The following is a 57,671-nucleotide window of genomic DNA, read 5'->3' as shown; positions in this document are numbered from 1 at the left end:
TAATTTAAAGCAGGCATGCCAGGGATCGTTGCCTAATTGCTCGTCCATCGTACGCACAACATGCGCCATGGTGTCGAGACCGACCACGTCCATTGTCCTGAAAGTAGCGGATTTGGGTCTTCCGACCAGCGCGCCAGTCAGCGCATCCACCTCATCAAGGCCCATTCCCATCGCCTCGGCATGATGAAGCGTAGCCAGTAAAGAAAACACACCAATGCGATTGGCAATAAAATTGGGTGTGTCTTTTGCAATGACCACCCCTTTGCCCAATTTGCTGGTCAGCCAGGTTTCGAGATCATTTAATAATTGCGGGCTGGTTGCAGACGCAGGGATGAGTTCAGCCAAATGCATGTAACGGGGCGGGTTAAAAAAATGAACGCCGCAAAAACGGTGACGGTAATTTTCCGGCAACACATCAGCCAGGGCATTGATGCTTAAGCCTGAGGTATTACTTACCAGAATGGTTTTTTCGTTTAAAAAAGGGGTAATCCGTTTATAGAGATCCGCTTTCCAATCCATACGTTCAGCGATGGCTTCGATGATTAAATCACACTCACCCAGATCAGCCAGGTTTTCTTCATAGTTTTTCGCTTCCAGCAGGGAAGCCGTTTGAGGTGTAGCCAGCGGTGTTGGTTTAAGTTTGGCAAGATTGGCGATGGATTTCTCGACAATGCTGTTTTTACCGCCTTCCTGAGGCGCCAGATCAAACAGCAGGGTTTCTATTCCCGCATTGACACAGTGAGCCGCAATTTGCGCTCCCATAACGCCTGCACCCAAAACAGCAATTTTTTTAATGAAAAAATGTCCCTGCATGATTCCTATCCTCATGTGTCGGTTTATGGATTAGCGATGCACCGGCTTTTTAATGCCGGTGCAGTTGACCTGAAGTCTAAGACAGATTAAACCGTATCCCTTGGGCCAAAGGTAAGTCATCCCCCCAATTAATGGTATTGGTCTGACGGCGCATGTAGGCTTTCCAGGAATCGGAACCGGACTCACGCCCGCCACCGGTTTCTTTCTCACCGCCAAATGCCCCGCCGATTTCAGCGCCGGATGTCCCAATATTGACATTGGCAATGCCGCAATCGCTGCCTTTGGCACTTAAGAAGCGTTCAGCATTTTTGAGGTTCTGAGTAAAGATAGCAGAAGAAAGCCCCTGCGGTACACCGTTTTGCAATGCGATGGCCTCGTCCAGGGTTGAGAACGGCATGACATAAAGAATCGGGGCAAAGGTCTCTTCCTGTACGATATCCCAGTCGTTCTTGATGTCGGTCACCAGAGTAGGCTGGACAAAGTAACCGGCTTTATTCAACACTTCGCCGCCAAAAACAATCTGACCTCCGGCATGCTTAATGCGGGAAACGGCTGATTTGAATTGATTGACCGCTTGCTCATCAATCAGGGGGCCCATGAGGTTTTTGCTGTCTAATGGATCACCGATAGTAATTTGCTCATAGGCATGCTGAAGACGTTTGACAACATCTTTATAAAGATTCTGATGAACAAACAAACGCCGTGTGCTGGTACAACGTTGTCCTGCAGTTCCCACCGCACCAAAAACAATACCCGGAATGGCCAGATTGAGGTCAGCCGATTCATCCAGAATGATGGCATTGTTACCCCCCAGTTCCAGAATGGTTTTACCCAAGCGACCAGCGACTTTGGCAGCCACTTGTTTGCCTACTGCCGTAGAACCGGTAAATGAAATGAGCGGAATGCGTGCATCATCAACCAGGCGCTCAGTGACGTCATGTGAATCAGGGATGACCAGTGAGAAAATTTCAGGGCAATGGTTAGCCTGCAATACTTTATTGCAGACATGCTGCACAGCAATGGCACACAGAGGCGTTTTAGCAGAGGGCTTCCATAGGGTGACATTGCCGCAGATGGCTGCAATAAAGGCATTCCATGACCACACCGCCACCGGAAAATTAAATGCCGAAATAACTCCGACGATGCCATAGGGATGCCACTGCTCATACATGCGGTGATTCGGGCGTTCGGAGTGCATGGTATTGCCGTAGAGCATACGGGATTGTCCCACGGCAAAATCGGCGATATCAATCATTTCCTGAACTTCGCCATCGCCTTCCTGTTTGGATTTACCCATTTCAAGCGATACCAGGCTCCCCAGCCAGTCTTTGTGCTCGCGAAGCGCCTCGCCCATCTGACGGATAATCTCACCGCGCTTGGGCGCCGGCACCTGACGCCAGGCCAAAGCGGCCTTCTCGGCACGTTCCAGTACTGTTTCATAATCAGCCAGGGTGCAGGTCGCCACTTCAGCGAGTTTTTCACCGGTTGCCGGGCAATAGGAGGCCAAACGCCCCCCTTGCATCTCACTGCGCCAACCCTGGCCGCTGAACGCACCAGGGTTGATGGAGGCAATGCCCAGTTTACTTAATAAATCCATTGCGTTCTCCTATGCGTAATAATGGCCGAAACGATTGGCAAGGACATCCGACAACAGGAAATTTTCCTGGAGGATGAGGCCATGGTATTCATTTTCCTGACCAAGGACCAAATCCACCACAGCGCAGACACCGGAGGCCGTACTGACTTGAATAGCAGACCATTCAAGCCCGCAGATCGTTGCGGGATAGACTTTTCTCACGTAACTTTTCTCAGACAGTTCGCCGTGTTTGATGCCTTCAACCGACACATAGACAATCACGATATCCTGGTAGGTTTTGGGGATGGCGCGTTCTAAAATGCGCTTTAAGGTGTCACGGTCTTCATTTAATTTTAGATCATTCATTAACAGACGCATTTTTTCGCAATGACCGGGGTAGCGCATGGTTTTGTAATTCAAAGTCTGGATTTTACCCTCGTACAATTCAGCCAGACTTCCAAGCCCGCCGGAGGTATTGAACGCTTCGTATTCACAGCCATCGATTTGGATGGCTTCAAGACCTTCGAGCGGCCGCATGACGGCAGGCTTGCCATGTTCAATGCCGTAACACAGGTTACCGTATTCATTAATGACCCCATCGGTGGACCAGGTCAGTGAATAATGCAGAGCATTGTTGGCGCGCTGCGGTAAAGCACCGACACGAAGCTCGGCATGCAGGCATTCGTCAAACTCTTTCATGAGGCTATTGGCCGCGATACTGATGAACCCCGGAGCCAAACCGCACTGGGGTACAAACGCGGTGTCGGCACCCTCGGCAATCTGCTTCACAGCCTCAGTGACCGAGGTATCCTCGGTTAAATCAAAATAATGCGCTTTAGCCGCTTTGGCTACTTTGGCAACATGGGTATTGAGGAAATAAGGCAGACTTGAAATGACCGCAACAATATTATTGGTTTGCAGATAAGTCAAAATTGAGTGCTCGTCCTTTACATCCATCGCTACGGTTTTGATTTGCGGCATGGTTTGCAGCAACCGGCTTACGTCCGTTCCGGAAAATTCCAAATCAGCAATATGGACCTGATAATCGCCGCTTTCGGCTAACAAACAGGCAATCAGACTGCCAATTTTACCCGCTCCGGTAATCATAACGTTGTACATACATTCCCTCTCCATTGTAAAACGAGCCGTCATCGTACACTAAACAGGCACACACTTGAATACTGAATTGATCTTATTGAATTATTTGTAAAATTCTTGACCTTTTACAGGGAGTGATTTATTGTTGCAATCATTTATATTCTATTTATCTCATGGAAGTCAGCACTCCAATTGAACAATTTGAATCATTTGCTGTAAAAAAAAGGGCTATCCCTGTCTTTTTACGGTTTTTTTTCTTTGGTTTAATGCTGCCCCTGAGTTTTGCCCCCTTCCATCTGCCAGCCTTAGCCATCCTTTCACTGGCCTTGTTTTATCATCAGTTAAACGGTACGCCCAAATCCGCTTTTCTTCATGGTTTGTTTTATGGATTTGGTTTTTTCGGGTTGGGCGTTTCCTGGATTTTTGTCAGCATTCATGAGTATGGGCATTTAAACGAATTGCTCTCGGCGTTCATTACCTTCCTGTTTATCATTTATCTCTCTCTGTTTCCGGCTTTGACGGCGTTTTTATTCAGCCGACTCAGGATTCAACCCTTTACCCTGCTTTCAGCCCTTGCTTTCAGCGCCCTTTGGATTCTTGGCGAATACCTGCGCGCCACGTTTCTAACCGGTTTTCCCTGGCTTTTGCTCGGCTTCGGTCAATTCGATGCACCGATTAAGTTTCTCCTCCCTGTTATCGGGGTGTATGGCATCGGCTTTCTGACCTGCTTTGCCGCCACCCTGTTATCGCTGGGTTTTAAAGCACAAAGCGTCGCACGCTTAAGGCATGTTGTCCTCTTCCTTCTCATTGTGCTCACGCCCTTCGTATTTAAACACAGGCAGTGGAGCGAATCGCATGCAGCGCCGGTCAGCGTCGGCGTCATTCAGGCGAATTTATCCATGCGCGACAAATGGGATGAGGCCTTATTCTGGCAATTGCTGCAAGGTTATCAGGAGGAAACGGAAAAGCTGTTGGGAACTGAACTGATTCTGATGCCTGAGTCAGCGATTCCCCTGCCGCCAAGCTATGTCAGTGATTTCCTCTACCAGATGCAGCAACGGGCGAAACGAGCCGGCAGCGCCATTCTCCTCGGCATCCCTCAACCGGTTTCCCCGGGCGACGAGCGGTATTTCAATTCATTAATGACCCTCGGCAAAGCCAAAGGCAGTTATCAGAAGCAGCACCTTGTTCCTTTCGGGGAATACATGCCCCGGTTTTTTATTGCACTCAGCGACTGGTTGGGCATACCCGACGCCAACCTGCAGGCAGGCAAGTCAGATCAAACCCTTATTCGCGTTCAAAAACACGCCATTGCCAGCCTTATCTGTTATGAATTGGCTTATGGCGACCTGCTGCGCCGCCAATTACCCGCCGCAGAATGGATCGTCTCCATCAGCGATGACGGCTGGTTTGGCCACTCCCTTGCCATGTACCAGCAGCAGCAGATGGCCCAGGTACGTTCGCTGCAGGTCGCCCGTTATCAGGTAGTGGCTAACAATGACGGGTTGTCTTCCGTCATCAATCACCAGGGGGACATTGTAGCGTCGTTACCGGCATTCACGTCCGGCCTGTTGCGAGCCTCCCTCTATCCGATGACCGGCAGCACGCCATGGACATATTGGGGGGATACGCCGGTTTTATTATTTTGTGCCCTGATCTATCTATTCTGCCTGGTTCAAAAGCAATTAAAAAACAAAGACTCGGCAGAAGCTATTGCTGGCGAGGTCAAGAGGCGTTATCCTTACCAGCCTGTCTGAATACAACGTTTAACTATGGATATTAGCTATAAACCGCGAGATGTTGAAGAACAAGCCCAACAGTATTGGCTTAAAAAACAATCGTTTAATGTCACTGAAGATTTAAACAGAGAAAAATTTTATTGCTTATCCATGTTCCCTTACCCCAGCGGAACGTTGCATATGGGGCATGTCCGGAATTATACTCTGGGCGATGTGATTGCCCGCTACCAGCGGGCGCTGGGTAAAAATGTTCTGCAACCCATTGGCTGGGATGCGTTCGGTTTACCCGCTGAAAACGCCGCCATCAAACATGGCATTCATCCGGCTGAGTGGACCCGAAAAAACATTGCCTCCATGAAAGAACAATTCATGCGTCTTGGCAACGCCTATGACTGGAAACGCGAAATCGCAACCTGTGATGCCGATTATTACCGCTGGGAACAGTGGTTTTTCATTAAATTGTATGAAAAAGGGCTGGTCTATAAAAAGAATGCCCTGGTGAACTGGGATCCTGTGGATCAGACGGTTCTCGCCAATGAGCAGGTCGTGGACGGCCGCGGCTGGCGCTCAGGCGCGCTGGTTGAACGCCGGGAAATATCCCAGTGGTTTATTAAAATCACCGCTTACGCGGATGAGCTGCTTAACGGGTTGGACACGCTGGACGAATGGCCTTCCCAGGTCAAGCAGATGCAGCGCAACTGGATAGGCCGCTCCGAGGGCTGCGAAATTGCCTTTAAAGTGGAAGGCTATGCGAAAAAGCTTAAAATTTATACCACCCGTCCCGACACACTCATGGGAGTGACCTATCTGGCCGTTGCACCAGACCATCCGCTGGCGAAAGAAGCCGCCAAAACCAATGCCGCCGTTCAGGAATTTGTTGAAAGCTGTCAGGGAGTCCGTATGGCCGAGGCCGATCTGGCCACCATGGAAAAAAGAGGGATAGCGACCTCCTTTAGGGCCATTCATCCGATTACCGGGGCTGAAGTGCCCGTGTGGATAGCCAATTTTGTCCTGATGCAGTACGGTTCCGGTGCGGTAATGGCCGTTCCCGCACACGATCAGCGCGACTGGGAATTCGCACAAAAATACCAATTGCCTCTGAAAGAAGTCATCAAACCCGTTGAGGGCACCCATGACTACAGCCAATCGGCTTTTACCGGCGAAGGCGAGTTGATTCATTCAGAGCCATTTAACGGACTTACGTCCGCTCAGGCGATTAAAACCATTTCAGCCTACATTGAAGAACACGAGCTGGGTAAAATCACAGTGAATTATCGCCTTCGTGACTGGGGCGTTTCAAGGCAGCGCTACTGGGGTACACCGATTCCCATGATTCATTGTGAAGAATGCGGCATTGTCCCCGTACCCGAAGATCAATTGCCCGTTGAACTCCCGGAAAACATTCAATTCTCAGGCAATGGCTCGCCCTTGGCCCAGTGCAATGACTTTCTGCATACCCAATGCCCCAAGTGCGGACAGGATGCGACGCGTGAAACCGATACCTTCGATACCTTCGTGGAGTCCTCCTGGTACTATGCCCGTTTTGCCTGCAAAGGCCAGGACAACGCCATGCTTGACGATCGCGCCAAGTACTGGACACCGGTGGATCAATACATTGGCGGGATTGAGCATGCGGTCATGCATTTACTCTATGCCCGCTTTTTCCATAAATTGATGCGAGATGAAGGTCTGGTCAATTCCGATGAACCCTTCAAGGCATTGCTGACTCAGGGTATGGTGCTTAAAGACGGCCATAAAATGTCCAAGTCCTTGGGCAATATCGTTGATCCAAATCACCTCATTGATACCTACGGCGCCGACACAGCCCGTCTGTTTGTGATGTTTGCAGCACCGCCAGAACAATCCCTGGAATGGTCCGATACCGCCGTAGAGGGGGCTCATCGTTTCCTCAAGCGCATCTGGGCCTTCGCGTATCAACATCAGGACCTGATTAAAGAAGCCAACAATGCCATTTCGGACGGCAATGGGCACGTTGATTGGCAACACGCTGAAAGCCGGCTTAAAAAGTCACGCATGGCCGTCAATCAGATTCTCGCACAGGCCAGCAATGATTATGAAAAGCACCAGTTCAACACGGTGGTTTCAGGCTGCATGAAATTATTTAATGAATTATCGGCCTATTCTGTTGAAACGGAAGACGACAAGTATTTTATTCATGCAGGCATGAGTATTTTATTGCGCCTGTTAGCGCCGATCACCCCGCACATTGGTCACCATTTGTGGCAGCAGCTTGGCTATGATCGTGTGATCATCGATGCGCCCTGGCCCAAGGTTGATAAAAGTGCGTTGAAAAGCGACGAGCTCGATTTTGTTGTTCAGGTTAACGGCAAACTGCGTGCGCAATTCAGTGCGGACAGTGACAGCGATGAAAACACACTGATTCAACTGGCAAAACAGCATGCCCATGCGTTCATCGAGGACAAAGCCATTAAAAAGGCCATTGTGGTTATGCACCGCCAATTAATCAATCTGGTTGTCGGCTGATGCGGAAGCGACTTGTTCTTTTAAGCTTAGTCAGTCTGCTCGCAGCCTGCGGCTTTAAATTGCGCGGCGTAGCAGAAATGCCGCGCTGGCTCAATCATGTCGCGGTGGTCATCCAGGATGCTCACCGCGATTTAGGCCCGCTGCTGAAAGAGCAACTGGAGGCTTACAACATCGTGGTTGTCCCCAATCCTGCCGAAGCCCAGTACTTGCTTATTGTCGAGCGGGACCACAACCAGCAGCAGCTGACCAGCGTCAGTGCCAGCACCACTCCCCGTCAATATCAACTGGTGTACACTGTTCGTTTTTCCTTGGTTAAAAGGAAGGGACCTGTAATGATTCGCTCAACGCAAGTGGGGGTATCGCGGCAATTGACAGTCAACAATGATCGAATTTTAGGTTCAGACTTTGAAGAATCCACTCTGTATAATGAAATGCGACGGGATGCCGTGATGCAAATCCTTATTCGCTTGAATCGTAAGCCGCAATAGTAAACACCATGTTAATAAAACATCAGGATATCCGCTTTCAGGTCAATCCCCCCTTATCAGCCATTTATGTCTTGATCGGGCAGGATACCTTTCTTATCGACAAGGCGATCACCACGTTAAAGCAAACCTGGAACTCTTTGCATTCTCAAGGCAGTGATGTCAAGGTAATGGATATCGAGTCTTCCGGTGATTGGGCCAGACTGATGGATGCAGCGACTAATTATTCCCTGTTTGCTGAAGCGACCCTGGTGGATGCCCGCTATGCGAAAAAATCCTTAGACAGTGAAGGAAAAGCCTTTTTTGAATCGTATTTAGCCCGTGTCAATTCTGACTGCTTACTCCTTCTGCGTGCGCCTGATCTGACACAAAAATCATTGCAGTTCCTGGTCAATCATCCTCAGGTGACTCTGGTACAGACCAAAGCCCCGGATAAGGCGGCCGTGCAGCGCTGGATGAAAGAGCAATTAACCCAGCATGCCATTCGCTATCAGGCGGCAGTACTGCCATTGATTGAGCAATATACTCGCGGCAACTTAGCCGCCTGCGCGCAATTATTGGACAAAATCAAGATCACCCATGATCTTGAGCATGAATTAACGATTACGCTGGTGAAGCAATACCTGTTTGATCAGGCCCAGTATCAATTGTTTGAATTAAGCGACGCCTGCCTGCTGGGCGATACCGCTCAGGCCTTGCTTATACTGCGGCATGCCGCTGAAAACCGGGTGGAATGGACACTGATTTTATGGGTTCTGGCTCAAGAAGTGCGTCTTTTACTGCAACTCCATCACAGCAATCACCGAAACCTTCCTTTTTCCACCACCCTGAGTCAGTTAAAGATATGGCCACAACGCGGCAAACTTTACCAGACCGCTTTAAAAAGGCATACTGAGGAAGGGTTATCCAGCTTGTTGGCGTTTTGTGGCAAACTGGATACACTAATCAAAACAAGCCAGACTCCGCAGACTCCCCGTCATTTCGAATTGCTGGTCGTGGGTTTATGCTCGGGTCAACAGGTCCTATTATCTTGAATAACCTCATTCTTTATGGCGGCACCTTTGACCCGGTTCACCAGGGCCATATGAATACAGCCCTGGCTGTGCAGAATCATTTTCATTTTGATTGCTTTTCTTTTCTTCCCTGCAGGATTCCTTTATTGAAGGAAGAAGCACATGCGTCTGGAGAACAGCGTGTGGCCATGTTGACGCTTGCTTTAGCGGAGTTGCCGGCAACGTTGAACTTTAAAATCGATTGCACTGAAATTGAACGGGACTCCCCTTCTTACATGGTGACAACGTTAAGCCAATTGCGAGAGAAACGAGGTGATGAATTCCCTATTACTCTGCTCCTTGGTCAGGACACCTTTTATCAACTCCCGGCCTGGCACCAATGGGAAAAGCTGCTTGGTCTGTGTAATCTACTGGTTATAAAACGTCCTTCTGTCGTCGTTCAGCCTCCCAAGGCACTGCAGTTGCTGTTACGCCATCATGAAAATCAGCAAGAAGGTTTGCTTTTGACAGAAAAGGCAGGCGTCATTCAACAGTTTAATGCGGGGCAATACCCCATTTCTTCAACTGAAATCCGAAGGCGATTGCGTGAGGGCGAGTCCATCAGCAGCGGCATGTTACCCATTTCCGTCATGGAATACATCAACGCCCATGGTTTGTACCGCTAAGAACAACCGGCTACTCGACTCCGATCCATTTTCAAATCTCATCGAAATTGGTAAATTCCAGATCCTTGGAAGCGTTCGCCACAATTTTCTGGGTATCGATGAGTTGAACCTTTTTGATAAAATCAGGCAGCATGCTATAAAGCCATTGCACAATGGGGTTAAATTTGGCATAGAGACGGGAATTTTTTGAATATTCCTCATGGGGCATGGACGTCATCTGAATAACCAGCATAATCAGAGACACAATAAAAACACCACGAACAAAACCAAAGGCCATGCCCAATAAACGGTCAGTGCCGCTTAATCCTGTACGTTTGAGAATAAAACTTAATATCGCGTTAACGATGGCTCCAACCAGCAAAGTAGACAATAGAATGACTACAAAGCCTGCCCCCTTCCGTGCCGTCGGATCCTGAATGTAGGGTTGAAACCAGGGACCCACCACATCGGTGTAGCTATAGGCCAGCCAGAGGGCTAAAATCCAGACGACTAAGGCGATGAGCTCTTTGATAAAGCCACGAAACAAACCAGTAATAACCGAAAGCCCGATAATCGACAGAATGACTAAATCAACCCAGTACCATTGCATGCCTAACTAACCCTGGTGGTAACGATGAATCCATTCAACTGGATGGCACTGGCCAGTTGCTGCTGTAATTTCTGGGCTTGCTGACGTTCTTTCATGTTGCCAACAATCACTTTATAAACAGTGCCTTTGTTATCGACTACTTTATTAAAGCGAGCCTGATACCCTTTGCTCTTTAAACGCGCAATTAACGCCACGGCATTGCGTTGTTGAGAAAACGTCGCTAACTGAACAGCATAACCGTAACGTGCCGCGGCATTAGCCGTCGAAATGGGCTTGTTGACTGCCGGGCTTGTTTTCTTGACAGCCACCTGAACGGATGTCGACTTACTAACCGGCTTAACCAGCGCAGGTTTTTTAATTTGAGTGAGACGCGTCGGCTGAGCCTGGGTTTTGACAACCGCAGGTTTTATGTCAGCCATTGCGATGGTCGGAATATTTTTTCCAGGTTTTTCTTCGGCGACAATGGTCGGGCCTTTATTCATCTGGCTTAAGGGTTCAGCCTTCGCCAGGGTCGATGCAGGCCTTGCTTCTTCATCAATCGGAGGAATGTCGACATGGGCCACTTTCACCGTTTTAAACATTTCCTTTTCGTCCGGCATGGACACTTGCGGTAACGCAGGTTTCGGCGGCAGTTTAACCGACATGCTGACGTTGTCATCAAATCGCTGGCTGGATTTTTTCATAATGGCCGGCATAAAAATAGCCACAACTGACAAAATGACGGCAATGCCTACCAAGCGATGCTTGACGCGCTCATCCATAGTAAATTTCATATTAAACCCCTTCGCTCAAGTTTTCATTACTTACCGCCGGTAATACAGCACACACAGTAAAAAATGAACCATAAACTAAAATCAAATCACCAGCAGAAGCCTGTTGGCAAGCCGCTTTGTACGCGGCCGATGGACTATTATGACACAAAACGTCGTCAATGCCATGGTTTGCAAACGCCTGAAGCAGTTGTTCGCTCGTCGCAGCCCGCTTGCTCTGGAGTAAAGCAGGATACCAACACGCAACCCATGGGCTTAACGGAGCGATAATGCCGGTCAGATCTTTATCGCCAAGCGCAGAAAAAACGGCATGAATGCGTCGTCCTGAATACTGTTTTCCTATATGGTCTGCAAGATACGCTGCCGCTTGCGGATTATGAGACACGTCGAATAATACCGTATGATGCCCTGTTTCAATCACCTGCTGACGCCCTTTAAGCGTTAAACCGCTTAATCCCTCAGTAATCTGGGTAGGCGTCACAGGCAAATGATCATTGAGGTAGCGGGAAGCCATCATGGCGGCGGCCAAGGCATTCCCATGCAGAAAGGGTTCTCTGCAATGCAGTGTTCCCTGACTGTCTGTAAACGTCAATTGCTGCTGGTCAATCCGGTAGTGGTAGTGCTGTCCGTTGACCGCATGGGGACAACGCAGCGCATGGACTGCAGACAGGATACTCAAAGGCGGTAAAGTATCCGCATAAATAACGGGTTTACCTTCCCGTAATATTCCGGCTTTCTCAGCGCCTATCTTTTCCAGGGTGTCTCCCAGATAATCCTGATGATCGTAATCGATGGTGGTTATAATGGCCAAATCGGCATCCACAATATTTGTGGCATCCAGCCGACCGCCGATACCCACTTCAAGAATGATCAAGTCCAGCGGCGTTTGGTGAAACAGATAAAGCGCCGCTAAGGTCGCCATTTCAAAATAAGTCAGATGGGTTTCGCCGCGCCCTTCTTCAATTGCTGATAAAGCGTCCACCAGGGCCTTGTCAGAGACAGGGGCGCCGTTGATTCGGATGCGCTCATTAAAGTGCAGGACATGCGGCGAGGTGTAGGCACCGATTTGATAGCCGCCGCTGCGATAGAGGGCTTCCAGTGAAGCCACGGTCGACCCCTTCCCATTCGTTCCAGCCACCGTAATCACTTTGGCATGGGGTCTAAGCAGGTCTAACTGGCCGGCAACACGGGCGATGCGGGCCAATCCCAGCTGGATTTCTTTTTTATGCCGGCTTTCAAGAACAGTCAACCAGTGTTCAAGCGACCAGCTGCGGTAGTCAGTGGCGTGCGTCACGATGCGATAATTTGGCAACCAATTCTGCAACCGTCGAGCGAAGAAGCCTGCGCTCAACAATCATATCAATGTGGCCGTGCTCCAGCAGGAACTCACTGCGCTGAAACCCTTCTGGCAAGGTTTGCCGCACGGTTTGTTCGATGACTCGCGGGCCTGCGAAACCGATTAAGGCATTGGGTTCGGCCAGAATGAGATCACCTAAACTCGCAAAGCTTGCTGAAACCCCGCCCATGGTGGGATCGGTCAAGACCACAATGAAAGGTAACCGGGTTTCTGAGAAGCGGGCTAAGGCAGCCGATGTCTTGGCCATCTGCATCAACGAGAAAAGCCCTTCCTGCATGCGGGCACCGCCGCTGGCGGTAAAACAGATGTAGGGGCGTTTTTCCGCCGTGGCGGTGTTGATGGCCCTGACAAATTTTTCCCCGACGGTAGCCCCCATGGAGCCCCCCATAAAATTAAATTCAAACGCGCTGACCACAACGGGTTGCTGAAAAAGGTTGCCCTTGGCAACAATGAGGGCTTCCTTCTCGCCAGTGGCTTTTTGTGCCTGACTGATTCGATCTTTGTATTTTTTAGAGTCCTTGAATTTAAGTCGATCGATGGGTTCCAGGTTGGCCGCTATTTCCTCCTGACTCCCTTCATCCAGAAACTGGGCAAGCCGCTCACGCGCGGTTAAGCGGTGATGATGATTACAACTGGCACAGACCGAGAGGTTTTTTTCAAGCTCGGAGCGATATAATACCGAATTACAGCCCTGGCATTTTACCCATAGCCCTTCAGGCACCCCTTTTTTCTGGGATGTTTCGGTTCTGATTTTTGAAGGTAATAATTTTTTAAGCCAACTCATAAATAAGAATCCGTCATGATCTTAAACGGCACATAGTATAACCTGAAAATTACCTGAGAGCTTGCTTTTCTTCAAGAAAACAAAGAATTCTTTCAGCGCAAGTGCTTGAGGCAATAGAACAAAAACCTGTCTTTTTCAAGAAAAACCAATTCAACCCTAAAGTTCCCTTTTTTTATTCCGATAACAAGTGTGGGTACGGTGAATAACAATAATAACAGGATTCACCGAGAACAAAGCAGATCCCATATCCAGGGATTCAGGTGAGGAGATTTTATTATGGCTCAAGTGGTTAATACCAACGTCATGTCGCTTAACGCACAACGTAACTTAAACAGTTCGCAAAAAACGATGTCAACCGCTATTCAACGGTTGTCTTCCAGCTTGCGAATCAACAGCGCGAAAGATGATGCTGCAGGCTTGGCAATTTCTGAACGCATGACCGCTCAAATAAGAGGGATGAACCAGGCTGTTCGTAACGCGAACGATGGTATTTCCCTGTCGCAAACGGCTGAAGGTGCCATGGGTGAAACCACCAACATCCTTCAACGTATGCGTGAGCTTGCCCTGCAATCAGCGAACTCAACCAACAACTCCGGTGACCGTCAGGCCATCCAGGAAGAGGTGAATCAGCTGCAGGCAGAGTTAAACCGTATTGCCAACAATACTGAGTTTAACGGTCAGCGCATTCTGGATGGTTCTTTCTCAGGTGCCAGCTTCCAGGTCGGTGCCAATGCCAACCAAACCATCAGCTTCGCTATCGGCAGCGTAAAAGCGTCGTCAATCGGCGGTATCGCGGCTGAAGATGGGACGGAGGTGGCCGCTGCGGCTGCAACCGACATTACCATCTCCATCGGCGGCGGTGCAGCAACAACCATCAACTCCAGTGCCGGTTTCGCAGGCTCAGCAAACGGTCAGGATGCCACCTCAGCTTACGCTAAGGCTGCAGCCATCAATGATGCCGGTGTTTCAGGCTTGAGTGTGACGGCGACCACGTCAGGTACGCAAACGGTAGGTGCTATCGGCGGTACAGCGGCTGACACTTATAACCTGACAATCAACGGCGTGGCAGTATTCACCAACGAAGACGTCGCCACTGCGCTGAGTAACTCAGACCTTCGCGATGCCATCAACGGCGTCAGTGACCAAACCGGGGTTATTGCCAGCTTAAACGGCGGTGACTTGACCCTGACGGCAGCTGACGGACGCAACATCACGGTCACTGAGAGTGGTACCGGCTTCACCGCAGGTACTGACGGTATCAGCGTCACCGGTGGTGACTTTGACGGTGTCTTGCGCGGAAGTCTGTCAATCAGTGCCGTGGATTCCATCGCCATCGGCGGTACGGTAGCTAACCTGGGCTTGTCTGCAGCCATCGCTAAAGACTCGCTGGGTGTGGATTCAATCGATGTCAGCACAGCTTCTGGCGCTCAAGAAGCCATCAAGCGTCTTGACTCCGCATTGAACTCCGTTACTTCCAACCGCGCAGCAATGGGTGCTCTGCAAAACCGCTTCGAGTCAACCATTTCGAATCTGCAAAACGTAGCAGAAAACCTCTCTGCTGCACGTAGCCGAATTCAAGATGCTGACTTTGCTGCTGAAACGGCCAACCTAACCAAGGCTCAGATTCTGCAACAAGCTGGTACTGCCATGCTTGCTCAGGCTAACAGCATACCGCAATCCGTGCTGTCACTCCTTGGTCGATAAGCGAGGACACTTCATGCAGGGCAACCTGCATGAAGTGCGTTTTACCCTCTGATAATGAGGGTAAGGAGTTATAAATGATTATCGATGGACCCAATGATTTACTGCCTTTAAAGCTGGATGCAAACAACAACATCGCCACACAAAAAGTCTCTGACGACAGCTTGAATGTGAATGCCCCCCCTATCGCTAAAACCAATAATGACAATAACGTACAGATCAGGCAAGCCCTGGATGAAGCCACTGGTCTTTTGCAAACGATAGTGACGGATAAGCTATCCGAGGAAGTGATACGAAAAATGCCGCCCGATGAGTACCTGAAGCTACTCTCTCTTTTGGATGAAATGATAAGCGGCTCGGTTGATAACCGGATATAACATCAGATAATTGCAAGTTGGTATTCTTCTTGCAATTATTTTTTACTGTAACGTCTCATGAAGAGACCTCTTTGATAAGGAATTGATTGTGGCCAGTATCTCTCCAACCGGCGGTTCCAGTCTCGACATCAAAGCCATTGTCGATGCCCTGGTAGCCGCCGACATCACGCCGGCAAAATCCCGTCTCGATAAGCTTGAAGCGAGCTATACGACGAAATTGTCTGCCGTGGGGCAGATCAAGGGGAGCTTGGCAAAATTGCAAACCGCGATGATGAAGCTGAGCGATTTACAACAATTTTATGCCATGAAGAGCACAGTCAGCGATCCCAACCTGTTTTCCGCCAGCGCCAGCACAGAGGCGGTCCCGGGCGTGTATGATGTCGAAGTCCGCTACCTGGCCAGCCGCCAGAGTCTGGCATCTTCTCCTGTCGCATCGGCCAATACGGTGGTCGGAAACGGCAGCATCACCATTGATTTTGGTACTTACAGCAATGATTTATCCACCTTTACGGCCAATCCCGACAAACAAGCGGTGACTATCAATATCGCTCCGGGTCAAAACACCCTGCAGGCTATCCGCGACGCCATCAACGCGAACGGCTCCGGCGTTAAAGCCGCGATTGTTCAGGATTCACAGGGAGCACGCTTGACCTTAAGCAGCCCGGATACCGGTAAAAACCTGGCCATGAAAATTTCAGTGAATGACGCCGACGGCAATAACACCAATGGCGCCGGCCTGTCCGCATTGGCCTATGATCCAACGGCTGGCATTACCAACCTTCAGGAAACCGCCGCCGCCAGGGACAGTGAAATTAAAATCAATGGCCTGACGCTGACTCAGAGCACCAATCAATACAAAGATGCCTTAGCCGGCGTGACAATCGACTTGAGAAAAGCCGATTTAGGCACCACCTACTCGCTGACCATTGAAAACAACAAGGCACAACTCACCGGCTTTGTGAATGAGTTTATCAAACAGTTTAACGAAGCCATGACCACACTGAACAATTTGACTGGATACAACAAAGAGACCAAGCAAGGCGGTCTTCTCCAGGGCGATGCCAGCACACGAAACCTCAAATTAAGCATCAGCAAAATTATAAGCCAGCCCATTGATACAGGCGACAGCGCGATCAATTCGTTGGCAGACATTGGTATTAAAACCGATGCAAAAGGCTTATTGACTTTAAACACCGCCGATTTTGATGCGGCGGTCAATGATCATTATGACGCCATAGGCAGTCTTTTTGCTAAAACTGCGGTGGCTTCGGACAGCAATATCCGCATTAAATCAGTCGGTGCCGATGTCAAGGCAGGGAGCTACGCCATCAACATCAGCAGCTTTACCGCCGGGGTTACCTTAGCCGGTACGATTGGCGGTCTATCTGCCACCTCCAGCGATGGCCTGACGCTCAAGGGCAGTGGTGCATTAAAAAATCTTTCCCTTCAAGTCATCGGCGGCAGTACGGGGGATCGAGGCAGTGTCGTTGTCAGCGACGGCATAGCCGCTCAACTCAATAACCTGGTGACCGATTATTTAGGCGACAAGGGCGATTTGGCCAATCGAACCAAGCAGCTAAACGACAATTTAAAGGATCTGGACAACCAGCGTTTACGTTTGGATACCCACATGACCAGCCTGAGAAAGCGTTATACCGCCCAATTTACCCGCCTGGATGTCCTGCTTTCATCATTACAGGACACCAGTGCGTTTTTAACGCAGCAACTGGCTAATTTACCAAAAATAAATTCGTAGGGACCATGATGAAAAATCCATACACTGAAGCAGTTAATCAATACAAGTCCATCGAGTTGCAAACCCGTATTGAATCGGCCTCGCCACATCAACTGATTGATTTGCTCCTGCAGGGCGCCCGCTCGCACATTGCCACCGCCCAGGGAAATATTCAGCGCAATCAAATCAGTGAAAAAGGCGAGCACATCGGCAAGGCCATCAGCATCATTGAGGGACTTAAAACCAGTCTGAATCATGAAAAAGGCGGAGAACTGGCGAGTAATCTCGACAAATTATATGACTACGTGCAACAAATTCTGTTAAAAGCCAACATTGATAACAGCGTGGACTTACTGACGCAAGGGAACCTGCTGCTGGCTGAAATCCATGAGGCCTGGCAACAGATAAAAAAGGACAATCCCGAATTTTAGCGGTTTTTTGTAAAGTTTTTAACCTGTTTGCCGTTACGTGACATCAAAGCACAGACAAATCGAGGTGATCATTATGAAGAGATTACCTGTACTAATAATAATGCTGCTGGCATGGACATCACCAATCTGGTCAGAAACGCGATTTGGTGAAACCCTTTGCAACAACCCGGACTATTTTTGCATCAAGGTGAAGGCAGGGGAAAACTGGAGCAGGCTTTTTCCCAATCCTGAAGCCAAGGACATCGTCCGCCGCATCAATCGGATGAACGTGAACCTGCGCCCCGGAATGATTATTGCCGTTCCTAAAAATTTGGATCGCCTGACCATCTATGATGTCTCTCCTTTTCCACGCTACATTGAATCAGATGGCGAGAAAACCATCTACGTCAGCCAGAATAAACTGGCCTGGGCAGCGTATGATGAGGATGGCGAATTACTCTGGTGGGGCCCGATTTCTTCAGGAACCGATCATTGCTCAGGCGTTATCGGCGGGTGTTCGACCCCCACCGGTTCGTTTCGAATTATCCGCAAACAGGATATCGATTGCATCTCCACTGCCTTTCCAAGACGGGCGGACGGCAATAACGGCGGTGCGGAAATGCCTTTCTGCATGCACTTCTTCAGGGGTTATGCGCTGCATGGCAGCGAAACCGTGCCCGGTTATCGCGCCAGTCACGGCTGCGTCAGGATGTTCACCGAGGATGCGCGCTGGCTCAATGAGGAATTTGTTGATGTCCCTGGCGATGGCATGCGGGGCACCCGCGTGATCATTGACGCGGTACAGCATTAATCACTCGCTGCGCGCTGCCTATTGCAACAGGGAAAACGATCCTTTCACACCATTGGCGGCAAGGCGCATTTTCAGGCTTTCGGTCATGGCTTTGTTGGCAAACGGCCCGACTCTGACGATATACCGGTGCTGATAATTTTCTATAAAGACCGGCGAGGGCGTCAGTTTAGCGAGCTTTTGGCGCAGGGCGTTGGCCAAATCCTGCGAGTTAAACGCGCCCGCCTGAACATAATAGTAAGCCACATGTTGACCAGCGGGTGATTTGACTGTCAGTGCCTCAATTTCAACCGGTGCCGTTCCTTTGGGCAATAAGCCCAATTTGGTAGCGGCCGCATAGGATAAATCAATCACTCGATCGGCATGAAAGGGGCCTCGATCATTGACTTTTACAATCGCTTCGCGCCCATTACTTAAATTTCTAACACGCACATAGGATGGCAAGGGCAAGGTTTTATGTGCAGCGGTCATGGCATACATGTCGTAATCATCGCCGCTGGATGTCCTGCGGCTATGAAATTTTGTCCCATACCACGATGCCATGCCGCGGGTTTTATACCCGCTCGCCGATCGCATCACTTCGTATTTTCTGCCATTGACGGCATAGGAATCGGGGTTACCGTAACGGCTTAAAGGCTCATTGGCCGGTTTGACTTTCTGAAACGTCTTAGGCAGCGGTCCTTTGGGGGCGCCATCCTGTTGCGTTGGACTAAAGTGCTTCGGAGCATTTGACCGGGCTGAGGGATGACTGCCGGGCTGATTGACCTGCGAGTGTTGAGCGCAACTGCATAACACCAGAATCAGAAATAAACATAAAAACCGCATGACCTTACCTAATTTTTCTTATTTTTCGCATTAATATATACAATGCCGCCCGCGATTAAAATACTCCAGAGGTCTTTGGTTGCTTAAACAGGCATGTTAAGATTAGCGATTTTGTAATATTGAGAATAATAAACATGAAACAAATGCGTTTTTATTTAGGCATGATGCTGCTGCTCTCACTGCTGGCTCCGGTGACGTACGCTGATTCGGTATTGCCTACCGCCTCACCAAAGCCCATGCTGGTGAACAGCAAGCCGTTAATTACCCCCTCCCCGCCGCTGGTGAATGCCAAAGCCTTTATTCTCATCGATGTCGACAGCGGTAAAATTATCGCCGAGAAAAACAGCGACCTTAAATTGCCGCCAGCCAGCCTGACCAAGATGATGACGCTGTATGTTATTTCCAATGCCTTAAACAATGGCCAGATTCACCTGACTGACAATGTGAGGATTAGCCGCGATGCCTGGAAAACAGCCGGTTCACGCATGTTTGTGAAAGAAGGGCAACAGGTAGCCATCGAAGATTTGTTAAAAGGAATCATTGTCGACTCTGGTAACGACGCCTGTGTTGCCATGGCCGAGCACCTTGGCGGCAGCGAACCTGGGTTTGCGGACATCATGAACCAGCAGGCACAAAATCTGGGCATGAAAGACAGCCACTTTACGGACAGTACCGGCCTGCCTGACGAGCGCCTTTACACCACCGCAAAGGACCTGGCAATTTTAGGCCGAGCGCTGATCAATGACTTTCCCCAGTATTACCACTGGTATAAGCAAAAATGGTATACCTACAATGGCATTCGCCAACCTAATCGCAACCGCCTCTTATGGCGCGACAGCCAGGTTGACGGCTTAAAAACCGGCCATACCAACGATGCCGGTTTCTGCCTGGTGGCGTCTGCTAAACGCGACACCATGCGTCTACTGTCGGTAGTGCTTGGCGCGCCGAATGATTCCGTACGGGCTGACGACAGCGAACGCCTGTTGAATTACGGCTTCCGTTTCTTTGAAACCCACGAATTGTACAAAGCCGGGAAAACCATTACGGAAATGCCCGTTTACAAAGGGGAAGACAATACCCTGGCAATCGGTGTATTGCAAAACAAATTCGTTACCATTCCCAACGGCCAGTATCAGCGCTTAAGCATCACGACCAAAGTCCCTTCCACCCTGATCGCACCGGTTAAAAAAGGCGACAAAATCGGGGAAATGATTATTAAGTTCGATGACAAGGTCATCGATACCCATCCCCTGTACGCGTTGAATTCCGTTGAATCCGGCGGCTTCTTCAAGCGCAGCAAAGATTCCGTTCGCCTGGCGTTCAAACGCTGGTTCGGCTAGGATTCGACGATGCCAGGCGTAGTGTATGTTAATGGCCAATATTGCCTCGCGCATGAGGCCAGCATTTCGGTGTTTGACCGCGGTTTTCTGTTTGGCGATGCCGTGTATGAAGTCATCCCTGTTTACGGTAGCCGGCCTTTTGCGCTGGAAAAACACCTGCTGCGTCTTGAGTCAAGCCTTGCCAAGGCCCGCATCCCCAATCCACCCTGCGACTGGGTCGCCCTTTTTCAGGAACTCATCCGCCAAAATGGCGGCGGCGACCTGCAACTCTATCTGCAAATCACCCGAGGCAACCAGGGGGTGCGTAAGCACGATATCCCTGCGGGGCTTGCACCGAGCGTCATTGCCTTTACCCTTCACACGCCTTACCCTGTGTTCGCAGAGCAACAGAAAGGCCTGCAAGCAAAACTGGTGGAAGATATCCGCTGGCAGCGCTGCGATATAAAAACCACGTCGCTGTTGGGTAATATCCTGGTGAATGACGATGCCGTGTCTCATGGTTATCATACCGCCCTGTTGATTCGGGATGGCTTCGTTACTGAAGGCAGCGCCAGCAATCTGTTTATTGTTGATCGCGAGGGGCAGGTCAAAACGCCGCCCCTCAATCACTCTTGTTTGCCTGGCATCACCCGTGAAATATGCCTGGACTTACTCCGTAAAACGGATATCGTCTTCAGCGAAGAACCCTTGCCGGTGCAAACCGTTCTCAATGCCCGGGAAGTCTGGATAACCAGTACAACCAAAGAACTTTATCCTGTTACCCGCATCGACGAGACAGTAATAGGAAACGGCGTGGGAGGCCCCTGTTGGCGGCAGCTCCACGAGCGCTATCAACAACTGACTGGAAAAGCTTATGACTGACAAAAAAACCTTCATGCAGTTCCCCTGTCAATTTCCAATTAAAATTATTGGTTTGAATTCACTGACTTTCAGCGAAGAAATCACCACCATCGTCACCCGGCACTTCCCGGAAACGGAAGAACAGGCCATTGTTTGCAAGGACAGCAAGGAGGGTAATTATTTGTCCATTACCGCCACAGTGTATGTGCTTGATCAAGCCTCGCTGGATGCACTCTACCAGGAATTAAGCAGCCATCCTTCCATAAAAATGGTGCTTTAAATGATCATCAGCCGCCACCTGGGACAACAGCCCTACCTTGAAACATGGGAACAGATGAAACAGTTTACGCTCTCGCGCACTGAAGCCACAGCGGATGAACTGTGGCTGCTGGAGCATCCTCCTGTTTATACCCAGGGCCAGGCTGGTAAAGCGGAACATGTCCTTAACCGCAATGCCATTCCCATTGTCCAATCGGACCGCGGCGGTCAGGTAACCTATCATGGTCCTGGGCAACTGGTGGCTTACGTGCTGATGGATATCCGCCGCCGTAATCTGGGTATCCGTACGCTGGTGTGCCACCTTGAAACCATACTCATCGCCGTATTGCAGGAATACGGTATTTCAGCGGAAACGCGATGCGGCGCCCCGGGTGTGTATGTCGATAATAAAAAAATTGCATCCATTGGCTTAAGGGTCAAAAATGGCTGCACTTACCATGGGATTGCTTTAAATGTCGCGATGGATCTGGCGCCGTTTAAGGCCATTAATCCCTGTGGTTTTTCCCAATTGGAAATGACCCAGGTAAGCGATTATTCTATTTATCCCACGGTCGCTGAGACCGCCGAGAAATTTAAACACCTCTTTCTCAGGCAATTTGAAAAGCACGGACTATGACTTTATTTGCTGAGTACATACAACCGGTTACCGCCTGGCTCCATGCGCATCCGCACTGGGCTTTGATTTTTACATTTTTGATTTCATTTACCGAATCGTTAGCCATTATCGGCAGCGTCATCCCCGGTTCAGTGACCATGACCGCGATCGGCATTCTCGCGGGCTCCGGGGTGATGCGCATTGATTTAACCCTGCTGGCAGCCATGCTTGGCGCGGTGGCGGGCGACAGCGCCAGCTACATGCTTGGTTACACCTTCAGCGACAAGCTCGGCACCATCTGGCCGTTCAGCCGCTACCCGCAGTGGTTGACCTACGGCAAGGATTTCTTTACCCGCCATGGCGGCAAAAGTGTTTTGATTGGTCGATTTGTAGGCCCCCTGCGCTCGATAATCCCGGTTATTGCCGGGATGATGCACATGAGTCACCTGCGTTTTTACATTGCCAATGTCATTTCGGCCATTGCCTGGTCTATTCTGTATGTGCTCCCGGGCATTCTGATTGGTGCAGCCAGCAATGAACTGGCACCGGAAAGCGCGACCAAACTGTTTGTCTTTGTATTGATAGTGCTTGGGGTTATCTGGCTTGCCAGTGTACTGGTGAAATGGTTGATCATTCGCTTAAATCGTTTTCTTAAAACACACCTTCATGATTTCTGGGCCTGGTCAGCCTGTCATCCCCATTTAGCGCGTTTTTTTCAATTCATTACCCCCGCCGAAGAAACCAACCATTACGCGACAGCCGGCCTGGTTCTGTTGTTCCTTGTTTGTTTTTTAAGCTTCTGGTTGGTCACCATTCTGGCACTGCATCATGGCTGGGTCACCGGTGTCAACCAACCGGTTCATTTGCTTTTACAAAGCATACGGACTGCGTCTTTCGACAGTTTTTTTATCGTCTCAGCTCAACTGTGCAGTCCTCTCACGCTAATCACCCTGACAGCGTCCATTGTTTTCATCACGGCTTATTACCGCGACTGGCGCACGCTGGCCTTCTTTGTAAGCCTGCTGCTCAGTACCACCGTGTTGCTGTTACTGACCCATTGGCTTATTCCTACCCAACGGCCCAGCGGATTGCTGGAAGTGAAACCCGGCCACTCTTACCCCGCCATTCAGTTAACCTATGCCACGGCCATTTTTTCTGCGCTCCTGTATTACATCGGTCAGTATGGCAATAGCCGCATCAAGCCTACGATCAATTTAATTTTTAATCTGGCCTTGCTCGTCGCCGGTTTTGCCAATTTATACCTCGGTGATCACTGGTTTACCGATATCCTCGGGGCTTACCTTGCGGGACTTAGCTTAAGCGTGCTGCATTGGTTGTTTTATCGTCGTAGCCCCGCATCGGTCGCCTATTCATCTCACCTGGCCTCCAGTTTAGCCCTGCTGCTACTCGTGGGCTCCGCTTTAAGCGGTTTGATGAATTACAATCAGGAGCTGCGCGGCCATCAGCCTTATTTCGCGCAATATGTTTTCACCGACCAGCTCTGGTGGAATCAATCCAAACCGCTTCTACCGATTTATCGCGTGAACCGGCTGGGGCATCCAGTCAGTTACTTTAACCTGCAGTATGCAGGCACCGTAAGCCGCATAGAATCGTCGCTCAGCGCCTTTGGCTGGCGTAAACAGAATGAATCGCTCTACCGCTCCCTGCTTAAGCGCTTGAATGGCCATTCTTCCTATGCGGAAATGCCCTTGATGGCGCAGTTATACCAGAACAGAAAACCGGTCTTGATCATGACCTACGATCCCAAAGACGGCGGTCCCAGCCTGGTGTTACGGCTTTGGCGTTCCAATTACCATTTAAAGCACTACCGTCAGCCCATCTGGATTGGCAGCGTCCATTCTAAAGCGCTGTCCAAAAAGCTGATGGCAACCGAAACTAAAACGCCCCATCACCCGGCACTTTACTACGTTCGCATGGCCTTGTCCCAATACCTGCAGCGGGAAATCGCCCTACCGGTGAACCCATCGAAAAAGTTGCTTATCGATGTCGATCCCACGTTGTTGCTCATCAAGGAACTTGCACCGAGCGAGCTGTTTAATTTCACAGTTATACCTTATTATGAACACCCGCTGTCGCCGGCCGTAACCGATGACTTTCTGCGTTTTCAAGCCCGTTATTAATTAAAGAAAACCGCCGTTAATTTCGGGATTTACTAACGACAACATCCGCCCGTTGCGATACACTAGATACACTCAATTTAATTACAAAGGGCTGGCCACATGTACTACTTTAGTGATTATTTGCAGTTCATTTTTCCTTTTTTTACGCTGATGCTTTTAGTTATCGGCTTAACGACTCAACACCGCAATTCGCTTCTTGCAGCCTTGTGGTTGAGTCTGATTGCTACAATCCTGCATTATCAGACGGCAAGGGGAGAAATTCTTGGCAGCTATTTTGATTACAAACAAGCGGCCATTTACACAGTCAATCTGCTTGTTTTACTCATTTCATCCATTTATCTGGTAGCCGCCTCGATTAAAGAAAGCGCCAGAAAAGTTTTACGTTACGCAACCAGTCTGTTTTTTGCCTGTTTTGTAACCGGCGCCCTGTTATTACTGGTTAACATCTGGGTCAATGCTCACTTTTTAAGTGATCGCATGCCCAATACCCCCATTTTACAGGTGGCCACCTTTAAAAAGATGGATTATTGCGATTACCGTTATGTGTTTTACAAAGTCAGCCAGGAAGGAAAAATCAATTACATGTGCCCCAACCATTATGGTTTCGTGCCTTCCGAAGGCAGCCTGGATGCTGCTCCGCAATTTGTGATTAAACAGTTGCCTCCACAATTGCAAATTAAGTTTAAAAAGGATACCTTGAAAGGCAACAGTTAATGGTAAAAACCCGGCAGCAGGAAGAGAGGCATTAAATTTTGCAAAGTGGTTAAATTGTTCCATTTTGTGTTTATTTGATAACATGATGAAAATTTTTATGCTATGACTATTATGCGCATTCTATTCTTTACTGTTTTATATTTGGTTTGCAGTATGACCCTGGCGATGGCTCCCAAACTGAATTGGGATAAAGCGGTTGACAATGCCATCATCCGTTACGGTTTACGCACCGAACCCGAATTAAAACGCTTTTTTGCCAAAGCTCAGGTTGCCTATCCTCCAAAGGATGTGGCATTGCTGGCCTTTAAAAAAGAACGCCGCATTGAACTCTGGGCGAGAAATGATAATCAGGCCTGGCACTATATCCATACCTATCCATTAACAGCCTTCAGTGGACGTTTAGGGCCGAAATTAAAAGAACGGGATGGCCAGATTCCTGAAGGCATTTACCGTCTGGTGACATTTAACCCATTCAGCAGCATGCATTTATCCATGATGATTGATTATCCTAACAATTTTGATCGTCTGCAGGCCATTAAAGACGGCCGGCACCGGCTTGGAAATAATATTTTTCTGCATGGCAAATCGATGTCAGTAGGCTGTCTGGCCATCGGCGATCGCCCCATAGATCAGCTGTTCCTGCTGGCAAGACGAGTGGGGCTAAGTCATATCAAGGTGATTATAGCCCCCAATGACTTGCGCAAAGACAAGCCGGCCACTTCCAATTTTGCTCAGCCTCGATGGCTGCCTGAACTCTACAAGCAAATTGAGGCTGCTCTCAAACCGTTTGAAACCGGAAAGAAAATGTCTTAAGTTCGACTCGTTGCAATGGCAACATGGCTGTCTTTCTCAATGGAAGCGGTTGTCTTGCAGCCATGCACTGGATCCATCAAGGGCTTCCTGGTTTTTTCGCCAAAGGCTCTGAGGAAATCGGCGTATTGGTTTTCTTTAAAATCAAATCGCTCAGTTGTTTACTGAGCTGCTCTCTGATTAACTGCCTGGTTTCTGGCAAAAGAAACGTGATTGAATCAAAAAGGGGTTTGTAATTTTCATACTCATCACTCAGTGTTTTTGTACAAAATCCATTGATCTCGCATAAATAGTTATGGATATACTGAATGGTCGTATCGTTCTCCATTAACGGAAAATGACTGGAAAACTCCTTTTTGAATTGAGCTGGCTCGGCATGGGTGGCTTTTAGCAATAACAGCGTAAAGGCATCTAAACGATGCTGCCTTTCCTTCTCGTCAACGGTCTGATCAGCCATGGCGCCATAGACATTGTCGATAAAGTCTGCAACTCGTGCAAGGTATTCATTCATCTTTTGTTGATACGGTGGTACTTCTTTTTTATGAAAAGTCATCTCCCTCTCCAAAATGCCATTTTTCAGACCATTATATCCCCAGGGGCCCGATAGGCCTAATTTATTCCAGGAGGCGCGCTGGCCTGCTTTTGAAGCGGCATAACGGCTATCCGTTTATCAAGGTAATCCAGGACTACCTTATCCATATCAGGATGCAACAGGCATTCTTCCCTGAGCTTTCTAAGGCTGCCGAGTTCTCCATATAAGATTAGCTGATTTAATAAAGGTGTATCCGGGCCCTTTTCCATCAGCTTGATTTTCACCTCGACGGGATTAACAATGTCCATGATAATGACACCGTTTTTCTTTTCAAGAATGATGCAGGGCTTGCTTTCCTCGCCATTGAGAACGATCTTGAAACCGCGATCCATCGTGGCAAATAAAGAATCAATCTTGAACGAAGGGTCCTCCATTTTCCGGATGAATAAGCTGTCGGTGTTTTTTGCTTCACTGTTTAAACGCGATTTGTTAAAAAAGGACGCCATTGCCACCAGTGCCCCGCTGGTTTGGGTGATGGTCAAGGTTTTTTGATTGTTCATCGTATTAAGGGTCGCAATGAGCGGCGGGGTTTGTCCTTTAGGGATATTGGTATTATAAAGCTTGATGACGGTATTTTCCGGGCAGTACGCAATTAAATTGATGCTGGCTGTTTTGTGCATGTCAAGCAGGCTGGTGGTATTCACGTGTCGGCCCTTGTCAGCCGATCCGGAATCTTCCTGTATTGCACGAGCATAACACCGTTTGACCACCTCATCCACATTATCCAGGCAGGCGCACACAATAACGGAATTACTGTTCTTTTCCACCAATTCTCGATGAAACGATTTGTAGGTTACCCCATCCACAATGACATTCGGCCTTTCTTCTTTTTTCGCTTTCAAACGGGCCTCAACCAGTTCACCGACTAAATAGGCACTGTCCTGTGTACGAATAAAGACCTGGTCTGTTTCTTTCTGCTCGAAGGCCTGGGTATTGGGTTTACAGATTCCACGGTAATCATCGGTGGCTAAAGAAACATACTTCACTTTATCGCTTTCAGAAACATATTGACGGGAAATGGTACTTTTACCGCTTGCAGCAGGGCCTAAGAAAACAAAGTCCTGATTGTCTTCCAGTTTATAAACCGGTTTTTTAGCGAGCTGGGCTTTTGCCGCCAGATTGTCCATGTGTTTATCCAGGAAATCCGACATCAATTGATGGACGACCTGTTTGCGTATTTTATTTCTTTCTATCGCCATGCAGGCTTCAAATTTTTCACTGTAGATATCAGTACTCTCGTCAAGATGAGGGTAAAGAGTCGTCATTTTCAACCGTGCCCGGCTTAAGCACTGTTGATAGACGCCCGTGGTATCATGAGGCGTGAATACGTCATACCCCTGCTTCCATTGCTGGTTCAATTGAGAAAACGCCTCGCTGGAAATAAATTCCTGATCCTGACACAGCATCTGGGCGCATTCATTGACCTCTTCGATGTCAATTTGATAATCGGTAATCAAGCGCGCCGCCACGTGCAGTAACAATGCCGTGTTGATGGTCGGCACCAGAACATCAGTCAGCCATCCCTCCTGAGCAACATCAGCCTGGGCTAATTGCTGCTGGATGTCCCCCTCCATGAAGTCTGGCTGTAAGATTCGATTAAACTCTTCCTGCAATTTCCTTTCTTTTTTAGTCCAGTGAGTAAATCCTTTCAGCGTCAGAATGTGTCTCATATTGTAATGAGCTACAGCAGTCTCTCTTTCTTTTTCCAGTTCGATCACGCCGCGTGGAAACGGATCCTGATTGAATTGTAATTTAAAAGCAGGAGACGAAACCAGGCTGGTTTCGCTCTGCAGGGTTTGCATCTTTAATTTTTTATGACCATTCTCAATGGCGCGCTCAATGCGAATGGTGCCTAACCGGGTAATCCGCTCTACGGACTGCTTGCCTGTGTCTTTCTGATGAGCACGGAGTATATCAATGAAAGACTGACGCCTATACAAGTGCCCCGTAGGCAGGTGAGTTTGCGCATCGGGTTCCGGCAATTTCAAGGGTGCTTTGTAATCCAGGTCGGTATTATGCTTCTGGTTGTAAAAATCGAGGCAGGCAGCCAATACTTTTTGAGAAAAATCGCTTACACCCTCTATTTCACCATTTAAATTGCCAGGAATGACATCGAGTATGACGTTGTTTTTATCGTAAATCACCGTCATAACGTAGTCATCAGGGGTAATGTGGGTATAAGCAATTTCACTTAATTTATTTTTACCGAAAGGATCTATAAATGATTGAGTATGGAATGCGGGTTTACCTCGTAAAACATAGAGAATTTTGACGTCCTTTTGCCCGCCAAAATCAATGGCAATAGTAAATTTATCCGTCACGGAGCGAGTCCCGTCGACTCCGGTTGCCGCAATTAGCGTGGCCGCCGCACCTGAGCGCACTTCGTGCTTGTGTAAATTATTTTCCTGCCCGATGAGTAAATGGCTATCCGCTGAATATTCACCTTCGCGTGTCATTTTTTTAGCAAATGACTTGGTCTCAGCCAACGAATTGGTTAAATTTCCGCCTCTAAAACTCAGCGGAGCTTGTTGCAGACTTAACTTATCGTTTTGATAACTCTGAATGGCATGATAATGGTGAATGCTGCTTTTCAGCTGGGTTGTGATATTGGCTTTTAAGCCATTTCTTAAGGCTACCGCAGGACTGATCAATTCACCGGCTTCATCCAGAAATAAGCTTTGTTCTTTTTTACTGACACTGTCCCTCGCTAGAATATACGTTCTATCATGAATGAATGCCTGCACAACATCCATCAAATCCAGGCGTAAGGCTTTGGACGTCATGTTGGCGTTCGGGACTATCTGCATGACTTTTTCACTGGCGCTATGGAATAAAACCCGTTTAACAAAGTGTTCAAAATTCCCTGCAGTAGTCGGCGTCGAGAGTCCCGATACCGCAATCGGTGTTGTACTGTAGTATTCTTTGATGGTTAACAGGCGTTTTTTCAACTCCCTTATTTTCTTATCCAGTCCCTCATCCAGGGCATTAAGGTCATTGTCCAACGAGGCCACCAACTGAATCATTTCTTTCAACAGATGCCCAACTTGATTGATTTCTTCTTTCAATTCGGAAGGTATTTCTGGCAGTGACGCGGCTTCTTTGATGTGTTTGTCCACCTCATTCATCAGACGTTGGCAAGCCCCTTTGACCAGTTGATCTTTCAATTTATTCAGATTACTGGGTTGCTCTAACCATCGATAAAGCGTGAATTTGTATTTTTCATCCTTAACCAGATCAATCGCGGGTAAGTAAGACAAAAAGACATCATGATTGACTTCTTCACCCGCCAGGTAACGGTACCCTTTTATTTTTAATGCTTCGGTAGAGTGAAGGGCCAGGTCGCCGGTATGCCCGCGTTGTGCGGTAATCGCCAGTATAGCCGGCAACTGTTCGTTCAGTTGTTCCTGAGAGGTCTGTTCATCCCAATCCAATCCCAGGGTTTTTAAGGGGATCGTATCGGTTATTTTTTCCCCAGTGGGGGACATGACAGTATATTGCAGGTTTTGATTTATAACCTCAACGTAGAGGGTATTTTTTTTTAAAGACCCTTTAGGCTCACCGTGTTCAACCGAGTAACTGACCGCTTTTAAAAAGTCAGCCAGGCTTGTACGGTTGAGTGAGGCAGGCGCCGTGACCTGCTGATCCGTTGGACGGCCTTTATTGTACTCGTAAGCTATCCTGTCAGTGAACGATCTTAGGAATTTATCAAACACCGGATTACTGGCTAAGTAATCTAACAATTGCTGATAATCGTCGGTTTTTTTAATTTTGGAAAAATTCGGGTAATTTTTACCTAATTTTTTTTCTTGCAGCACCATGTCGGTGAAAATCTGATCCAATTCCCCTTCTGTCGTGATTCCTGCGGAAGACAGTACATCCATGGTTAATTGACTGGAATGCCCTTTGCTGATCCTAAGCGCCAGTTTTTTGGTAAACAGTGCGTAATCAGCATTGGCGTTCAGTGTATCAATCACAGCCTGTAAAATGGCTTCATTGTAAGGCTTAACCCCGAGTGTCTTGATGACTTCCTGTTGAATAGCAATGCCCTCATTCTGGGCGTCCTGCATGATAACCAGGGCCACTTCAGGAGCAATGTTATCCCACTGATAGACCATGCCTCCTCTGACTTCTTGATGAGAGAAACTCGTAGCCGACACCTCAATGGCTTGTCTCACGCTTCGGTGAAATTCATACCGTGGTAAATCACTTACCCCAGGCTTGCCAAAATTGACTCTTTTCTTGGAATACAACTTAACCATACTGAAATATACTCAGTCTTGTTGTCAATATTTTGATTATACGCAGGGTAAATTAAGGAATAGTTAAGTCCCCGGAGGTCTCGTTCTGCTATTGCAGCAAATAAACACTATACTGATAAAAAAATAACCTGTATTTAGGCATGCCTACTTTCCGTCAACAATCCTGGTCTACCATCGATTTTGAATCCCTGCCCTCGCAGGACTCGCTGCTCGCGTGCCTGGTGCTGATAACCCGTTATTATCAGAATCCCTATTCAGCACAATCCTTAACGGCGAGGCTCCCACTGAAAAAAGGCCGTCTGGATGTTAATCTCCTGCCTCGTGCAGCCGAAAGAGCCTCTTTAAGCAGCAAGGCGCTGCACAGAGGCATTAATGACTTCAATCAGGACTCATTGCCCGTGATCCTGCTGCTGGACAATGAAAAGGCCTGCCTGCTCATACAGGATGAGGAAGGCCGACAGAAAATCATTAATCCGGCCTCTCCCCACCTTTTAGCTGAACCGGAAACCATTGCAAACGAGTACAGCGGTCAGGCGATTCACCTTCAACCACGCTACAAATACACCACTCGCTCTGAAGAAACCCTGGGCAAGCCGCCCAAAAACTGGTTTTGGAAAGTCATCATTAAATCCATACCCACTTACTCGGAAGTGCTGGTGGCCTCCCTACTGATCAATTTATTTGCCCTGGTGATTCCCCTGTTTACTATGAATGTCTATGACCGGGTCGTACCGAACAACGCCATAGAAACCATGTGGGTATTAGCCAGCGGCGTGGCGTTGGTCTTTGTTTTTGATTTAATTTTCAAAACACTGCGTGCTTATTTCCTTGATTTGGCCAGTAAACGCACGGATGAAGAATTGTCCGCTTCAATATTTGAGCAAATATTGGGCATAAACATGATGACCCGACCCAAATCGGTCGGCGCGTTGGCCAACACCGTCCAGTCCTTTGAAGTTTTTCGCGACTTTATAACCTCAAGCACCATTACGGTGCTGATTGATCTGCCTTTTTCGCTGCTGTATATCCTCGTGATTTATTTCATTGCCGGTAATCTTTTTTTAGTGCCGCTGCTCATTATCCCTTTGATTCTGAGCATTGGTGTTGTTCTGCAGTGGCCATTGATTAAATTAACACGCCAATCTTACCAGTTTGCCGCCGAAAAGCAGGCGACGCTGTTTGAATCACTGTCTAACATAGAGGCCATTAAAACAACCGGCGCCGAATCTGTTCTGCAATCCCGATGGGAGCAATTAATTCATCTTGCGGCTAAAAACGGCATTAAATTAAGAATGGTATCCAATTCCAGCATTAACTTAAGTCTCTTTGCCCAACAGGCGGCAACCATCATTGTCATCATTGCCGGCGTGTATGCCATCAGCGAGGGCGAATTGACAACAGGGGCGTTGATTGCCTGCACGATCCTCACTGGCCGCGCCTTGGGGCCTATGCCGCAATTGGCCTCTCTGTTGACTCGTTATTATCAATCCGTCAATGCGCTTAAGTCCTTAAACCGGATTATGCAATTGCCGGTTGATGCCGAGGAAACGGTCCGTTATTTAAACCGTCCGGTTTTACAGGGCGATATCGAGTTTAAGCAGGTTAGTTTTTCCTATGACGACACCAATGCAGTGCTCAAACGCATTAACTTTAAAATCACCCCGGGCGAGCGTGTCGCCATTATTGGCCGGGTGGGTTCAGGAAAATCGACGTTAGCCCGTTTGATTTTAAAATTGTACCTGCCCACTGAAGGCACCATTTTGCTGGACGGTACGGATTATCGACAAATCAATCCCGACGATTTACGTCAGCAGATTGGTTATGTCCCTCAGGATGTGTCGCTGTTTTATGGCAGCGTCAGGGAAAACATCATCATTGGCGCGCCCTTTATCGATGACGCCGCTTTGATTCAGGCGGCCAACATCGCGGGAGTCGGTGCCTTTACCAACAAGCACCCTAATGGCTTTGATCGGCAGGTGGGTGAAAAAGGCAGCGAATTGTCGGGAGGCCAGCGGCAAGCGGTTGCCATTGCCAGGGCGCTATTACGCGACCCGAACATTTTACTGCTCGATGAACCAACCTCGGCCATGGATGACAACAGTGAGCGCCGCCTGAAAAAGGCGCTGGATAACCATCTTTCCAAGAACCATACTTTGCTGTTAGTAACCCATAAATTGTCGATGCTTGAACTGGTTGATCGTCTGATTGTCCTGGATGACGGCTTTCTCATCGCTGATGGGCCTAAAGAGTCGGTACTGGCTGCGTTAAAAGCAGGCATGCCCATTGACAAGGGGAGCCAATGATTCACGTTGAACGACCTCGCTTCTTTGCCCATGTTATTCTGTGGAGTACGGCCTTCTTCCTGCTTTGCGCCCTGCTCTGGGCTGATTTTGCCGTGTTGGATGAGGTTACTGTCGGGCAAGGCAAGGTGATCCCTTCAAGCCAGGTGCAAATCATTCAAAACCTCGAGGGAGGCATCGTCAATAAACTGTTTGTGAAGGAAGGCGAGGTCGTCGATGCCAATCAGGTGTTGATGCAAATTGATAATACCCGCTTCATGGCCACTTTTAAGGAAGCACAAAAGAAAATGGTCTCTCTGCAAATGCAAATTCTTCGCATTAATGCCGAGATGAATGAAATCCCCATGGTCGTTCCAGAGGACCTGTTAAAAGAAAACCCTGAGCTCGCTGAGGCTGAAAAAGCACTGTTCGATTCCCGTCAGGACCAGTTAAAACAACTCAATTTAGCCCTCAAACTGGCCGTTAAAGAGTTGGATTTATCCAAACCCTTAGTCAGCCGGGGCGCGGTGTCAGAGGTGGAAATCATACGTCTTGAGCGTACTGTCAATGAGATAAAAGGCAAAATTTCACAATTTAAATCCGAAGCCCTGGAGCAGCTTAACAAAGCCAAGGGCGATCTTGCCGCACTGAAGGAGGCACACACGGCGGATGCCGACCGCCTGGTCCGAACGACGGTACGCTCACCGGTGAAAGGCATTGTTAAACGCATCAAAATCAACACCGTCGGCGGTGTGATTCAACCTGGAATGGACATCATCGAAATTGTGCCGCTGGATGACACCTTGCTGATTGAGGCAAAAATCAAACCCTCAGACATTGGCTTTATCAAGCATGGCCAATCCGCCACAGTGAAATTAACGGCTTATGATTACGCCATTTATGGGGGGCTGTCAGGAAAAGTCGAACAAATCAGCGCAGACACCATCACCGATGACAAGCAGGGCAAGGAAGAGACTTATTACATTATCCGCGTGCGCACCGATAAGAATTACCTGGGAACAGAGGCCGATCCCCTTTACATTATCCCTGGGATGATGGCCACTGTGGATATTCTTACTGGCCATAAGTCGGTTCTTGATTATCTCCTTAAACCCATCCTTAAAGCCAAACAGACGGCGCTGCGTGAACGCTAATCCCTGGTGCATGAAAAGGCCCAGGGGTTAGCGTAAGGGACTGCGTTTACTCATGTTCGGGGGCGACAACGAAAATCCCCGGGGCGTTACGCAGGTATTCGTTGTAATCCATTCCGTAGCCGAAAATGTAATGATCATCGACCTGCAGACCCACAAAATCCGCTTCTTTCAGGCCGTTGGGAACGCGTTTATGATGTTTATCGACCAAAACCGCGCTATACACCTCCCCAGCACCCATTTTTTTAATTTCTTCAATGATTGCGGCCAGCGTCACACCGCCGTCGAGAATGTCGTCTACAACCAGCACCGTTCTGCCGGATAATTCCACGCTGGGTCTTACTTTCCAAACCAAATCGCCGCCGGTAATATCGCCGCGGTATCGGGTGGCATGCACATAATCCACTTCCAGCGGAAAATCGAGCCTCGGTAACAGGTTTCCCATGGGAACCAGTCCACCGATCATCACACAGAGAATGATGGGATTTTTATCGTGCAGTGTTTCCTGAATTTTAATGGCCATGCGATCAAGCGCCGCTTCAACCTCTTTTGTGGTGAATAAAAGGGTGGATTTCTCATAAACTTCTTTAATTTTTTCGGGAATAGACATCAAAAATTCCAAATAATAATTTCAGGGTATTCTAACAGCTTTATTGTTATTCTCCAGCGCCTGCGCATGAGCCATGGCTACTCTTTTCGCTTTCCGGCCATAGGAAACAGGCTGACCTTGTTATCGTCCCGCCCTTTATCACGCATTTTGGCCACGCCCTGCTTTTCCACCTCATCAATACGGAATATGGTGTGCATGGGAATGTAGGTTCGCTTGATTGTGCTGAATTCCATTTTTAAACGCTCTTCAGAGGGATCCACGACCAGTGACGTGTTTTCTCCAAAAACAAACTCTTCCACTTCAAGAAAGCCAAACATCTCGCTCTCGCTCACTTTGCGGGCATAGATTTCGTATACACTGTCCTGATTCGCGAACGTGATACGGTAAATTCGTCTTTTTGACATAACACTGACTCACAAAACCACTTGCCGCTCAGTATAACCAATCTTGAATGAGGGATACAGTAAAATAGCCTATTGATGGGGATTGCGGCACTGGGCTCTGAAAATGGGGGTTGAATCAACCAACAAATCCGCCGCTTCAGGCTCAGGGAGTACATCGCTTTCAACGTATTTCTGCACGACAAGGCAATAAAAACCAGCCGGTAGCGGTGAAATCATCTTGCCTATCACATTCAGGATTTGCAATCGCCGCCGCCATTTCTCCGTTTTAGCGGGTGGCGCATAATAAAAGGTATTAAAATGGCACTGCATATAACCGCGATGAATAAGCGCCCGCTTGATGGAAAAAACCGATTTTGGGTAGCCCATGGCGCCGTTGAAACAGGCGTTTTTGGAATAACGCAGCCACCCACCCCACAGACTTAAGGGATTAATCCCCAAAAACACCAGATAGCCCATCGGTTTTAACACCCTGTCCCATTCATCGATTGGATTTTCCAGATGAGTAAAAGCCTCCAGGGCTAAGGGCGCGATGATGCAGTCAACGCTGTCGCGATCCAGGGGCAATTGATTGAGTTTGGTTACCAGCGTGGCTCTATTTGGATCAAAATGAGTCATGGCAAGCCATTTATGCTGAAAACGAAGGGAAGAAAACCATAAGTTCTCGCTACCGCTGCCGAGTTGTAGCATAATTTCGCCATGGAGAAGCTGTTTTAGATGAGCCAATTCCGTATCGAATGCCTGAGCGATGTCCTTGCCCAAAGGACTGGCAAACCATTGCTCAAGTGCACAAAAACGATCGATTGGGTCTTGACAAGCCAACATGAGCCTCAAGCAGGAAAAAAAGTATATTTTTTATCATAGACCGCGCAGCACCAGCAAGCAATGTCCAAATATGGAGATTTATCAATAAATTATGATCAGTAGTCAAGAAAATTATAATTTAGCCGATTTAAATGCAGTAGTGGTAATTTTTGTCTATAGTTATCATATAATTAAAAGGTAAGTTTCCATGGCAACTGCTGCAGAAGAACAACGCTTACAGGGAATTGCTCAGCTGATGGTCCATGAGAGCCTTCTGGACAAAGATAAAGCTATTGAGTACCAGAATCAGGCTCAGGCGAACAAGCAATCCTTGTTGCAGTACTTAGTCGCCAATAACCTGCTTTCTGCCGAAAAAATTGCATTTACCGTAGCCCAGAATTTTGGTGTACCCCTGATTGATCTCGATGCGATTGACCCCGATACCATGCCAACAAGTCTTGTTAATGAGAAATTAATCAGACGCCACTCCATCGTGCCGCTTTTTACCCGCGGCAATCACCTGTTCCTGGCGACCGATGATCCGAGCAAACAGGCTTCTCTTAAAGAAATCCAGTTCCACACCGGCCTGCACTCCAATGCGGTAGTCGTTGAAACCAACAAACTCAATAAACTAATCGACAAACTGCTGAATGAGAAGGACAGCCAGGGCCTGACCGATTATGTGGAGGATGGCACCGGCGATCTTGAAGGCCTTGAAATCAGTGCCGACGATGAGGAACAGGATACCGACTCGAGTGCGGCCAACGATGATGCACCCGTGGTCAAATTTGTTAATAAAATTCTGGTGGAAGCCATTAAAAAAGGCGTGTCGGATATTCACTTTGAACCTTATGAAAAAGAATACCGTATCCGCTACCGTCAGGATGGGATTTTAACCGAGGTGGCCACGCCGCCGGTCAGCCTGTCCAGCCGGATTACTGCCCGGATAAAAGTCATGTCGAATCTTGACATTTCCGAACGCCGTATTCCTCAGGATGGACGCTTTAAAATGAAGCTTTCACGTACCCGCGCCATTGATTTCCGGGTCAGCACCTGCCCCACCGTCGGCGGTGAAAAAGTCGTGATGCGTATTCTTGACCCGGGCTCAACCAAACTGGGGATCGAAGCCCTGGGATTCAGCAAATGGCAACGCGCGCACTTTGTTAAAGCCATTGAAAAGCCCCAAGGCATGATTTTGGTGACTGGCCCGACAGGAAGCGGTAAAACCGTCTCCCTGTACACGGCATTAAATATCCTAAACACCATAGAGACCAACATTTCCACCGCCGAAGATCCGGTGGAAATTAAAGTACCGGGAATTAACCAGGTGAATATCAACCCCAAAGCGGGCCTGACCTTCTCCAGTACACTTCGATCTTTTCTTCGCCAAGACCCTGACGTCATCATGGTCGGGGAGATTCGCGATCTTGAAACCGCAGAAATCGCGGTCAAGGCAGCCCAGACCGGACACCTGGTGCTGTCAACCCTGCACACCAACAGTGCAGCCGAAACCCTGACCCGTTTAATTAACATGGGTATCCCTTCCTTTAACATCGCAAGTTCGGTAAGCCTGCTTATCGCCCAGCGTCTGGCACGGCGTTTATGCGAACAATGCAAAGCCCCGCGTGACGATTTCACGCCGCAGAGTTTGATTGAGCTGGGTTTTAAAGAAGAGGATGCTCAGCACGTCACGCCCTACAAGGCGGTAGGCTGCAATCAATGCAACAACGGCTACAGGGGACGAGTTGGCCTTTTTGAAGTCATGCCCATGTCAAAAGCCATCGGTCAGATCATTATGACGGGCGGCAATTCACTGGACATCCTGAAACAGGCTCAAACCGAAGGCATGCTGACGATTTATCAATCCGGTCTCGAAAAAATCAAAGACGGTGTCACCACCATTGAGGAGGTCAATCGGGTAACCGTTGATTAAAGGCCATGGAAAAAGCAAAAAACGACATCATCACCTACCAATGGGAAGGGGTGAATAAAGCTGGCGAGAAGGTGAATGGGGTCATTGATGCCCGAAGCCTTGCCATTGCCAAAGCCGACCTTCGCAAACAGGGGATCATTACTAAAAAAGTCGTCAAAAAACGAAAGCCCTTTTTTGACAAAAAAAATAAAAAAATCACGCAGGGCGATATTACAGTGTTCAGCCGCCAGATGGCGACCATGATTGAGGCCGGTATTCCTTTAATTCAATCCTTTGATATCGTCGCCAAAGGCCAAAGCAACCAGAAAATGCGTGATCTTATCGAGACCATTAAACGGGATGTGGAAACTGGCCTGACACTGGCTGAATCGCTGCAGAAACACCCCGCTTATTTTAACGAACTCTTTTGTAACCTGGTGGATGCCGGTGAAAAATCAGGTTCCCTGGAAATCATGCTGGACAAGGTTGCCACTTATAAAGAAAAAATTGAAACCATCAAGAAAAAAATCAAGAAAGCATTAACCTACCCCATGGCCGTGCTGGTTGTCGCTTTTTTAGTGACCACCGCCCTGATGATATTCGTGGTGCCCCAGTTTGAATCCTTGTTCGAAGGATTTGGCGCTGATTTACCTGCCATGACCCGAATGGTTGTGGACATGTCTGAATTTTTCCAATCCTATTGGTACATTATGTTCGGTGCCATTGGCGGCGCCATTTATGCCTTTATCTATTTTAAAAACCACTCGCCGCAATTCGCCCACTCCATTGATCGGGCCATGTTAAAATTTCCGGTGGTAGGTCCCATCCTTGAAAAAGCCGCCATTGCCCGTTTTACTCGAACCCTCTCCATTACCTTTGCAGCCGGTTTGCCTCTGGTTGAAGCCTTAAAATCGGTCTCGGGCGCAACCGGTAACATCCTGTATGCCAAAGCCACCGACAAGATCAGGGAAGAGGTATCCACCGGGCAGCAAATGCAGGTGGCCATGGACAATACCCACCTGTTTCCTAATATGGTAATCCAGATGGTGGCCATCGGTGAAGAATCCGGAGCCCTGGAACAAATGCTGGGTAAAGTGGCGGATTTCTACGAAGAAGAAGTGGATAACGCCGTGGATGCCTTGAGCAGCTTGCTCGAACCCATTATCATGTCCATTTTAGGGGTTTTAGTTGGCGGCCTGGTGGTGGCCATGTACCTGCCGATTTTCAAACTGGGTTCAGCGGTCTAAGGAACAGGAATTCCATGGAATTAAATCATTTTCTCGCAACCTACCTTTATGTTTTCATTGGTATTCTTTCATTATTGGTAGGCAGCCTGCTCAATGTGGTCATTTATCGCCTTCCTCTCATGCTTCGCGCTGAATTTCTGCGGGACTATCAAGAACTGACAAACCAGGAGAGCCGAGAGGAAAAGCCGTCCATTAATCTGTTTTTACCGCGTTCGTTCTGCCCGGCCTGTCAAAACACGGTCAAAGCGCGTCACAATATCCCCCTCGTCAGTTACCTCTGGCTGCGCGGAAAATGCGCTTATTGCGGGCATCCCATTTCCAAACGCTACCCACTGGTTGAATTAGTGACTTTGCTGCTGTCATTAGCGGCCATGTGGCACTTTGGCTTAACCCTGCATTTGCCCTTTGTTCTACTGTTCATTTGGCTGCTTATCCCCATGTTTTTCATTGATTTGGATCATCAGTTGCTTCCTGACAGTTTAACGCTGGGGCTCCTCTGGCTTGGTCTTCTTGCCAATACAGCCAATCTCTTTACACCGCTTCCCATTGCCGTCCTCAGTGCAGCCGGTGCTTACTTGGTTCTCTGGCTGTTTATTCAGTTATTTTATCTGGTGACAGGAAAAGTTGGCATGGGCAATGGGGATTTTAAACTGTTTGCCGCCTTCGGCGCCTGGCTTGGCTGGACGCAACTGCCGCTTATTTTATTACTGGCCTCCATATCCGGGGCAGTAATAGGATCGATTTATCTGCGCCTGCAACAAAAAGGCAGCGAAACCCCCATCGCTTTCGGTCCCTTTTTATGCATCGCTGGACTGATTTCACTGTTTTATGGTAACGACATCATCCACTGGTACCTGAAACTTTGGTTTTAGATGCAGCGGCATGGATCCCCCGTCTGTGCGGGGGATGATGACAAAATGGATGCAGAATGAAATTGAGTTAAGTATTGAGCGAGGTACCGCCACCGCTTCGGCGTTTCATCAGGGCGGAAAAGAATTCCGGTTTGTTAAGGCCGATGGCTGCAAAAATCTGCGGCACTTTGTCCCAACTGTTTTCTTGTTCGATGCTTGCGACAACCAACTCAAACCCTTTATCCCTGTCCACTGTCACGCCCCAACCATTGATGTAGCATAAGCCGTGCAGCCGCTTGGCCTGAACATGCCCCAATGCTTCCGCTGCCTGCAAATAAGCCAGCGCTTCGTCATAAAGCTGGCGCATTTGCCGTTCATTGCTGGGACTGGCAAACACCCCCCCCTTTGCAGCTCATCACGAAACTTGGCTTCCTCAAGCAGATGGCTGCCCAATTCGTATTGTGCGGCACTGTCATCCAGATTGGTGGAAGCACGCAGGGTTTCCCACACCATTTCATCGGCAAACGGAAATTTTTTATGCCCCCTCAATACCTTGTAAACAGAAGCCAACTGGTGGTAAAGGCCTGTTTCCTTCGTCACCATGTCCTCTGTGGGTTGATTATGAACACGACTTTGCTGCATTGACTTGATTTTCTTAGTCAATGACTTCACTTTATGGCCTTTAAAAAGAATCATCACGTCCCCCTTAATCGACAATTGGCACAGCCATCAGCCATTCAAAAAACCACAGAGCCACCACGGCCAGTAGGATTAAAATTATCAGTTTGGCGCCAAAACTGAATGTTTCTTTAACATCCTGACGCAGATTAACCATGGACTCTTCTTCTGCTTCCTCATTGACAATGCCATGAATGCGATTATCAATCGCATTGGAAATAAAATAGGAAATAACCCCAGCGATAATGGCTGGCAGCAAAACAATGAGAAAAACAAGACCGCCCGCACCGACTTCACTCATCGAATACGATTCTTTCAGATTTTCCCGCCAGATAAACACGAATTCCGGTACATCGTAATTCCAGTTCCAGAGCGCGGCGGGTAAAATATAGAATGAAAAAAGCAAGAAGCTTAAGCCAACGACCAAGGCTATCATGCCAATAATAAAGAGGACTTTATTCTGCCCAAAGCGATCATGTTCCATATTGCCTAATCCATTTAGTTGGGGAAAATCTGGAATTTGCAATGACTCTGCACCATTTTATTTATTTTCCTGTAACATAATGATTATAAGAAGGTATGCGGAATTAGGCAAAGCAAATATGCGGCCGCCGCATCATCCGGGCGGGCTAACGTTATTACATGAGGATTTTTGATGCGACATGTGTTTATGATTTCCGACGGGACGGGTATTACCGCTGAAAACCTGGGCAATAGCCTGATGACCCAGTTTGGCAATATCCCATTTGAAAAACGAACGGTTCCGTATGTCGATACCATCGAAAAAGCCGAAGCGGTGGTACTGGAAATTAATCAACGTTTTGAAGAAACCGGGGCTAAGCCGCTTGTGTTCATGACCCTCATCAACAGTGAAATTGCCAAAACCATTAAACAGGCCCATGCCTGTGTTTATGATTTATTCAATACTTTCCTTGGTCCCCTGGAAAAAGAACTCAATTCCAAATCATCCTATACGGTTGGCCGTGCGCATGGGGTCGCCAACACCCAATCCTACACGCACCGTATTGAAGCCATTGATTATGCGCTGGCACACGATGATGGGGTAAAAATTCGCGGGTACGATCAAGCCGACATTATTCTCATCGGCGTTTCTCGTTGCGGTAAAACACCCAGTTGCCTGTACATGGCCCTGCATTTTGGTGTTCTGGCCGCAAACTACCCATTTACTGAAGAAGACTTGTCCAGTTTTCGCTTACCGGATAGCCTGCGCCCGTACAAGAGCAAATTATTCGGTTTAACCATCGATGCCGAGCGTTTGCAGCATATTCGTACTGAGAGGCGTCCTAACAGCAAATACGCTTCGGCGGAACAGTGCCGGCTTGAGGTCGCTGAAGTCGAAGCCATGTATCGACGTGAAAACATCCCCTACCTCAACTCCACCCGTTTCTCCATTGAGGAAATAGCGACCAAAGTATTGGCCATCGCTGGAATCAAGCGGAAATTTTAAGTCTCACCTGCCTTGATGACGCTGTCGGGTTCAATTGAATCAATCTGATAACCAGGCAACCCGGAAAGAACAATCCGGGTTTGGCCTGACAAGCCCACCCCGGATTGGATCACACCGTGACAATCGCTTTAGGCTTGCCAAAGTGTCATGAAGTCAGTCACCGGCATAGCGCTCAGGGTATTGGTGTCATTCATGGCTTTCAGTATTTCATCGCATCGTTCGTCCGAAAAACGGGTGTTGATATTACGGATAAACTTATCCATCAACACCGGAATCCCCTCTTCACGACGGCGTTGATGACCGATGGGGTACTCGACCGTGATTAAATCGCTTTGACTGCCATCGTTGAAATGAATACGCATGCTATTGGCTATCGAACGCTTTTCCGGATCATGGTAGTCTTGAGAAAAATGCGCATTTTCAGTGACTTGCATTTTAGCACGCAAGGCATCAATCCGAGGATCGGAGGCCACGTCGTCTTCATAGTGCTCTGCTTTCAAGTCGCCATGCAATAAAGCAACTGCCACCATGTACTGCAGGCAGTGATCACGATCGGCCGGATTGTGCAACGCACCCTGTTTGCTGATAATGCGGATAGCCGACTCATGCGTCACCAGTTCGATGCGGCTTATTTCAGCAAGGCGGTTTTTAATTTGGCCATGCAGCTGTACCGCACACTCCACCGCCGTTTGGGCATGAAATTCGGCAGGATAGGATAATTTAAACAGCACATTTTCCATCACATACGATCCGTACGGTCTTTGGAATTTAAACGGCTTCCCATCAAACAGCACGTCGTAAAAACCCCACTTGGGCGCCGAAAGCGCACTGGGATAACCCATTTCGCCACTTGCAGTCATGAGCGCAAGACGAACGGCTCTGGAAGTGGCATCGCCGGCCGCCCAGGATTTGCGGGAACCGGCATTGGGTGCATGGCGATAAGTTCTTAAGCTTTGGCCATCCACGAATACCTGCGACAAGGTACGCATCAGTTGATCCCTGTCAGCACCCAGCAATAAAGCCGCCACCGCACTGCTTGCGACTTTAACCAGAATGACATGGTCAAGACCAACACGGTTAAAGCTGTTCTCCAAAGCCAGACAACCCTGTATTTCATGAGCCTTGATCATGGCGGTCAAGACGGTGTGCATGGACAGCGGCGGCTGGTTGTTTTTTATATTCTGACGGCTGATGTAGTCGGCTACTGCCAGAATGGCGCCCAGATTATCCGAGGGATGGCCCCACTCGGCTGCAAGCCAGGTGTCATTAAAATCCAGCCAGCGGATCATGGCGCCAATGTTAAAAGCGGCCTGCACGGGATCAAGCTCGTACCCTGTGCCCGGGACACGCGCCCCGCCGGGCAGTATGGCGCCCGGTACAACAGGGCCAAGCAATTTGGTGCATTCTGGAAAATTTAAAGCCAGCATGCCGCAACCTAAGGTATCCATGAGGCACAAACGGGCCGTTTCATAAGCCTTCGGACTCTTGATTTCATGGTTTAACACGTAATCTGCAATGTCACTGATTACCTTGTCATAATCGGGTTTTACATTGTCTTCAACATACGAATGCATATTATCCTCTTGCTTCAATGGCTACATAGGCCCGTGGTTCTGGCCCCGTGTATTCGGACGTGGGTCGGATTAACCGATTATCCGCACGTTGTTCAAAAACATGCGCAGACCAGCCAGTAATCCGTGACATCACGAAAATGGGTGTAAACAGTGGCGTCGGAACATCCACGTAGTGGTAAGCCGATGCACTGTAGAAATCCAGATTGGGGAATAATTTTTTCTCACGCCGCATGACGGCCTCGACGCGCTCGGAAATGGTGAACAATGGCGTGTCATTTTTCGCCATGGCGAGTTTTTTGGACCAGGATTTGATGATGTCGGAACGCGGATCGCAGTCTTTATATACCCGATGGCCAAACCCCATGATTTTGGCTTTTTGAGCCAGCATGGTCATTAATTTTTCTTCTGCTTCATCCGGATCACGAAACTGGCTCAGCAGTTCCATGGCCGCTTCATTGGCGCCACCATGCAAGGGCCCTCTTAAGGTGCCGATGGCTGTGGTAATGGCCGAATAAAAGTCAGATAAAGTCGCCGCCGTGACTCTGGCCGCAAAGGTTGACGCATTAAACTCATGCTCCGCATACAGAATCAGCGAGACATTCATCATGTCGCGCTCAAGCGTGGACGGCTTCCGCCCATGAAGAAGGGCGATAAAATGACCGCCAATGGTGTCTTCGTCGCTGTATTCGGAAATTTCCTTGCCTTTGAAATGCCAGGCATACCAATAACACATGATCCCCGGAAACAGGGCCAGCAAACGGTCAGCGATATCATACTGCTGTTTAAAATCATGCTCAGGTTCCAGCGTGCCGAGCATGGAGCAGGCCGTTCTTAACACATCCATGGGGTGAGTGTCTTTCGGTATCAGCTTCAATACTGTTTTTAACGTGCCGGGGATTTCCCTTAAGCCGGTCAGCTTTTGAGTGTAACGGGTCAGCTCATTACGTGTCGGCAAATGGCCGTAGTGCAGCAGGTAAGCCACTTCTTCAAACGTGGCATGGGCGGCTAAATCATCAATAGAATAGCCGCGATAATTCAATCCTGCGCCCTCATGTCCCACAGTCGCGATAGCCGATTGGCCCGCAATCACTCCTTCCAGACCGGCTGTACTATTGACCATGCTCTCCCTCCATTAATTCATCCAGTTTTTTTTCATAATCGTGATAGCCCAGAACATCATACAGATCGCTACGCGTCTGCATGATATCCAGCAAATCACGCTGTGTCCCTTCCTGCACCACGGTCGTGTAGACTTTTAACGCCGCGTAAGCCATGGCACGAAACGCGCTTAAGGGGTAAAGAATTAGACCTACCCCGGCATCCGCCAATTCCTGACGCGTAAACAAGGGAGTTTTACCAAATTCGGTGATGTTGGCCAACACAGGCACTTTCACCTGCTCAGCAAATTCACGGTATTCTTCCAGTTGGGTCATGGCTTCAGGAAAAATCATGTCCGCACCGAGTTCCACACAACGCAGCGCCCTGTCGACCGCCGCCGCCATCCCTTCGACAGCATAGGCATCCGTCCGCGCCATGATGACAAAATCATCACTGCGACGCGCATCAACAGCGGCTTTAATTCGATCCGCCATTTCCTGCTGGGAAACAATGGCTTTATTGGGTCGATGGCCGCAGCGCTTGGCAAGAACCTGGTCTTCGATATGAATGGCGGCAACGCCGGTTTTTTCCATCAGTTTGACTGTTCTGGCAATATTGAAAGCATGCCCCCAGCCGGTATCTACATCAACCAGTAGCGGCAAATCGCAGGCATCGGTAATACGGCGTGCATCATCAAGCACTTCGCTTAAGTTGGTCATTCCCAAATCGGGCAGACCATAAGAGGCATTGGCCACCCCGGCACCGGAAAGATAGATGGCCTGACACCCAGCCTGCTTCGCCAGCATGGCACTATAGGCATTGATGGTTCCCATTACCTGCAAAGGCGCTTGTTCCCTGACTAGTTTTCGAAACTGTCTCCCTGAAGGACATGACGACACGTTGTTCTCCCTAAACATCCAATTCGCTTTTTTATCACGATGGGAGATGGATGGCAACAATCAGGTTATTGAAAAATCGTCGGATTTCCTGTGAAGACGGCCGGAGGGAGGGAGAAGCCCGGAGGATACTCCGGGCCTGAGGCTTATTTGGCAGAGAGTTCTTTCCACCAGTGAGTTTTGGTGTCAGTTGCCCAGTTGCCTTCGCGCATGCGGTTGACGAAGGCTTCTGTTTTTTCAGGGGTTGAGGAATTTTTATCCAGTTTGATGCACCAGTCCCAGTCACCCGTGGTAGACCACATTTTCTCAACACCATCCCATTTCATCATGGAACTTAAATCGGACCAAGGCTTATTTGATTTCATAAAAATTACACTATTCCAAGCGTTCATTATTACTGTCCTTGTTAAAGTTGATCTAAGATTACTTAAGAATACCTTAAGTGATCTCAGAATAGCTCAAATAGGGATGACTTGCCAAAGGAGAGAAAAAAAATTTTCACAATTGAGCCGGCGTCATGGCAGCCGCTCGATTAAAACCCATCGAGCACTAAATAACCAATTGCCCTTTGGAATACCAGCGGCAGTTTCCGGAAATATAGACTCGCTCATTCTGCATTTCACAGCTCAATTCCCCTTTGCGAAATGAGCCCTGCACCGCCTTAAGGCTTTGTTTTTGCAAACGTTCAGTCCAGAAGGGGGTCAATACGCAATGGGCAGAACCGGTGACTGGATCTTCCGGAATGTTGTGTTTTGGATAAAAGCAGCGGGAATAAAAATCCACCTCCACGCCCGGCGCGGTGAGAATCAATCCTCTTTTAGGCAATTTGACAAGTTCAGTCAGATTCACGGACGCCTTTAGCACCTGCGCCTCGTTGTCAAGGACAGCCAGGTAATCAAGGTCACTTTCATACATTTCCAGCAGCGGCTCGTCCACCAGGGCAAGCAGCAAGGCCGGTTTATCAAAGGCTTTGTAATGGAGCCTTGGAAAATCCAGGACATAGCGATTACCCCGTTTGCGTACACTGAGCAAACCGCTTAAACTTTTGAACTCAATGTGTTCCCCATCGGCGTATCCCAGCTCAAACAGGGCAAATCCAGCGGCCAGCGTGGCGTGTCCGCACAAACTGATTTCACCCCGGGGCGTAAACCAGCGGATACGGAACCCTTCGTGATCGCGGATAACGAAAGCGGTTTCTGACAAATTATTTTCAACCGCTATGGCCTGCATCAGTTCGTCATTCAGCCATTCGCTCAACAGGCATACCGCGGCGGGATTGCCATGGAAGACTTTATCAGTAAACGCATCGATCTGGAAAATTTCCATACTTTGCATAGCAGACCTCTTAATTAAAACAAGGATGGCAAGAGTAGCCACCTGACGGATTCATTGCAAGAATTTATTAGACCGTAATCCATTATTCGTCTGCCTGCACCTGACGGGAACGAATAATTCGCCGTAATAAAAAGCGTGACGGCGAAACGGCTTTCATCATGCTTCTTGACATAAAACCAGGCTCGCCACTGATTTGCCCGGCAAGCCATTCGGCACTGAGGGGAATAGTCGTTAATCCCCGCGAACCAAAACCAGCGCAGACATACAGTCCAGGATACACCGGGGGCGGCCCCTTAATCCAGCGTTCGGCATGGCTGTTCAAGTCCGCATAGCACTCTAAAAAACGCTCTTCAACCGGGACTGCACCGACCAGAGGAAGGTAATCCGGCGTTGCGCCTCTGACACCTGCCCAGCTGCTGGCAACAGCGTCACGATGAAATTGAAGCTCGGAAGCCATGGGACTGATTTTCTGCACATTGACCCAATCATCTTCAGAGCGGCAAAGGACGCGTTGCTGGTTTAAATGATAGGTGGCGCCTAAGGCGTGCAGATTGTTTTTCGCCGGAAGCACATGCCCCTCGCCACACAAGGGTAATGTCAGTCTGGCACTCTCCTTCTCGGCCTGCACGAAACTGATTTGTCCGCCAATGGGTTTGATGGGCAAACCCGCAGTCTGGGCGAATTGATTGGCTCGAAAACCCGACGTAATAATGACAACATCCCCCTTCTGGCCATTGACATACCACTGACCGCCCTCAGCCTGTAGGTCAGTGACTGTCGTCTGTCCAAACCACTGCACCTGCGGCGATTGCTGCAACAGGTAATGGCATAATTCACGGCTGTTAAGCCATCCCGAGAGCGGGATGTACAGACCGGAAAACGCCACGCTGAGTCCTGCCAGTTCAGAAGCCGCTGCCGCTGACATCGGCCTTGCCAATTGCGGGTAGGCAAGCAGCCAATCCTGCATGCTCTGCTGCGCGTTTAATTCCCGGGGAGTGCAGGCCAATTGCAAAATACCCTGCATGTCCCCTTCAATCGCCCGCCCGACTACCCGTTTATAAAAAGCCTGCGCATAGAGAAAAGCCGCAAGCATGAATTCGGTTAAGGGTGAGCGGTAGGCTGACAGTCTAGGGTACACGACGGCACGCTCATTGCCCGATGCCCCGGCCGCCGCCTGCGGCGCCTCGTCAAACAATTGAACCTGCCAGCCCCGCCGGCTTAACGCATGAGCGCAGAAACACCCAGCCAGGCCTGCGCCGACAATGATGGCTTTCTTTTGACCCGTGATACCTGGTGTATAAAACCAGGGCGTCTGCCGCCTGCGTTTGGATTGCCTTGCCTCTGACAGTTCAGCGGTGAGCATGTGGCGCTTTTTGCCGTAGCCTGCTTTTTTCGTCAGGATAAAGCCCGAAGCCTCAAGTCCTGTTTTAACCTGAGCGGCGGCAGAATAGGTGGCCACTGTCGTGCCCGGCCGGGATAGCAGTGCCATGGTTTGAAACAGGGAGTGGGTCCACATGCGTTCGTTTTTACAGGGTGAAAAACCATCGAGATACCAGGCGTCCACGGCGGTATGGGAAAAGACCCGATCCAATTCCTTGTCGCCTGACAGGAGTAATTCATCAAAACAGTGTTGAGCCTCACCCAGCATCAGGATTAAATGAATGCGTCCCTGCTCAAAGGTCAAGCGATGAAACCCCGGCGTCAGAACGGGATATTCGTCAAGAAGTTGCTGTGAACACGCTTGCAGGGGCGGCCATAATTGCAGGCACGCCGCTAAATCATCTTTCTTTAACGGAAATTTTTCACAACTGAAATAGAATAAACGCGCGTTTTCGGGGGCGTGATTTTGCCAGAATTGCCAGGTTAACAGGAAATTAAGGCCCGTACCAAACCCCGTTTCGGCAATAGTAAACCGGGGATTCTCCTGCTCATGCAGACGGGTTAAACGCTCTCTGAGGCGGTTGCCTTCGATGAAAACGTACTGCTTTTCCGCAAAACCGTCTTCGCGGGAAAAATACACATCATCAAATGCAGGCGAATAAGGCAGACCTTCACGCCACTCCAGGTCTGCCGTCTGAATTACAGTAAAGGGACTACTCAAACCACCCTCGGTTAAATTGTTGCGTAATTGCCTTTTTCCAGCGCCACAGAAGGCTCCTCGCTCATCCAGCGTTTAAGAACCGGAACGAGAATGAACAGGACGATCCCCGACGCGATGGCAAAAAGGCCAAGGCAGAGGAACACATGGCTATACCCCGCATTGGTTAGCACGGGATCGGTGCTGTCCATTCCCGCAGTCATCCAGTTGGAGCTATAACTTGACAGCGTCGCGCCCACACCAGAGGTCAGCATCCACATCCCCATCATGCCGCCCTGAAGGGAGCTTGGGGCCAATGCACCGATCATGGCATAGCCGACAGGCGATATTAACAACTCACCCACACTTTGCAATACAAAACTTAAAACCACCCAGCCAGGCGACACCAGGCCATCCTGAGCGGCTCTAGCGATTCCTGCCGGCAGCAGCACAAACGCCAATCCAATCAGCAGCAATGCCAGCGCAAATTGAGTGGGGATATTGACATTGACTCCACGGGCGCGCAGCCGATTTAAGGCTAAACTCATCAAAGGTCCGCCTACCACAATGCAGATCGTATTGATGTTTTGAAACCACTGCGGCGGAATGGTCATTAGCATCCAGTCACGCTGCACGTTGTGGGCAATGAAATGGGTCAGCCCCATGGGACCTATCTGAAACAGCATCCAGAAGACGGTTCCCACCACCATGAGCAGCGCAAACGCATGGATTTTTTCCCGTGCTTTCTGCGTGCTTTGCTGGCGCGCGAGGACACAGGCAAGGATTAACATGGCAACACCGGTGACCAGCACCAGTTTATTGGCAAATTCCGCGTAGTGCAGAAGCTGGCTTAACACCAGAGGCAGCACTAATACCATCACAATACCCATCAACGAAGCCCGCCGCCGTGCCGGTTTATCGAGACGACTGTAGGGTGAGTTGTTGTCAGACAGGGTATGCCAATAATAAAGGCAGATGAGCAGGGCCAGCAAATTACCCAGACAGCTTAACAAGAATAAACGCTGGTAATTGTGAGAGAGTTGAAAATACCCGCTTAAGCTGAAACCGATAAAAAAGCCGATGTTCATACCCGCATAATTGAATAAAAACGCGGATTCACGGCGGGTATCAGCGGGTTTAAAGCGCTGAGTCAACATGCAGTTAATGCACGTGACGTTGAGGCCACAACCGGTTAAGAAGGCCGCGAGGCCGACATAGAGAAAATCCTGATTGACCGTGGCAAGCAGAATGCAGCCGATGATTTGTGCAATCATCCCCAGGCTGAACAGGGAGCGATAAGAAAAGAAACGCCCACCCCAATACCCGCCAAGCAGATGTAACGCATAGTTGAAGGCGACAAATACTCCGGTAATGCTATTGGCCAGGCGCGGAGACAACCCGAGCTTGCCCGTAATGTACAGCACCAGGGTTGAATAGAGTACGCTAAAGCTTAAAGTCGAAAAGATCTGAATAAAAAACAATGCAACAATCCCATCCGGTAAATTATTCCATGCTGATTTATTACTATCCGTAATCGACATTAATGCCTTCCTTTTTTTAGTCAAACCAAGTCGACTATGCCATGCAATTTTTTGACTGTCTACGCCGTTTTACAATAAAGATAATCTTCTTACCATTGGGGTCTTTTTCTTTACAAATTATTATCACTGTGACGCAAAAGTAAATTAACTTCACCATGGGTGACACTGTGCTCATATATAATTCAAAAAGAATGTATTTGGCACGAAAAGTAGCGTAAAATGCCCTCTGTTTTTAGCAACAACTTGATGTAAAAATTAAATTGTCGTTATAGTGATTGAAATCAATCCGGATTTGATTATGCAGAGAAAAATCTATTTTACTGGCATCGAAAAACGGTGCGGCAAATCGTTTGTTTCCCTTGGGCTCCTGGCAAGCCTCAAGGAGCAATGCCCCGATCTACGTTGCTACAAACTCTTTTCTGAGGCGGATAATTCCCAGATTCCTCTGCTTAAAGACCTCTCGCAATCCCAACTGAATCCGCTGATGGATGTGAATCAGGGGATTTTGATGATGCGGAATCAGCCCGACGATTTGCTGTCTCAGGTTTTTGAAGCCACTCAATGCACTGAGAAGACCAAAATCAGCTATTTTGAAGGAACCGATTTCGAAAGCGACAATGATGCGTTTGAGTTTCAATTCAATCTCACCCTGGCTTCACAGCTGAATTGTGATTTGATCGTGGTGGTATCCGCCCGTGAACGGACGCTTGAGCATACTTTTTCTCTATTGAATACCACCCTTGAAGCCGCCCGGAAACAACATGCCAACCTGGTCGGCATTATTATTAACCGCGTCGCGCACGCGGACGAAAACGATTATCAGGAACGGTTGCTGGCCGAATTCGGCCACCTGGCGTTAACCACTGTTATTCCTGAGTTTGATGCCCTGGCCAATCCGACCGTCCAGGATGTCGCGCAAAAACTAAACGCCGACGTCATTTGCGGCAAGGATGAGCTGCTTAGACCCGTAAAACAGATGACCATCGCCGCTAAAACCGTGGGTAACTTCCTGGAGTCGCGGCTGGATCGCAATGGCATGCTTATCATTACACCGTCGGATCGGGTGGATATTCTGCTGGGCTCGCTGCTGGCCGATCAATCCGCCAATTACCCTAAAATTGCCGGGATTGTGTTAACCGGCGGCGAAATGCCGGGCAGCGTGCTTTGTGAAATTATCGCCGGTCTTGAACGCCCGTTCCCGGTGTTATTAACGCAATGCAAAACCTATGAAACCGCAACAACGCTTTATTCCGCCAAATTCAGCTTAAATCAGGACAATCCCGGCAAGGTTGCCGACACCATCATTGCCCTTAAGCCGTTTTTATACGAACCCGTTATCAACCTGTTGCAACACCAATCCCTACCCAACCGCCTCTCGCCGGCTGTTTTTCTTTACGAATTAATACGCAGAGCCAAACAGGCCAAAAGGCACATTGTGCTGCCGGAAGGCGACGAACCCCGCATTTTGATTGCAGCAGACCATTTGTTGAAACGAAACGTGGTAAAAATTACTCTGCTCGGTAATCCGGATAAAATTCATCTGTTAGCCAAACGCATGGATCTGACCTTACCCAATGTCCAGATCATCGATGTGGAAACCAGTCTTCAGCGTGAGCAATTTGCCCATGCCTACTATGAGTTGCGCAAGCACAAAAATGTCAATTTACCCATCGCTCTGGAACGAATGAGTGATGTCAATTATTTTGCCGCCATGATGGTGTATACCAATCAGGCGGATGGCATGGTCTCCGGAGCAGTGCATACCACCGCCGATACGGTCAGGCCAGCCCTGGAAATTATTAAAACCAAGCTGGGTGTGACCAAAGTCTCTTCCATCTTCATCATGTGCATGCCGTCCCGGGTGCTCATCTATGGGGATTGCGCCATTAATCCTGAACCTGACAGCATTACTCTGGCGGAGATTGCCTTACAAGCGGTCAATATTGCCAAACAATTGGGCATTGAACCGAAAGTCGCCCTGCTGTCTTACTCTTCAGGCAGTTCAGGCAAAGGCAACAGTGTTGAGAAGGTGGCCAAAGCCATGGCGCTGGTAAAACAACAACAGCCTGAATTATTGGCTGAGGGCCCCATTCAATACGATGCCGCCGTGGATCCCGAGGTAGCCCGTAAAAAACTCCCCGATTCCCGCCTGGCCGGGGATGCGAACGTCCTTATTTTTCCTGATTTAAATACCGGCAACAATACCTACAAAGCCGTCCAGCGCGAAAGCGGTGCTCTGGCAATCGGCCCGGTCCTGTTAGGATTAAACAAACCAGTCAATGATCTAAGCCGCGGCTGTACGCCTCAGGACATCATCAACACCATTCTGGTCACCGCCATTCAGGTTGAAGGAGACTCTGCGTGAATATTTTAACCATTAATGCCGGCAGCTCTTCGATAAAATACAAGGCCTATGCAGTTGACCATGACAACAGCAATGTGATTCTCTCCGGCTTAATTGAAGGCATCGGTGAAAGCACCAGCCAATGGCATCATCAATTCCGCGGCAAACAAAGCAGCACGCACCGGTTTATCGATCACCGCCAGGCTTTTTCCGAACTCGCCGAACAACTGCGCCTCGATCTCGACGAGCATCCCATTCATGGCGTAGGCCATCGCGTCGTCCATGGCGGTATTGATTTTTTTGAACCGACTGTGATTACCCCCCCGGTATTGAAGGCCATTGAAAATCTTGCCAATTTAGCCCCCATTCATAATCCGGTGAATGCCCAGGGCATTCTTCTGGCACAGCAATTTTACCCCGATGCCACCCATGTCGCTCTTTTTGACAGCGGTTTTCACCACACCATGCCCGCCTACGTGCATCAATATGCCATTGACAGTGAGCTCACCAGAAAATACCCCATCAGGCGGTATGGCTTCCATGGCATTAACCATGAGTACGTCGCCAGACAAATGGCGATTCACTTACAGAAACCATTGAGTGCCTGTCAGTTCATTACCCTGCATCTCGGGAACGGCGCCAGTGCCTGTTTAATTAAAAACGGCCAATCGTTTGACACCACCATGGGCATGACCCCCCTGCCGGGTCTCATGATGGGCACCCGCTGCGGCGACCTTGATCCGGCCATTATTTTCTACCTGCTTGACCAGGGGTACACTGCCCGGGAAATTGATAATTTGCTCAATAAAAAGAGCGGACTTAAAGGCATCGCCCACGACAATGACATGCGGCGAATTTTGGCGCGCGCGCAGTCGGGGGATAACGAGGCAACGCTTGCAATTGACATGTATGTGTACCGAATTCAAAAAACCATCGGTGCTTACCTGAGCCAGCTTGACGCACTGGATGCGCTTATTTTTACCGGCGGCATTGGTGAGAATGCCTATCCTATCCGCCAGGCTGTGCTGGAATCACTGAAGCCCCTGGGTTTTCATCTCGACAAGGCGCTGAATCAAACCACACAGAACCACCTGTGGCCTATTCATTCACAAGGCCATCCAATCTATGTCGTTCGCGGTGACGAAGAGCAATTGATGTCGCAAAAAGTGGCCGAAATACTGACAAAAAAAGCTTAATCCTGAACAAGCCTTAGGAATAAGACCTAAGGCTCGTTCATCTTGACAGCTTCCGTATAACCGCTGGCCGATTTAAACAGTCGTTTTCATGCACTCAGCCAGCACGGTTTCCGCAGCCAAATGCGTCAATCGTAGTTCCTCTTCTGCGTGCGCACTGGACACAAAGCCGGCCTCGTACATGGAAGGAGCAAAATAAATCCCCTTTTGCAGCATGCCATGGAAAAATCGTTTAAACAGCGCTTCATTGGAAGCCGCGACGTCGGTGTAATTATCGATGGATTGTTTGCCATTGAAACAAAAACCAAACATGCCCCCTAATGAGGCTGCAAAGAACGGGATCCCCAAATCGGTGGTAATGTCCTGCAAGCCTTTAACGAGTTGGCTGGTGGTCAGGCTTAATTTCTCGTAAAAACCCGGTTTGGCGATTTCCTCAAGTGTGGCAAGACCCGCGGCCATGGCCAAAGGATTGCCGGATAAAGTCCCGGCCTGATAAACCGGCCCCTGCGGCGCTAAATGCGACATAATGTCCGCTTTACCACCGATAGCACCGACAGGCATTCCACCGCCGATGACTTTACCCAGCGTGGTCAAATCCGGGGTTATTTTGAAAACCTGCTGAGCCCCGCCCAACCCGACCCGAAATCCGGTCATCACCTCATCAAAAATAAGCACCGTGTTATAAGTGTCACACAGCGCGCGTAAACCCTGCAAAAAATCAGGTTTTGGCAGGACGAAGCCCATGTTACCCGCCACAGGCTCAAGAATAATTGCGGCCACATCGCCAGAAAATTGCTCCATCAGGCGGGCAGTCTGTTCAAGATCGTTAAAATCAGCCGTTAACGTGTGTTCGGTGATGCTTGGCGGAATCCCGGGGGTGGCGGGGATTCCAAGCGTCAATAAGCCTGAACCGGCTTTAACCAGTAGGCTGTCATTATGACCATGATAGCACCCATTAAATTTAATGATTTTGTTTTTGCCAGTATACCCTCTGGCTAAACGGATGGCGGTCATGGTTGCCTCCGTGCCGGAATTCACCATGCGTACTTTCTCAATGGCTGGCATCAATTGAATGATCTTTTCCGCAAGCCGCACCTCCAGCTCGGTGGGCGCACCAAAACTCATGCCGTTATGAAGCACGTTCGAAACGGCATCAACGACCGAGGGGAAGCAATGGCCAAGAATTAAAGGCCCCCATGAGCCCACATAATCAATGTAGTGGCGGTCATCGACATCCACCAGGTAAGCGCCTTTGCCCTGCTTAAAGAAAATGGGCTCACCGCCAACGCCTTTAAACGCACGCACGGGTGAATTAACGCCGCCAGGAATAACGGCCTGGGCCTGTGAAAATAATTCATGTGAATAGCTCATGACGACTCCATTGCCAAAAAAAAGCTATAGTATCCACTTTTAAGGAGAGTGGCAAAAAAAAGCGGATAAACTTTACATTGTTTTTGACTGTGGTTAAATTACCGCTTTTTAGTTGAGGCAACAGGTATGCAAGAATACAAGCGCTATATCTGCGTGATCTGCGGATTTATTTACGATGAGGCGGAAGGCTGGCCGGAAGACGGCATCGAGCCCGGAACCCGCTGGGAAGAAGTTCCTGAAAACTGGTTTTGTCCGGATTGCGGTGCCGGGAAAGAAGATTTTGAAATGATCGAGATCGAATAACCGCAAGCTTTCACCGTGCCCCAACCCTCTCCCGCCAGCGGGAGAGGGTTGGGGCGTTCCTTTTCTACCCCAATACCAACACGCCCTTTCCCCTGCCGCTGAAGAGGAAAGACTATGACTTTTTGCGATTGCGGCGAGCACCTCGCAGCAAATTGAGCATTTCCACACCCAACGAAAAGGCCATGGCAAAATAAACATAGGCGCGGGGGATATGGAAAGAAAAGCTGTCAGCCACCAGCACCATCCCGATTAAAATCAGGAAACTCAACGCCAGCATTTTCACTGTGGGGTGTTTTTCAATAAATCGGCTTACAGGCTCACTGGCGTAGATCATCACTAAAATCGCGCAGGTAATGGCCGTTGCCATCACCCAGAAGCGCGTTGTCAAGCCAATGGCCGTCAGCACGCTGTCGAGTGAAAAAATAATATCCATGACCGCCACCTGAATAACCACGGCTCTAAACGTGGCCGCACCCTTGCCGCTAAGCACTTTTGACGTCGGCTCCTCCCCAACTTCATGGTGAATTTCCTGAGTCGCCTTGGCTATTAAAAACGCGCCTCCAGCGAATAAAAATAAATCACGGCCTGAAAACCCAAACGAGCCCACTTGAATAAAGGGGCGGGTTAATTTAACCAGCCACACAGCAGAAGCCAGGAGCATTAATCGGGTAACCCAGGCAAACGTTAAGCCCCAACGCCTGGCCTTACGGCGCTTTTCAGCCGGCAATTTTTCAGTCAGAATCGACAAGAACACCAGGTTATCGATTCCAAGCACTATTTCCAGGATAATCAGCGCTGATAGGCTGACGATGATATCAACAACATCCATTTGCAATCTCTTTGACGTGGTAAAATAACTGCTATTTTCCACGATCGTGCCGTCGAGGTAAATGATTCACATTAGGCAGGAGATTCGTTATAATAACGCGCCATGTTCTATTAACGTTTGTAGGTGACGACAATAATTAAGCTAATCAAAAAGCTGTTACGGAAAACCAGGACTAAACACGTGCCTGTTAATGCCAGCTACATCATTCCCCGTAATCATCATCATTTATCGAAAACAGATATCAGCCCCAACGCCCTAAAAGTACTCAATCGGTTAAGCAGTTCGGGATTTGAAGCGTATCTTGTTGGCGGAAGTGTGCGTGATCTTTTATTGGGTAAATCGCCCAAGGATTTTGACGTGGCGACCAATGCCACACCCGCTCAAATTAAAAAATTGTTCCGTAACGCGCGAATCATCGGCCGTCGCTTCAAACTGGTTCACATCATTTTCCACCGCGACATCATTGAAGTGGCGACGTTTCGAGGCACTGAGGCCATGGATGCCAACCAGCAGACCAATGAGCAGGGCATGCTGGTGCGCGACAACGTCTACGGCACCCTGGATCAGGACGCCTGGCGGCGCGACTTCACCATTAACTCCCTGTACTACAACATAGAAGATGCTTCGATTGTTGATTTTACTGGCGGCGTCAAGGATGTCAGCGATCGGCTCGTTCGCATGATTGGGGATCCGGTCACCCGTTATCAGGAAGATCCCGTCCGCATGCTGCGGGCCATCCGTTTTTGTGCCAAACTGCACTTCAACATGGCGCCAGAAACCAGTGCCCCGCTTGCTCAGTTAAGCCCCCTCATCCGCCATGTTTCTGGCTCGCGTCTTTTTGACGAAATGACCAAGCTCTACCAGTGCGGTGAAAGTGAAAGCGTGCAAC

General features: G+C 48.9%; 50 protein-coding genes and 1 pseudogene (2 of these 51 only partly in view). 27 read left to right on the top strand and 24 right to left on the bottom strand.

Annotated features, from left to right (window positions below; all coding sequences use genetic code 11):
* From DYE45_RS07475 to DYE45_RS07465, 3 genes are all read right to left on the bottom strand, one after another.
* A protein-coding gene (locus DYE45_RS07475; RefSeq protein ID WP_108291561.1) for a 3-hydroxyacyl-CoA dehydrogenase/enoyl-CoA hydratase family protein crosses the window boundary here: on the bottom strand, positions 1-813 show its 5' end (the start). It extends 1,557 nt beyond the left edge of the window; only the first 813 of its 2,370 coding nucleotides appear in the window; its start codon is at positions 811-813; the stop codon falls past the left edge of the window.
* Between the two features lie 76 nt (positions 814-889).
* A complete protein-coding gene (gene amaB, locus DYE45_RS07470; RefSeq protein ID WP_115300695.1) occupies positions 890-2,410 on the bottom strand; it encodes an L-piperidine-6-carboxylate dehydrogenase in 1,521 nt (506 codons plus the stop codon).
* 9 nt (positions 2,411-2,419) lie between these two features.
* Entirely contained in the window at positions 2,420-3,508 is a 1,089-nt protein-coding gene (locus DYE45_RS07465; protein WP_108291565.1) for a saccharopine dehydrogenase family protein, read from the bottom strand.
* A 152-nt stretch (positions 3,509-3,660) separates the two neighbouring features.
* Here DYE45_RS07465 and lnt point away from each other — a divergent pair, with 152 nt between their 5' ends.
* Genes lnt through nadD form a run of 5 tightly spaced genes read left to right on the top strand, consistent with a single transcriptional unit; the run spans position 3,661 to position 9,894 of the window.
* Positions 3,661-5,244, top strand: coding sequence for an apolipoprotein N-acyltransferase (gene lnt, locus DYE45_RS07460; protein ID WP_108291567.1), 1,584 nt, complete (start codon positions 3,661-3,663; stop codon positions 5,242-5,244).
* A gap of 15 nt (positions 5,245-5,259) precedes the next feature.
* The gene (gene leuS, locus DYE45_RS07455; protein WP_108291569.1) at positions 5,260-7,731 is read left to right on the top strand and encodes a leucine--tRNA ligase; all 2,472 of its coding nucleotides are present in this window, start codon (positions 5,260-5,262) and stop codon (positions 7,729-7,731) included.
* Positions 7,731-8,219, top strand: coding sequence for an LPS-assembly lipoprotein LptE (locus DYE45_RS07450; protein WP_108291571.1), 489 nt, complete (start codon positions 7,731-7,733; stop codon positions 8,217-8,219). Before leuS ends, DYE45_RS07450 begins: the two co-directional genes overlap by 1 nt.
* An 8-nt stretch (positions 8,220-8,227) precedes the next feature.
* Positions 8,228-9,250, top strand: a complete 1,023-nt coding sequence (holA, locus tag DYE45_RS07445) for a DNA polymerase III subunit delta (protein WP_115300694.1) — start codon at positions 8,228-8,230, stop codon at positions 9,248-9,250.
* On the top strand, positions 9,247-9,894 hold the full coding sequence (gene nadD / locus DYE45_RS07440) for a nicotinate-nucleotide adenylyltransferase (RefSeq protein ID WP_160160697.1): 648 nt from the start codon (positions 9,247-9,249) through the stop codon (positions 9,892-9,894). Before holA ends, nadD begins: the two co-directional genes overlap by 4 nt.
* Before the next feature lie 31 nt (positions 9,895-9,925).
* Here nadD and DYE45_RS07435 read toward each other — a convergent pair whose 3' ends face one another.
* The 4 genes from DYE45_RS07435 to accD are packed head-to-tail and all read right to left on the bottom strand — an operon-like array spanning position 9,926 to position 13,394.
* A complete protein-coding gene (locus tag DYE45_RS07435; RefSeq protein ID WP_108291577.1) occupies positions 9,926-10,483 on the bottom strand; it encodes a CvpA family protein in 558 nt (185 codons plus the stop codon).
* Positions 10,484-10,485: 2 nt separating this feature from the next.
* Positions 10,486-11,256, bottom strand: a complete 771-nt coding sequence (locus DYE45_RS07430; protein ID WP_108291579.1) for an SPOR domain-containing protein — start codon at positions 11,254-11,256, stop codon at positions 10,486-10,488.
* Position 11,257: 1 nt separating this feature from the next.
* The gene (folC, locus tag DYE45_RS07425; RefSeq protein WP_108291581.1) at positions 11,258-12,547 is read right to left on the bottom strand and encodes a bifunctional tetrahydrofolate synthase/dihydrofolate synthase; all 1,290 of its coding nucleotides are present in this window, start codon (positions 12,545-12,547) and stop codon (positions 11,258-11,260) included.
* Positions 12,531-13,394: an acetyl-CoA carboxylase, carboxyltransferase subunit beta gene (accD, locus tag DYE45_RS07420; RefSeq protein WP_108291583.1), complete on the bottom strand. Its 864-nt coding sequence runs from the start codon at positions 13,392-13,394 to the stop codon at positions 12,531-12,533. The genes folC and accD overlap by 17 nt, the downstream gene beginning before the upstream one ends.
* 276 nt (positions 13,395-13,670) lie before the next feature.
* Between accD and DYE45_RS07415 the strand changes: the two genes are divergently transcribed.
* The 5 genes from DYE45_RS07415 to DYE45_RS07395 all read left to right on the top strand — a co-directional run bounded on the left by DYE45_RS07415 (position 13,671) and on the right by DYE45_RS07395 (position 18,428).
* On the top strand, positions 13,671-15,098 hold the full coding sequence (locus DYE45_RS07415) for a flagellin N-terminal helical domain-containing protein (RefSeq protein WP_108291585.1): 1,428 nt from the start codon (positions 13,671-13,673) through the stop codon (positions 15,096-15,098).
* A gap of 74 nt (positions 15,099-15,172) precedes the next feature.
* Positions 15,173-15,472: a flagellar protein FlaG gene (locus tag DYE45_RS07410; protein ID WP_108291587.1), complete on the top strand. Its 300-nt coding sequence runs from the start codon at positions 15,173-15,175 to the stop codon at positions 15,470-15,472.
* 88 nt (positions 15,473-15,560) lie between these two features.
* Positions 15,561-17,228, top strand: coding sequence for a flagellar filament capping protein FliD (fliD, locus tag DYE45_RS07405; RefSeq protein WP_108291589.1), 1,668 nt, complete (start codon positions 15,561-15,563; stop codon positions 17,226-17,228).
* 8 nt (positions 17,229-17,236) lie between these two features.
* The gene (fliS, locus tag DYE45_RS07400; protein ID WP_108291591.1) at positions 17,237-17,638 is read left to right on the top strand and encodes a flagellar export chaperone FliS; all 402 of its coding nucleotides are present in this window, start codon (positions 17,237-17,239) and stop codon (positions 17,636-17,638) included.
* A 100-nt stretch (positions 17,639-17,738) separates the two neighbouring features.
* Positions 17,739-18,428 (top strand): L,D-transpeptidase, encoded by a 690-nt coding sequence (locus DYE45_RS07395; RefSeq protein ID WP_370447884.1) that lies wholly within the window; start codon positions 17,739-17,741, stop codon positions 18,426-18,428.
* An 18-nt stretch (positions 18,429-18,446) separates the two neighbouring features.
* Here the strand turns inward: DYE45_RS07395 and DYE45_RS07390 are convergent, their stop codons facing one another.
* Positions 18,447-19,250 carry a septal ring lytic transglycosylase RlpA family protein gene (locus DYE45_RS07390; RefSeq protein ID WP_108291595.1) on the bottom strand — a complete coding sequence of 268 codons (804 nt, stop codon included), beginning with the start codon at positions 19,248-19,250 and terminating at the stop codon, positions 18,447-18,449.
* A 143-nt stretch (positions 19,251-19,393) separates the two neighbouring features.
* Here DYE45_RS07390 and DYE45_RS07385 point away from each other — a divergent pair, with 143 nt between their 5' ends.
* From DYE45_RS07385 to DYE45_RS07360, 7 genes are all read left to right on the top strand, one after another.
* On the top strand, positions 19,394-20,590 hold the full coding sequence (locus tag DYE45_RS07385) for a D-alanyl-D-alanine carboxypeptidase family protein (protein ID WP_242602643.1): 1,197 nt from the start codon (positions 19,394-19,396) through the stop codon (positions 20,588-20,590).
* A gap of 9 nt (positions 20,591-20,599) precedes the next feature.
* A complete protein-coding gene (locus DYE45_RS07380; RefSeq protein ID WP_115300692.1) occupies positions 20,600-21,451 on the top strand; it encodes a D-amino acid aminotransferase in 852 nt (283 codons plus the stop codon).
* Positions 21,444-21,710, top strand: coding sequence for an HP0495 family protein (locus DYE45_RS14800; protein WP_108291601.1), 267 nt, complete (start codon positions 21,444-21,446; stop codon positions 21,708-21,710). The genes DYE45_RS07380 and DYE45_RS14800 overlap by 8 nt, the downstream gene beginning before the upstream one ends.
* A gap of 3 nt (positions 21,711-21,713) precedes the next feature.
* Positions 21,714-22,325 carry a lipoyl(octanoyl) transferase LipB gene (gene lipB, locus DYE45_RS07375; RefSeq protein ID WP_108291999.1) on the top strand — a complete coding sequence of 204 codons (612 nt, stop codon included), beginning with the start codon at positions 21,714-21,716 and terminating at the stop codon, positions 22,323-22,325.
* A complete protein-coding gene (locus DYE45_RS07370; protein WP_108291603.1) occupies positions 22,322-24,445 on the top strand; it encodes a VTT domain-containing protein in 2,124 nt (707 codons plus the stop codon). The genes lipB and DYE45_RS07370 overlap by 4 nt, the downstream gene beginning before the upstream one ends.
* Positions 24,446-24,544: 99 nt before the next feature.
* The gene (locus DYE45_RS07365) at positions 24,545-25,159 is read left to right on the top strand and encodes a type I secretion system protein LssZ (RefSeq protein ID WP_242602635.1); all 615 of its coding nucleotides are present in this window, start codon (positions 24,545-24,547) and stop codon (positions 25,157-25,159) included.
* Positions 25,160-25,270: 111 nt separating this feature from the next.
* Positions 25,271-25,972 carry a L,D-transpeptidase family protein gene (locus DYE45_RS07360; RefSeq protein ID WP_115300691.1) on the top strand — a complete coding sequence of 234 codons (702 nt, stop codon included), beginning with the start codon at positions 25,271-25,273 and terminating at the stop codon, positions 25,970-25,972.
* A gap of 76 nt (positions 25,973-26,048) precedes the next feature.
* On the opposite strand, the gene DYE45_RS07355 is transcribed toward DYE45_RS07360, so the two are convergent.
* Positions 26,049-26,522, bottom strand: coding sequence for a hypothetical protein (locus DYE45_RS07355; protein WP_115300690.1), 474 nt, complete (start codon positions 26,520-26,522; stop codon positions 26,049-26,051).
* Between the two features lie 56 nt (positions 26,523-26,578).
* The gene (locus tag DYE45_RS07350; RefSeq protein ID WP_133138147.1) at positions 26,579-30,820 is read right to left on the bottom strand and encodes an ATP-binding protein; all 4,242 of its coding nucleotides are present in this window, start codon (positions 30,818-30,820) and stop codon (positions 26,579-26,581) included.
* A gap of 140 nt (positions 30,821-30,960) precedes the next feature.
* Between DYE45_RS07350 and DYE45_RS07345 the strand changes: the two genes are divergently transcribed.
* Positions 30,961-33,123, top strand: coding sequence for a type I secretion system permease/ATPase (locus DYE45_RS07345; protein WP_108291611.1), 2,163 nt, complete (start codon positions 30,961-30,963; stop codon positions 33,121-33,123).
* Positions 33,120-34,253: an HlyD family type I secretion periplasmic adaptor subunit gene (locus DYE45_RS07340; protein ID WP_108291613.1), complete on the top strand. Its 1,134-nt coding sequence runs from the start codon at positions 33,120-33,122 to the stop codon at positions 34,251-34,253. Before DYE45_RS07345 ends, DYE45_RS07340 begins: the two co-directional genes overlap by 4 nt.
* A gap of 46 nt (positions 34,254-34,299) precedes the next feature.
* On the opposite strand, the gene DYE45_RS07335 is transcribed toward DYE45_RS07340, so the two are convergent.
* The 3 genes from DYE45_RS07335 to DYE45_RS07325 form a co-directional block, all read right to left on the bottom strand.
* Positions 34,300-34,860 carry a hypoxanthine-guanine phosphoribosyltransferase gene (locus DYE45_RS07335; RefSeq protein ID WP_108291615.1) on the bottom strand — a complete coding sequence of 187 codons (561 nt, stop codon included), beginning with the start codon at positions 34,858-34,860 and terminating at the stop codon, positions 34,300-34,302.
* A 77-nt stretch (positions 34,861-34,937) separates the two neighbouring features.
* The gene (locus tag DYE45_RS07330) at positions 34,938-35,264 is read right to left on the bottom strand and encodes a DUF1820 family protein (protein ID WP_108291617.1); all 327 of its coding nucleotides are present in this window, start codon (positions 35,262-35,264) and stop codon (positions 34,938-34,940) included.
* 69 nt (positions 35,265-35,333) lie between these two features.
* A complete protein-coding gene (locus DYE45_RS07325; protein ID WP_108291619.1) occupies positions 35,334-36,086 on the bottom strand; it encodes a methyltransferase domain-containing protein in 753 nt (250 codons plus the stop codon).
* Positions 36,087-36,273: 187 nt separating this feature from the next.
* On the opposite strand from DYE45_RS07325, the gene pilB reads away from it, so the two are divergent.
* From pilB to DYE45_RS07310, 3 genes are read left to right on the top strand one after another with little or no spacing between them, the layout of a single operon-like run.
* Positions 36,274-37,998: a type IV-A pilus assembly ATPase PilB gene (gene pilB / locus DYE45_RS07320; protein WP_115300688.1), complete on the top strand. Its 1,725-nt coding sequence runs from the start codon at positions 36,274-36,276 to the stop codon at positions 37,996-37,998.
* Positions 37,999-38,003: 5 nt separating this feature from the next.
* Positions 38,004-39,224, top strand: a complete 1,221-nt coding sequence (locus tag DYE45_RS07315) for a type II secretion system F family protein (protein WP_108291623.1) — start codon at positions 38,004-38,006, stop codon at positions 39,222-39,224.
* A gap of 14 nt (positions 39,225-39,238) precedes the next feature.
* Complete coding sequence (locus DYE45_RS07310; protein ID WP_108291625.1) at positions 39,239-40,096, top strand: prepilin peptidase; 858 nt, start codon at positions 39,239-39,241, stop codon at positions 40,094-40,096.
* A 67-nt stretch (positions 40,097-40,163) separates the two neighbouring features.
* Here the strand turns inward: DYE45_RS07310 and DYE45_RS07305 are convergent.
* Both DYE45_RS07305 and DYE45_RS07300 read right to left on the bottom strand, forming a co-directional pair.
* Positions 40,164-40,771: pseudogene (locus tag DYE45_RS07305) on the bottom strand (hypothetical protein).
* 10 nt (positions 40,772-40,781) lie between these two features.
* Entirely contained in the window at positions 40,782-41,237 is a 456-nt protein-coding gene (locus tag DYE45_RS07300) for a hypothetical protein (RefSeq protein WP_108291629.1), read from the bottom strand.
* Between the two features lie 168 nt (positions 41,238-41,405).
* Here DYE45_RS07300 and ppsR point away from each other — a divergent pair, with 168 nt between their 5' ends.
* A complete protein-coding gene (ppsR, locus tag DYE45_RS07295) occupies positions 41,406-42,221 on the top strand; it encodes a posphoenolpyruvate synthetase regulatory kinase/phosphorylase PpsR (protein ID WP_108291631.1) in 816 nt (271 codons plus the stop codon).
* A gap of 128 nt (positions 42,222-42,349) precedes the next feature.
* Here ppsR and DYE45_RS07290 read toward each other — a convergent pair whose 3' ends face one another.
* The 7 genes from DYE45_RS07290 to DYE45_RS07260 form a co-directional block, all read right to left on the bottom strand.
* Entirely contained in the window at positions 42,350-43,795 is a 1,446-nt protein-coding gene (locus tag DYE45_RS07290; RefSeq protein ID WP_108291633.1) for a bifunctional 2-methylcitrate dehydratase/aconitate hydratase, read from the bottom strand.
* Between the two features lies 1 nt (position 43,796).
* Positions 43,797-44,915: a bifunctional 2-methylcitrate synthase/citrate synthase gene (gene prpC / locus DYE45_RS07285; RefSeq protein ID WP_108291635.1), complete on the bottom strand. Its 1,119-nt coding sequence runs from the start codon at positions 44,913-44,915 to the stop codon at positions 43,797-43,799.
* Positions 44,905-45,792 carry a methylisocitrate lyase gene (gene prpB / locus DYE45_RS07280; RefSeq protein WP_207393852.1) on the bottom strand — a complete coding sequence of 296 codons (888 nt, stop codon included), beginning with the start codon at positions 45,790-45,792 and terminating at the stop codon, positions 44,905-44,907. Before prpB ends, prpC begins: the two co-directional genes overlap by 11 nt.
* Positions 45,793-45,935: 143 nt before the next feature.
* A complete protein-coding gene (locus DYE45_RS07275) occupies positions 45,936-46,181 on the bottom strand; it encodes a hypothetical protein (RefSeq protein ID WP_058526261.1) in 246 nt (81 codons plus the stop codon).
* A 157-nt stretch (positions 46,182-46,338) separates the two neighbouring features.
* Positions 46,339-47,124: a PhzF family phenazine biosynthesis protein gene (locus DYE45_RS07270; protein ID WP_108291639.1), complete on the bottom strand. Its 786-nt coding sequence runs from the start codon at positions 47,122-47,124 to the stop codon at positions 46,339-46,341.
* Between the two features lie 82 nt (positions 47,125-47,206).
* The gene (gene mnmC / locus DYE45_RS07265; protein WP_160160696.1) at positions 47,207-49,225 is read right to left on the bottom strand and encodes a bifunctional tRNA (5-methylaminomethyl-2-thiouridine)(34)-methyltransferase MnmC2/FAD-dependent 5-carboxymethylaminomethyl-2-thiouridine(34) oxidoreductase MnmC1; all 2,019 of its coding nucleotides are present in this window, start codon (positions 49,223-49,225) and stop codon (positions 47,207-47,209) included.
* A gap of 11 nt (positions 49,226-49,236) precedes the next feature.
* Positions 49,237-50,742: a peptide MFS transporter gene (locus DYE45_RS07260; RefSeq protein ID WP_108291643.1), complete on the bottom strand. Its 1,506-nt coding sequence runs from the start codon at positions 50,740-50,742 to the stop codon at positions 49,237-49,239.
* 298 nt (positions 50,743-51,040) lie between these two features.
* On the opposite strand from DYE45_RS07260, the gene pta reads away from it, so the two are divergent.
* Both pta and DYE45_RS07250 read left to right on the top strand, forming a co-directional pair.
* Positions 51,041-53,107 (top strand): phosphate acetyltransferase, encoded by a 2,067-nt coding sequence (gene pta, locus DYE45_RS07255; RefSeq protein WP_133138146.1) that lies wholly within the window; start codon positions 51,041-51,043, stop codon positions 53,105-53,107.
* Positions 53,104-54,282 carry an acetate/propionate family kinase gene (locus tag DYE45_RS07250; RefSeq protein ID WP_115300685.1) on the top strand — a complete coding sequence of 393 codons (1,179 nt, stop codon included), beginning with the start codon at positions 53,104-53,106 and terminating at the stop codon, positions 54,280-54,282. The genes pta and DYE45_RS07250 overlap by 4 nt, the downstream gene beginning before the upstream one ends.
* Before the next feature lie 72 nt (positions 54,283-54,354).
* Here DYE45_RS07250 and hemL read toward each other — a convergent pair whose 3' ends face one another.
* Positions 54,355-55,650: a glutamate-1-semialdehyde 2,1-aminomutase gene (hemL, locus tag DYE45_RS07245; protein WP_115300684.1), complete on the bottom strand. Its 1,296-nt coding sequence runs from the start codon at positions 55,648-55,650 to the stop codon at positions 54,355-54,357.
* A 126-nt stretch (positions 55,651-55,776) separates the two neighbouring features.
* Here hemL and DYE45_RS07240 point away from each other — a divergent pair, with 126 nt between their 5' ends.
* Positions 55,777-55,953, top strand: a complete 177-nt coding sequence (locus DYE45_RS07240) for a rubredoxin (protein ID WP_058530208.1) — start codon at positions 55,777-55,779, stop codon at positions 55,951-55,953.
* A 112-nt stretch (positions 55,954-56,065) separates the two neighbouring features.
* On the opposite strand, the gene DYE45_RS07235 is transcribed toward DYE45_RS07240, so the two are convergent.
* Positions 56,066-56,782, bottom strand: a complete 717-nt coding sequence (locus tag DYE45_RS07235) for a TerC family protein (RefSeq protein WP_108291651.1) — start codon at positions 56,780-56,782, stop codon at positions 56,066-56,068.
* A 153-nt stretch (positions 56,783-56,935) separates the two neighbouring features.
* Between DYE45_RS07235 and pcnB the strand changes: the two genes are divergently transcribed.
* On the top strand, positions 56,936-57,671 hold the 5' portion of the coding sequence (gene pcnB / locus DYE45_RS07230) for a polynucleotide adenylyltransferase PcnB (RefSeq protein ID WP_108292003.1). Its footprint extends 578 nt past the window's final position; 736 of the gene's 1,314 nt are visible here — the first part of the coding sequence; its start codon is at positions 56,936-56,938; its stop codon lies off the right edge, out of view.

This window comes from Legionella taurinensis (assembly GCF_900452865.1).
Taxonomy (GTDB): domain Bacteria; phylum Pseudomonadota; class Gammaproteobacteria; order Legionellales; family Legionellaceae; genus Legionella_C; species Legionella_C taurinensis.
The sequence above is the reverse complement of the archived record's forward strand: the minus strand, read 5'-3'. Positions and strand labels throughout refer to the sequence as shown.

What these genes read in the sequence shown, in the direction of transcription:
- amaB (WP_115300695.1), bottom strand. Translation starts at nt 2,410, where the DNA reads ATGGATTTATTAAGTAAACTGGGCATTGCCTCCATCAACCCTGGTGCG.
- DYE45_RS07465 (WP_108291565.1), bottom strand. Translation starts at nt 3,508, where the DNA reads ATGTACAACGTTATGATTACCGGAGCGGGTAAAATTGGCAGTCTGATT.
- lnt (WP_108291567.1), top strand. Translation starts at nt 3,661, where the DNA reads ATGGAAGTCAGCACTCCAATTGAACAATTTGAATCATTTGCTGTAAAA.
- leuS (WP_108291569.1), top strand. Translation starts at nt 5,260, where the DNA reads ATGGATATTAGCTATAAACCGCGAGATGTTGAAGAACAAGCCCAACAG.
- DYE45_RS07450 (WP_108291571.1), top strand. Translation starts at nt 7,731, where the DNA reads ATGCGGAAGCGACTTGTTCTTTTAAGCTTAGTCAGTCTGCTCGCAGCC.
- holA (WP_115300694.1), top strand. Translation starts at nt 8,228, where the DNA reads ATGTTAATAAAACATCAGGATATCCGCTTTCAGGTCAATCCCCCCTTA.
- DYE45_RS07435 (WP_108291577.1), bottom strand. Translation starts at nt 10,483, where the DNA reads ATGCAATGGTACTGGGTTGATTTAGTCATTCTGTCGATTATCGGGCTT.
- DYE45_RS07430 (WP_108291579.1), bottom strand. Translation starts at nt 11,256, where the DNA reads ATGAAATTTACTATGGATGAGCGCGTCAAGCATCGCTTGGTAGGCATT.
- accD (WP_108291583.1), bottom strand. Translation starts at nt 13,394, where the DNA reads ATGAGTTGGCTTAAAAAATTATTACCTTCAAAAATCAGAACCGAAACA.
- DYE45_RS07415 (WP_108291585.1), top strand. Translation starts at nt 13,671, where the DNA reads ATGGCTCAAGTGGTTAATACCAACGTCATGTCGCTTAACGCACAACGT.
- DYE45_RS07410 (WP_108291587.1), top strand. Translation starts at nt 15,173, where the DNA reads ATGATTATCGATGGACCCAATGATTTACTGCCTTTAAAGCTGGATGCA.
- fliS (WP_108291591.1), top strand. Translation starts at nt 17,237, where the DNA reads ATGAAAAATCCATACACTGAAGCAGTTAATCAATACAAGTCCATCGAG.
- DYE45_RS07395 (WP_370447884.1), top strand. Translation starts at nt 17,739, where the DNA reads ATGCTGCTGGCATGGACATCACCAATCTGGTCAGAAACGCGATTTGGT.
- DYE45_RS07390 (WP_108291595.1), bottom strand. Translation starts at nt 19,250, where the DNA reads ATGCGGTTTTTATGTTTATTTCTGATTCTGGTGTTATGCAGTTGCGCT.
- DYE45_RS07385 (WP_242602643.1), top strand. Translation starts at nt 19,394, where the DNA reads ATGCGTTTTTATTTAGGCATGATGCTGCTGCTCTCACTGCTGGCTCCG.
- DYE45_RS07380 (WP_115300692.1), top strand. Translation starts at nt 20,600, where the DNA reads ATGCCAGGCGTAGTGTATGTTAATGGCCAATATTGCCTCGCGCATGAG.
- DYE45_RS14800 (WP_108291601.1), top strand. Translation starts at nt 21,444, where the DNA reads ATGACTGACAAAAAAACCTTCATGCAGTTCCCCTGTCAATTTCCAATT.
- DYE45_RS07370 (WP_108291603.1), top strand. Translation starts at nt 22,322, where the DNA reads ATGACTTTATTTGCTGAGTACATACAACCGGTTACCGCCTGGCTCCAT.
- DYE45_RS07365 (WP_242602635.1), top strand. Translation starts at nt 24,545, where the DNA reads ATGTACTACTTTAGTGATTATTTGCAGTTCATTTTTCCTTTTTTTACG.
- DYE45_RS07360 (WP_115300691.1), top strand. Translation starts at nt 25,271, where the DNA reads ATGCGCATTCTATTCTTTACTGTTTTATATTTGGTTTGCAGTATGACC.
- DYE45_RS07355 (WP_115300690.1), bottom strand. Translation starts at nt 26,522, where the DNA reads ATGACTTTTCATAAAAAAGAAGTACCACCGTATCAACAAAAGATGAAT.
- DYE45_RS07350 (WP_133138147.1), bottom strand. Translation starts at nt 30,820, where the DNA reads ATGGTTAAGTTGTATTCCAAGAAAAGAGTCAATTTTGGCAAGCCTGGG.
- DYE45_RS07345 (WP_108291611.1), top strand. Translation starts at nt 30,961, where the DNA reads ATGCCTACTTTCCGTCAACAATCCTGGTCTACCATCGATTTTGAATCC.
- DYE45_RS07340 (WP_108291613.1), top strand. Translation starts at nt 33,120, where the DNA reads ATGATTCACGTTGAACGACCTCGCTTCTTTGCCCATGTTATTCTGTGG.
- DYE45_RS07335 (WP_108291615.1), bottom strand. Translation starts at nt 34,860, where the DNA reads ATGTCTATTCCCGAAAAAATTAAAGAAGTTTATGAGAAATCCACCCTT.
- DYE45_RS07330 (WP_108291617.1), bottom strand. Translation starts at nt 35,264, where the DNA reads ATGTCAAAAAGACGAATTTACCGTATCACGTTCGCGAATCAGGACAGT.
- DYE45_RS07325 (WP_108291619.1), bottom strand. Translation starts at nt 36,086, where the DNA reads ATGTTGGCTTGTCAAGACCCAATCGATCGTTTTTGTGCACTTGAGCAA.
- pilB (WP_115300688.1), top strand. Translation starts at nt 36,274, where the DNA reads ATGGCAACTGCTGCAGAAGAACAACGCTTACAGGGAATTGCTCAGCTG.
- DYE45_RS07315 (WP_108291623.1), top strand. Translation starts at nt 38,004, where the DNA reads ATGGAAAAAGCAAAAAACGACATCATCACCTACCAATGGGAAGGGGTG.
- DYE45_RS07310 (WP_108291625.1), top strand. Translation starts at nt 39,239, where the DNA reads ATGGAATTAAATCATTTTCTCGCAACCTACCTTTATGTTTTCATTGGT.
- DYE45_RS07300 (WP_108291629.1), bottom strand. Translation starts at nt 41,237, where the DNA reads ATGGAACATGATCGCTTTGGGCAGAATAAAGTCCTCTTTATTATTGGC.
- DYE45_RS07290 (WP_108291633.1), bottom strand. Translation starts at nt 43,795, where the DNA reads ATGCATTCGTATGTTGAAGACAATGTAAAACCCGATTATGACAAGGTA.
- prpC (WP_108291635.1), bottom strand. Translation starts at nt 44,915, where the DNA reads ATGGTCAATAGTACAGCCGGTCTGGAAGGAGTGATTGCGGGCCAATCG.
- DYE45_RS07275 (WP_058526261.1), bottom strand. Translation starts at nt 46,181, where the DNA reads ATGAACGCTTGGAATAGTGTAATTTTTATGAAATCAAATAAGCCTTGG.
- DYE45_RS07270 (WP_108291639.1), bottom strand. Translation starts at nt 47,124, where the DNA reads ATGCAAAGTATGGAAATTTTCCAGATCGATGCGTTTACTGATAAAGTC.
- DYE45_RS07260 (WP_108291643.1), bottom strand. Translation starts at nt 50,742, where the DNA reads ATGTCGATTACGGATAGTAATAAATCAGCATGGAATAATTTACCGGAT.
- pta (WP_133138146.1), top strand. Translation starts at nt 51,041, where the DNA reads ATGCAGAGAAAAATCTATTTTACTGGCATCGAAAAACGGTGCGGCAAA.
- hemL (WP_115300684.1), bottom strand. Translation starts at nt 55,650, where the DNA reads ATGAGCTATTCACATGAATTATTTTCACAGGCCCAGGCCGTTATTCCT.
- DYE45_RS07240 (WP_058530208.1), top strand. Translation starts at nt 55,777, where the DNA reads ATGCAAGAATACAAGCGCTATATCTGCGTGATCTGCGGATTTATTTAC.
- DYE45_RS07235 (WP_108291651.1), bottom strand. Translation starts at nt 56,782, where the DNA reads ATGGATGTTGTTGATATCATCGTCAGCCTATCAGCGCTGATTATCCTG.